The 49,151-nt window shown below is 34.5% G+C and carries 22 protein-coding genes and 2 pseudogenes; 1 reads left to right on the top strand and 23 read right to left on the bottom strand.

The features are described 5' to 3' along the window. From IU405_RS07800 to IU405_RS07725, 15 genes and pseudogenes are all read right to left on the bottom strand, one after another. Nucleotides 1-2,166 (bottom strand): heparin lyase I family protein (locus IU405_RS07800; protein ID WP_197438053.1); only part of this gene is annotated, 2,166 nt, incomplete at its 3' end. Nucleotides 2,167-2,182: 16 nt separating this feature from the next. Then, entirely contained in the window at nt 2,183-3,382 is a 1,200-nt protein-coding gene (locus IU405_RS07795) for a glycoside hydrolase family 88 protein (RefSeq protein ID WP_197438052.1), read from the bottom strand. A 54-nt stretch (nt 3,383-3,436) separates the two neighbouring features. Then, a complete protein-coding gene (locus tag IU405_RS07790) occupies nt 3,437-6,073 on the bottom strand; it encodes a glycoside hydrolase family 3 protein (protein WP_197438051.1) in 2,637 nt (878 codons plus the stop codon). A gap of 376 nt (nt 6,074-6,449) precedes the next feature. Next, a pseudogene (locus tag IU405_RS15690) lies at nt 6,450-7,343 on the bottom strand (glycoside hydrolase family 88 protein). 360 nt (nt 7,344-7,703) lie between these two features. Next, nucleotides 7,704-9,353, bottom strand: a complete 1,650-nt coding sequence (locus IU405_RS07775; RefSeq protein WP_197438049.1) for an arylsulfatase — start codon at nt 9,351-9,353, stop codon at nt 7,704-7,706. Nucleotides 9,354-9,400: 47 nt separating this feature from the next. Then, the gene (locus IU405_RS07770) at nt 9,401-11,641 is read right to left on the bottom strand and encodes a DUF4861 family protein (RefSeq protein ID WP_197438048.1); all 2,241 of its coding nucleotides are present in this window, start codon (nt 11,639-11,641) and stop codon (nt 9,401-9,403) included. Nucleotides 11,642-11,673: 32 nt separating this feature from the next. Beyond that, nucleotides 11,674-14,541, bottom strand: a complete 2,868-nt coding sequence (locus IU405_RS07765; protein ID WP_197438047.1) for a glycoside hydrolase family 2 TIM barrel-domain containing protein — start codon at nt 14,539-14,541, stop codon at nt 11,674-11,676. A gap of 42 nt (nt 14,542-14,583) precedes the next feature. Further along, nucleotides 14,584-15,345, bottom strand: coding sequence for an alpha/beta fold hydrolase (locus tag IU405_RS07760; protein WP_197438046.1), 762 nt, complete (start codon nt 15,343-15,345; stop codon nt 14,584-14,586). Nucleotides 15,346-15,420: 75 nt separating this feature from the next. Beyond that, nucleotides 15,421-18,051 (bottom strand): glycoside hydrolase family 3 protein, encoded by a 2,631-nt coding sequence (locus tag IU405_RS07755; RefSeq protein ID WP_197438045.1) that lies wholly within the window; start codon nt 18,049-18,051, stop codon nt 15,421-15,423. A gap of 261 nt (nt 18,052-18,312) precedes the next feature. Then, nucleotides 18,313-19,671 carry a glycoside hydrolase family 28 protein gene (locus tag IU405_RS07750; RefSeq protein ID WP_197438044.1) on the bottom strand — a complete coding sequence of 453 codons (1,359 nt, stop codon included), beginning with the start codon at nt 19,669-19,671 and terminating at the stop codon, nt 18,313-18,315. Between the two features lie 64 nt (nt 19,672-19,735). Continuing rightward, the gene (locus IU405_RS07745; protein ID WP_197438043.1) at nt 19,736-21,703 is read right to left on the bottom strand and encodes a beta-L-arabinofuranosidase domain-containing protein; all 1,968 of its coding nucleotides are present in this window, start codon (nt 21,701-21,703) and stop codon (nt 19,736-19,738) included. Between the two features lie 31 nt (nt 21,704-21,734). After that, nucleotides 21,735-22,550: a sulfatase-like hydrolase/transferase gene (locus IU405_RS07740; protein WP_197438042.1), complete on the bottom strand. Its 816-nt coding sequence runs from the start codon at nt 22,548-22,550 to the stop codon at nt 21,735-21,737. 39 nt (nt 22,551-22,589) lie between these two features. Further along, nucleotides 22,590-25,739 (bottom strand): glycoside hydrolase family 2 TIM barrel-domain containing protein, encoded by a 3,150-nt coding sequence (locus tag IU405_RS07735; protein WP_197438041.1) that lies wholly within the window; start codon nt 25,737-25,739, stop codon nt 22,590-22,592. 18 nt (nt 25,740-25,757) lie between these two features. Then, the gene (locus IU405_RS07730; RefSeq protein WP_197438040.1) at nt 25,758-27,722 is read right to left on the bottom strand and encodes a sulfatase; all 1,965 of its coding nucleotides are present in this window, start codon (nt 27,720-27,722) and stop codon (nt 25,758-25,760) included. A gap of 131 nt (nt 27,723-27,853) precedes the next feature. Further along, nucleotides 27,854-28,681, bottom strand: coding sequence for a heparin lyase I family protein (locus IU405_RS07725; protein WP_197438039.1), 828 nt, complete (start codon nt 28,679-28,681; stop codon nt 27,854-27,856). 216 nt (nt 28,682-28,897) lie between these two features. On the opposite strand from IU405_RS07725, the pseudogene IU405_RS15685 reads away from it, so the two are divergent. After that, a pseudogene (locus tag IU405_RS15685) lies at nt 28,898-29,262 on the top strand (IS982 family transposase); the annotation flags it as partial. A gap of 151 nt (nt 29,263-29,413) precedes the next feature. Here IU405_RS15685 and IU405_RS07710 read toward each other — a convergent pair. The 8 genes from IU405_RS07710 to IU405_RS07675 form a co-directional block, all read right to left on the bottom strand. Then, nucleotides 29,414-30,430 carry a DUF5627 domain-containing protein gene (locus IU405_RS07710; protein WP_197438036.1) on the bottom strand — a complete coding sequence of 339 codons (1,017 nt, stop codon included), beginning with the start codon at nt 30,428-30,430 and terminating at the stop codon, nt 29,414-29,416. Nucleotides 30,431-30,565: 135 nt separating this feature from the next. Further along, complete coding sequence (locus tag IU405_RS07705) at nt 30,566-32,218, bottom strand: RagB/SusD family nutrient uptake outer membrane protein (RefSeq protein ID WP_197438035.1); 1,653 nt, start codon at nt 32,216-32,218, stop codon at nt 30,566-30,568. Between the two features lie 77 nt (nt 32,219-32,295). After that, on the bottom strand, nt 32,296-35,334 hold the full coding sequence (locus tag IU405_RS07700) for a SusC/RagA family TonB-linked outer membrane protein (protein WP_197438034.1): 3,039 nt from the start codon (nt 35,332-35,334) through the stop codon (nt 32,296-32,298). 110 nt (nt 35,335-35,444) lie between these two features. After that, on the bottom strand, nt 35,445-37,223 hold the full coding sequence (locus IU405_RS07695) for a RagB/SusD family nutrient uptake outer membrane protein (protein WP_197438033.1): 1,779 nt from the start codon (nt 37,221-37,223) through the stop codon (nt 35,445-35,447). A gap of 163 nt (nt 37,224-37,386) precedes the next feature. After that, entirely contained in the window at nt 37,387-40,500 is a 3,114-nt protein-coding gene (locus IU405_RS07690) for a SusC/RagA family TonB-linked outer membrane protein (protein ID WP_197438032.1), read from the bottom strand. Between the two features lie 160 nt (nt 40,501-40,660). Beyond that, a complete protein-coding gene (locus IU405_RS07685) occupies nt 40,661-44,635 on the bottom strand; it encodes an ATP-binding protein (RefSeq protein ID WP_197438031.1) in 3,975 nt (1,324 codons plus the stop codon). Nucleotides 44,636-44,790: 155 nt separating this feature from the next. Further along, nucleotides 44,791-47,742, bottom strand: coding sequence for a hypothetical protein (locus IU405_RS07680; protein ID WP_197438030.1), 2,952 nt, complete (start codon nt 47,740-47,742; stop codon nt 44,791-44,793). 80 nt (nt 47,743-47,822) lie between these two features. Beyond that, nucleotides 47,823-48,584, bottom strand: coding sequence for a T9SS type A sorting domain-containing protein (locus tag IU405_RS07675; RefSeq protein WP_197438029.1), 762 nt, complete (start codon nt 48,582-48,584; stop codon nt 47,823-47,825). Between the last annotated feature and the right edge of the window lie 567 nt (nt 48,585-49,151).

Genomic DNA, 49,151 nt, shown 5'->3' with positions numbered 1-49,151 from the left:
TTGATTAAAAACCCAAATGTCAGTTGAAACTAAATTTGTACCATTATCAGTTAATAAAGTAGCACTATTAATGAATGACGTAAAAGGATTTCCAAGTAAGTTAAATCCTGTTCCTGCGTTACTTACTCCAACAGAAACATCTGAAGTATTGATGGTTCCAGTGAAAGAAATATTTCCTGCACCAGCACTAGTTGCTCTTCTTACTGAATAGCCTTGTCCTGCTGTAAAAGTAGCTCCACTACCAGTTTGCATATAAGACCATGTATTATCAGCTGTGTTATAAGAACCAATAGCATTGTTTGTACCATTAATTGCCAATGAATTTGCAGAAATATACGCATTGTCATATGTCTCACCTACAACAGGACTTGAAACCAAATACCAATTTTCTGTACCTAGGTTTCTATTGTAGGTTACATTACCAGAAGAAGTTCCATTTACAATTAATGAACCACCAGAGTTAATAACAAGTCCATCTGTTTCAGTTATGGTTAAATTATTACAAACTGCTGTTGTAGTACCTCCTACAATGGGTGCATTTGTAACCTCTGGGATAATAACATTGTCTGTTGCTATAGGTACAACACCTGTATCCCAATTGGAAGCTGTTGCCCAATTTGAATTTGTAGCTCCTGTCCAAGTTGTGGGATTTGACGTAGTTAAAAATGCTACATCATCTATATAATAGGTTCCTGTAGATAACAATTGAAATTGTAATCTGTTCGTTGTTCCTTGAGAAGAAGCAGGTAACGCTAATTCGTAATCTGCCCAAGACGTTGTTAAAACGAAGGTTGTATTAGGTTTAGTGCCTCCATCAAACTGAACCTTTATGCTCATATTACCTGCGCTTGCCTTTGCTCTAAAAATCACTTTTGTTGCTGTTGCAGGACACACAACAGCCTCTTGACGTAATCTCAAATTAAAAGCAACTGAAGGAACTGTAGTAACTACAGCTCTGAACACATTATTACCAGCCTCATCAAATATGTCTCCAGTGGCTACTGCATCAACATTGGCTTGAAAACGCCAGTCTCCTGCGCCTGTGTCACGATCAGCACCCAAATTATCAGCGGTATTGCTAAAATCACCATTTGGTACTAACTCTTCAGACATATAGTATATAGCACCCGAAGAAGTACCATTTACCGTTAATGTACCTCCTATAGATACAGTTAGCCCATCTGTTTCAGTTATGGTTAAATTATTACAAACTGCTGCTGTTAAAGCCCCAATAACGGGAGCATTCGTAACTTCTGGGATAATAACATTGTCTGTTGCTATAGGTACAACACCTGTATCCCAATTTCCCGCAGTTGCCCAATCTGTATTTATATTTCCTGTCCAAGTATTCGATGCAGGTGACACCAAATCAAAGCTACCGGTTGAATCTGCCATACGCACCTCATCATGATATACTGTGCGTGAATTCCCATCTGGTATTCGAGTACCATTGGAGTTGATATCATCATACTGATAGGAGTATAGACCCCATTTTAAATACGCTCCATCTGGGCGTTCTGATAAATGGTTAGGTCCAGACCAATCGAGTACCAACTCTCCATTACGCCATACTTTAAACTTACCATTTGTTTCTGAAAGACGAATGTTAATAACCCAGTCATCCCACACACCAATATGAGCAGGAACGTCATCCAGATCTATTGTTTTATTTTTATTTCCATCAGATTTATCAACAAACTCATGTTGAAAAACAATCTTTTTTTCACCGTTTATTTTCTTGTAGCGCAGTAAAAATGGCTGAGGCTTGAAGTCATCTGTGTATTGAGGTAACCAATCGCGATAATGCCATTGCATAATCATACCATCATCAGTAAAGGTGCCCTGATTAAAATCTTCATCTAACTTTGTACTAATACCCACCCAATACTCCTGATCTATTTCAAAGTTATATTCAGGTTTATTAAGAGAAACCTCTGAACGTTCTGGATCTAAAGAACTGTTATTTAGTTGTGATTTCATTACATAAGTACCACGACGCGCATCTTGAGAGGTTACCACCTCAGGTGGATTATTAACAGTAGGGTTAAGCGATGAAGTCGGTAAAATACCCGATTCGAAACCCTCGTTAAACAATAATTGTTGGGCATTAACTTGACAGACTAAAAATGTCAAAACAGAGATAAAAAACGCATATTTATTTTTCATTATTCATTTTTATTATTTATCCTTTAATTTTATGGTAACGCAATAATGCCTCTAAAGCATAATAATCTGCATAATTGAGTGGCACATCTATTTCTGAATTTTTATTAAAAAAACCTGTACTATGCTTTAATAAAAAACCTTGAATTTCACCTTCTTTAGCTAAATATACATCACTAGCTAAAGACTCTAGAATTCCTTCTGCATATTGCATATACTCTTTAGAAACATCTTCTTGAACATACTGTTGTAACTCAAGCAATGCAGAAGCCACAACTGCTGCTGCAGATACATCTCTAGGCGCATTAGGAATATCGGGGGAATGGAAATCCCAATATGGTATTTTATCCTCAGGTATAGAAGGATGGTTCATATAATACTGAGCTATTTTATTGGCCTGTAAAAGATATTTAGCATCCTTGGTATAGCGATAACAAAGTGTATAACCATATAAACCCCAGGCCTGACCTCTAGCCCATGCAGAAGAATCACTGTATCCTTGGAAGGTACGTTGTTTAATAATTTTTCCTGTTATACTATCAAAATCTACCAAATGATAAGAACTATAATCGTCTCTAAAATGACTCTTCATAGTTGTATTTGCATGCGCAACTGCAATATCAGCATATTTAGAATTACCACTTAATTCTGTTGCTTCAAAAAGAAGCTCTAAATTCATCATATTATCAATGATAACTGGATATTGCCAGTCTTTACCCCAATCCCAAGATTTTATTGCTTGTACCTGTGGACTAAATCTTTTGCTAAGTGTTTCAGCACTCTGAATAATAATGTCTTTGTATGACTCATTTTGAGTTGAACGATACGCATTGCCATAGCTACAATACATCATAAAACCTAAATCGTGTGTTTTGTTATAATCCTTTATATTTTCTAAAGGTTCGGTAAAAAGAGTCGCTTTATTTTTCCATGAATCATTTTGCTTGTAATCATACAAATACCACAAACTACCAGGAAAAAAACCACTACACCAATCTTTGGGTTTTATGTAATGAACACTACCATCTGGATTAAGGGTTCTAGGCGACATGCCTTCAGGACTTGATGCAGCCAATATTTCGAATTGCTTTTCGGCTCTGCTAAAAACTTTATTTACAATATTTTCAGAGGTTGAAGAATCTGAATTCTTGCAGCTAAATAATAAAAACACCAATACTGCATTGATGAAAAATTTATAGGCTTTTAAACTTTTGTACATTTTAATTAATTGTTTTATTTAATTACACTATTCTATTATTACTTAAATAGACTTTTACTCTTTACGGCCTTCTACCTCCCACCATTGAAAAAGGCAAACAGGTTGGTTTTCTCTATTTTTTCTAGCTTTAAACACAATATATACATCGTGCGTACCGGAAACTCGGTAATCACTGCAACCAATATTAATGGTTTCCCAACTTTCCCAGCCGCCTGTTGCACCTATGGTATGCGTTCCAAATAATTTTCCATCTGGTGCTCCTAATCTTAATTCAATTTTACCGTTAGCAATAGATGTGGCAATATGCATATCAACAAAATTAAGCCAGGTACCCAAATTAATATTTTTGTAACTCAACCAATCTCCATCATTCATAGTAAGGAAAGTATCATTTGAGTTTTCATTATCTTTACTAGGCTTATCAGATTGGTTAGTCTTGTAAAAATCAGTTGCGTTAACCCTTAAAAGCGTAGAAGCATTTGCTTTTATATCAGACTCTTTCTCTTCTTTTGATAACGGAATAATTTCTTCTGATGGAACAAAATCAGGAACACTATAGTTCGCAGTAATTTTAAAATCAGCTTTTAGAGATAATTGGGTAGATGAACCACCTACCATCACTTTAAATTTGCCTTTTTCTACAATAAACTTTTTACTTTTTACATCCCAGAAACTTAGTGCATCAGCTGTAATTTTAAAATTGATAGTTTTTTGCTCACCAGCTTGTAAAGTAACACGTTCAAAACCTTTTAACTGTTTTTTTGCCATTAATACGCTTGCCTTTTCATCTGATATATAAAGCTGCACGACTTCATCACCCTCACGATCACCCGTATTTTTAACATCTACTTGTATATCTATACTATTGTCTGCTTTGGTTTTGTTTGTGCTTAATCTTAAATTACTATACTCAAATGTTGTGTAACTTAATCCGAAGCCAAAAGGAAACTGAGGCTCTTTATTTTCGCTATCATACCAGCGATAGCCCACTTTAATAATATGATTGTTATGGTCATCAGTAAACTCGGGTAACTCTGCATCTGTCTTAGGCATAGATACAGGCAATTTACCTCCAGGATTATAATCACCAAACAATGCTTCAGCAATAGCCTTTCCTGATTCTTGACCTCCATAAAAAGCATAGAGTAGGCCCTTAATATTATCAATTGATTCATTTAAAGCACAAACACCTCCGCTTATAACAACAGTTACCACATTAGGATTTACTTTAGCTAACTGATTGATTAATTCTTGTTGACGCCCTGGTAATTGAGACGATCCTGATTGACGGTCTTTACCTTCACCCTCTTGAGTTCCGTCTAATCCACCTACAAAAATAACGATATCAGATACTTTTGCCGCTGATAAAGCCGCTTCAAAACCTGTTTTATTATCTGAATTTACCTCACAACCTTTGGCATAATTTATCTTAATTCCTGGTGCAACTTCTGTAATTCCCTCTAATACGGAAACCGTATAAAGCGGTCTTACAGTGCTACTGCTTCCTGCATCTACTGGTAAAACAGCTGCATTTGGACCAATTAAGGCAATGGATCCTGTTTTTTTTAGGGGAAGTATATTTTTTGAATTTTTTAATAATACTAACGATTTTTGTGCGCCTTCTCGACTAACAGCGATAGCTTCTTTGCTAGAATAGTCAGCAGGGTTTGCTTTTGTTTGCCCGTCAAACATACCTGATACCAATAACATTCTGAGCACTCGACCTACAGCCTCATTTAATCTTTGAACACTTACATTGCCTGCCTCTACTTCTTTAGCTAATTTGTTTTTATAAAATGTAGTGCTCGTCTCTAAATCGTGACCACTATTAAAGACGTCAGCTACAGTACCCTCATTTTGTTGAATAACATCGCTAACAGAAGACCAATCATTCAACACAAAATATCTAAAACCAAAATAGTCTCTGAGTACCGTATTTAAAACAAAAGGATTATCTGATGAATGCAAGCCGTTTACACGGCTATGTGCCGTCATAATAGACCAGCTATTTCCTTTTTGTATGGCTTCTTTAAAGGGATATCCATATATTTCCACTAAACTACGTTCATCAATAACAGCCTGATTGTTTTTACGAACAGCTATGTTTTCACGAGTATTTAGGATAAAATGTTTCAAATTACTAATACAACCAGTACTCTGAGTTCCTAGAACGTTTGCCACACCAATTTCTGCACATAAAAAAGGGTCTTCTCCTGCAGATTCAGAGGCACGCCCATATAAAGGATGACGGTTAACATCTACAGAGTTTCCCAAACGCATGTTCCATCCTTGCGCACGAAATTCCTTACCTTCAGCAACACCAATTCTGTAACTTAAATCACGGTCAAAGGCGGCTCCACGAGCTACTGTTGTGGGGTAAGCCGTTGAAGGTCTTTCATCTCGAACCCCATGAGGACCATCATGACAGGTAAATTCGGGTATCCCTAATCGTTCAGAACCTGAATAAGCCCATGAAGAAGCATTACGAGTAAGCATATTCACTTTTTCATTCAATGTCATACGGTTAATAGCATCAGCAATACGTTCATCGATTGACTTACTTCTATCTTCATAAATATCAATCTTACCATTCTTGTTTAAATCTTTTGATTCTTGTGCGAACACCCCAAAACCAAAAACAACAAAACAAATTGTGACAGATACCACTTTATCTATACTTATAATTTTCATTTAATTTTGATTATTAATATTATATTCCTTTTATTAAATCTTTATTCTTTGTAGTGAAAAAAAGGATTTATAAAACTTGCAAGAAAGCAAAAGCAATCCATAAAAACAGAACAGATTGTACAGTATTTTTACAAATTAATACAGGTATAGATCCTTTTTAATAGTAAGTAAACTACCTGTAAAGAAACCACACCTACCATTAAAATTTATTATAAAAAATTTTACTTTTAACGTATTTGTAAAACTATTCTTCTAAAGTACTTTTACTGGCTTTATAAACTTATAATCCGAAACTTAACATACAGTAAGCAGACCAGCTACGCTTAGTAAATTGCCTTTAATGCACCAATACCCTTTTTCTGTATGATGGTTTATTTTATTGTTCTACAACAACTATATAAATACCAAGTTGATGTATTGGTATTCTTTTTTCTGAGGATTTATTGATTAATCTACCCATAATGTCATAAACAAAGGACATACTGGGGAGATCAGAAGAAATTACATAAGTAAGTAAAATGGGTATTCCAGATGTTTCTTTCCAAGATTCCTTATCATCTATAAGCTGTCGCCACATACCATCCTTTTCTTGATACTTTAACAAAGCGTCCATCATTTTTAAGTAACCTTCTGTAATTCGCTCTCTATGCGGGTTGTCATCTGGCAAGACTCTCAGTATTTCAGCCATACCTACGTCCATTCATCCATTTCCTCTGCCCCAAGAAAAGGGCACATCTGGCGAATGGTGAAACAGGCCATTTTTTAGTTGAATTTTGTCTAAGTAGAGCGCCATCTGACTTGCTGCTCTGTTGATATATTTAACATTTCCTGTAGCTCGATAAGCCTGGGTTTGAACGGCAGTAATCATAAACATATCGTCTATCCATATACGTGTTTGCCATGAATATCCTTTTTCGGCATAGGCTTTTGCCTGCTCTGTAACTTCTGCTGGCACTTCCCACTGGGTGTCTGCATAGTATTGACCAAGCTTTAAATAAGGCTTCGCTTTACCTTGTAGGTACAGTTCTAAAGGTACAGAACCAAATACATTATTATCCACATGGTTTGGCTTAGGCAAAAGGTATCTTTCCTCTACAAAAAAGGGCAAAAAACGCTCTTCTAAACGGGTGAGCAAAGTTTGGTTATCGGTTGCTTTTGCCAACCAAAGTCCCCGTAACCATGTGCAAACATCAGGATAGGTTAATCGATTGGCTTTTTTGCTATATTTACCCCAAAAAGAATGGGGTTGGGCAAGAAATTTATTTGTGATTCTTAAGCCTATTTCCTCTGGCGATTTGTCTTTAGGCCATTTCTTTAAATTATTTGATTTTTGCGCAAATACGCCAAAGCCAAAAACAAGAAAAAAACTGCACCTACAAGCTTTTTTAAACTACTAATTTTAATCTCCGATTTTCTAAAATTACATTCTTATTGATGTATCTTTTATTTCCATATGAAGAAAAAAAACATTTTTTAATAAGAGATACAAGAACCTAAAATCAATTCATAAAATTAGAAACGATTGTAGGGCATTTTTATAAATTTATTCGGTTAAAAAACTTTAGCTAAATATGATTTAGTGCTACTATTATCAAATAATTTAGAAATATTGTTTTTAGTTTTTTGCAGGTTATTTATTATTTACATCTGCCGCGATCCGTTCTCTCCATACTGTAGCATTAAGAGGAAATACCTGGTTCTCATTTGCCCATTTGTTCCATTTTAACATTAATTCTTTTACGATTTTAGGATGTGTTGTTATTAAATTATTTTGCTCACCACGATCAACAGAAAGGTCATATAGTTCCCAATCACCAGCATAGGGTTCATCTATATTGCCTTGGCTTACCAGCTTCCAGTTTCCGTCAATTATAGCCCGATTTCCCTCATGTTCGAAATATAAGGCTTCTTCTCTGTGAATCAATTCTCCATTAAAAGCAGGTAATAAGCTCTTTCCTTGAATCGGTTTGATTGGGATTCCTTTCCTGTCTTGAGGATATTCGGCTTTAGTCAAATCAATAAAAGTTGCCATCAAATCAATAACATGTCCTTGTTGTGTTACAATTTTATGTTCTTTTATTTTATTAGGCCAATGAACAATTAGTGGAGTGCTAATACCACCTTCGTGGGTATATTTTTTATACTCGCGGAATGGTGTGTTACTAACATGAGCCCAATTTTTACGATAGCTTTGATTAGAGCCTGGTCCTCCAATATGATCCTTTAAATTACCCTCAAAAACGTCAGTTCCCGTAGAAGCTGCTCCTCCTCCGTTATCAGATAAAAAAATGATAATTGTATTATCTAGCTCATTATATTCCTCAAGGGTTTTCATGATATTTCCAATACCCTGATCCATATGGTCAATCTGAGCTGCATATACTTCCATTCGGCGTTCCCATATTTTCTTTTCTTTTACATCAAGACTATCCCATGCCGGAATATCATTAGGTCGTTCTCCTAAAGCCCAAGCTTTGGTAGCCATTCCTATTTCTTTCATTCGGTTGTAACGTTGTTTACGATTTACATCCCAACCCTTATTAAACTTACCTTCATACTTTTTGATGTCTTCTTCTAAAGCATGTAAAGGTCTGTGAGGTGCATAATGTGCTACATAAAAGAAAAATGGTTGGTTCTTTTTACTGTCTAAATGCTGTCTAATAAAACTAACTGTGGAATCATTTATGGCTCTGGTAAGATAAAAATCTTCATCGGCTTTTATACGCTTATTGTTATACGTTAACGTTGGACTGTTATAGTAACCGCCACCGCCATCAAGTTTACCATAATATTTATCGAAACCACGCTGTAAAGGCCAGTTGTGCTTACTACCCTCGGATTTCATATTTTTATCATATACTACATGCCATTTACCGGTCATATAATTTGTATAACTAGCCTCCTTTAAAACTTCGGCAATTGTAACACAACTATCATTTATGGCTCCATTATAGCCTGGAAAACCATCATCGGCAGCCGTCATCCAACCCAAACCTGTATTATGCGCATAAAGTCCTGTAAGCAAAGAAGCTCGTGTAGGACAACAACGCCCTGTGTTATAAAAACTATTAAAAACCAACCCATTTTCTGCCAACCTATCAATGGCTGGAGTTTGAATGCCTGATCCAAAAAAACTTGCATCAGAAAAACCCATATCGTCTGCCATAATAAGTATAATATTTGGTTTTTTCCCTTCTATATTATTATGGGGCTTACAAGATGTTAGCACTAAAATTGAAATTAAAACTATTGCCGAAATTGTTTTTCTTGTTCTTTTCATAAGTTTATGCATATTTTAAATAAATTCCGTTATTAGATTACTTGTAATTAATAAAAACGAAGTGTAACAGCTAATGGGTTTTCATGTTGTTTTTGTGTTTGATACAAGTAGTCTATCCAAGCTTCATTAGTAATAGGGATTGGCAATCTTCTCCACTTGTATTGCGCCTTATCCCAGCTTGCACCTGAATAGTAAACAAAAGGTATTCCTGAAATGGCCATATCTTTTGCTACATAATGGTTATCCATAGCTTCCATAAGGGCTTGCTTTGGCATTAAAACTCCTATTCCTGTTCGTCCATTTCCAGCATCTCGCCCAGTAAGCCCGTTGTCTTTTGTGTTTTCAGGCTCATAGTAGGAGAGTACACCATTTTTTTCATCCATTACTACGTTACCACCAGGTTTATTTCGTTTAACAATACCAACTGCCAAAGGTAGTTCTGGTGTATCACTTTTAAATAGCACCTCCCATTTATTCAAATAGGTATTTGCATCTAATGTTAGTTTTTTGGTTAATGCTACTTTTTTATTACCAATTGTTTGGTCTTCGAAAGTAAAAATGGCTGAAAACCTTAGGGGTCCATTTTCAATAATTTTGGCAGTTTTATAGTTTTCATGAAGTACAAGTTTTCCATCATCAAGCAAAGAAATTCCACCTGCTCCCATACTAGGACCCACTTTATAACTATCATTTCCTTCGCCATGGTCTTTGTGATATTTCCCGTTTTTATACCATTTATCAATCACAAGGGCATTGGTTCTTTTTTTCCATACATCAATTCCTCCAGATGGGCCATCAATAGGTATTAGAGCCTGCCCATAGATACGATAAGCCATCCTATTATTTTCCCATGCAAAATCATCGTATCGTTCTGGTACTACTCTACCATAAGCCTTTGCATTGTATAACTCCGGTTTTCCTTTTTTAATGATAAAATGTTTTTCAGCACCGCTGGCTAACTTTACTTGAAAAATTAATCGAGAAGCTTTTCCATCTGTATCCTTGGTAATTTGGCTTGGAATTTCTACCCCTGTAATTAGATCAACAATTTTAATTTGTCCGTCTTTAGCTCCTTTCTTTTTTAATAGGTTCCAGTCCAACTCTACAGTTTCATATAACCTGTTAAACGGATTAGGGTTTTTAACAACTACTGAAGCAATTTTAGGCTCTAGATCAATCATCAACCTAAGTACTTCACTACCCGCAAGAATAAAACTACCTGCCCCATAAGACTCTGTAAAATCATAAGTTACATAGCCAGGAGACGCTCCAATGGGCTGAATATGTCCTATCATACCATTATCATGTACACCATCTGTACATGCTTTCCAAGCTTTCATTATAATTGGTAAATATGTTTCTTGATCTAATAAACCTTGATTAACCCCATAAGCCAACGCATACACAAAAAAGGTAGTTCCACTTAATTCTTTATCAGGATAATCATCTGGATCTAATAAATTGGTATGCCATGTTCCATCAGGAGTTAGTAAAGAAATTAATCGGCTGCTTATTTCCTTAAAAAGAGTTTCATATTTTGGGCGTGATGGGTAATCTTTGGGCATATCTTGTAGAATTCTAACCAAACCACCCATAACCCAACCATTCCCACGGCTCCAATATATATGTTCGCCATTGGGAGACTTGTCATCAAAATATTTACTATCCCTAAATACGAGTTTATCATCTGGATTATACAAATAATCCATAGTATGCCAATAAAGTCGATCCATACCGTCTAGATACTTCATATCTCCAGTTGCTGTGTATAAACGAGAGAGTGCTGGAGGCGCCATAAACATAGCATCGCACCAATTCCAAACTTTGTTATGATCGGATAGGTTAACGTCTAACGACTCTGCTAAAGGCTGGTTAATCAGCTCATCAGCTGCCTTTTTACCATCGCTATAATACTCCTTTTTGCCAAAAACCTCGTACATTTCACAATAGACTTGTAAAATGGCAAAATCATCTGCATGTAGTTTTCGAGATCCAATTGCCCATTCTACCTCATCAAAATACCTTTGCAATTCATTATAATAATGATCATTATTTACCCAGGATGCTAATTCTGATATGCCTGCAAAAAAAGCTGCATTTCCCCAGTACGTAACTCCACGCTGAATACCCTTATTCAATTGCCAATCTGCTACACTTTTCATTAGCAATAGCGTTTCACGAGGAGAAGTTTGGAACTGAACGTTATTTTTTGCCTGTTTTTGTTGGCCATTGGTTGACCATAACACACTTACTAATAAAGAAATGATTAGTATTTTAGTTTTAAACATTTTTATATGATTTTAAATTATTCTGACTACTATTATTGATTATGTTTGATATGAAATTTAAGCACTCCTTCAATTTTATCAACCATTTTCGGCTGGCTTTCTGGCCCTAGTTGTTCCGATAGCTTAAATTTTGTACCTATAGCGGGAATTTTATGAAATATGTAAATTCCATCAGCTGAAGGATAATCCCACGTTAGCTTTTTGGCACCTACATTATTCGGATCTTTTTTTGAATCAGTAGGATTTTTAAGGTTATCAGGAACTAACACACCTATATTTGCTTTCTCTGAAAACTCTATATTTAACTGAATGTCTTCATTTAAAAATAGTTTCATCCAATTTACATCGGAAAACACACCTTTAAATGCCGGATATTCCCAAGTATGGCCAGGTATGGTATTGTTATAGCTATTTTGCCATACTCCAAATTGAGGACCATTCATACGATTGCCCCATACACGATGAGGACCATTTCCCATCCATTGTTTTGCTAGTACTGCTTTTTCAGGCAACTCAAAACCTACGGCACAATAGGTTAAAGCGTCTTTAAATGGTGTAAATGCATAATGCAGACTTACATTTCCATTTGTATTGAATACCCATTTGAAACTAGAACCATCAACTTTATTAGTAGATTGTACTATAATTTCTTGCTTGTTTTCAATAAAAGTAACCTGCCAGTTCTGTTCTACAATGACTTCCCCTTCTTTATTAGCTGCATAAAGTAAAGGTCCATTTCCCAAACCTGTATCCTTTCCATTACTTAGGCATCCTTTTAAATGCCCTGTGTTTTCATCAAATACCCAGCTAGTTTTACCCAATTTTATTATGTTGCCCTCTAACAGCCTTAGGTTCTTTACTTTTGTAGGTTTAGAGATTCTCTGATTGAGTTTTATTGGCCATACCCACTCCATAACTTCCATACCATATTTGTCAATAGCCTTTACCAATAAAGCATCACTGTTTTTCCAATTTTCAGGAAGCTTAAGTGCAAGTTTTCCTGTTTTTTCCGGCATTACATCCGGCCCAACTACAGCATTTTTATAGGTTACTATTTCTTCAATGCTTTTATCTTTTTGATTTATTTTATAATTGATGAGCTTCCACTTGAAAGTGCATTCGTTTAGATTGGTAAACACATACTGATTACTTACGGGTAAGACTCCATTAAAATCATTTTCTATTTCGTCCTTTTTAATCTGAACGGGCGACCAAATTTCTCGCACGGTAAAGTAACTGGCTTCTTTCTCTCCATTAGGACCCACAATACCATCTGCTGAGTAATTCCCAGCTGTATCTAGCATCCCGTTCTTATCAGTACGTGCAATAGCAGCATCTACCCAACACCATAAAACCCCACCAGCAAAAGTGGGTACATCCATCATTAGTTTCCAATAATCATTTAAGCCTGCTCCGTGTCCACCATCATACAAACCGTGCAAAAGCTCTGTAGGTAGGTATATCATTTCACCTGGTACTTTTGCCTGCATCTGATTGTACTCAGGATAATGTTTCGTATCGATACCTTCGAAGGTAGCCCAAGGATGAATAACCGTACGATCTTGTAAATCATATAGGTGATACAACTCATCTACCTCTGGATTAAATCCTCCTTCATTTCCATTAGCCCATAGAACAACAGACGGATGATTTTGGTATTTAACCACCATTTCGTGTACCTGAATGTGAGCAATAGGGGAATCTACATAAGGTCTTTGCCAATTTACCAACTCTGTTATTACCAACAAGCCAAGGCTGTCGCATGCTTCCATAAAAGCTGTTGTTGGAGGAAGATGAGAGCGTACTAAGTTTACGTTCATTTCCTTAATCATTCGAGCATCGTCCCATACCTTAGCGGAGTCAAGTGCTCTTGCAGTTTGCGAATCCATTCCATTGCGATTCATCCCTTTTATGATTAACTTTTTCCCATTAAGATAAAAGCCATCCCCCTTTATTACTTCAAAAGTTCGAAATCCAAAAGTCTCTGTTTTTTCTGAAATAATTTCCCCGTCATTTTTTAAATATACACGTATGCTATAACGATGAGGAGACTCTGTAGACCAAGGCTTTATACCTTTTAATTTTGCACTCAGCCTTACCCTACCCGCAGCACCGTCAATCCTTTCAGAGAAAGGTTCTCCAACTGCTTCTCCAAAGTGATTAAACACCTGAGCTTCTACTAAATCGATATTTTTTTTTGCAAGCCCTTTAAACTTAGTTTCTCTATGCGCTTGTGGAAAAACATCGAGCTGAATACGCCCATCTGCTTTTGCATCAATGGCCAAACGATTAATAAATATTTTAGGCAAAACCTCTATATACACAGGTCTATAAATTCCTCCAAAAACCCAATAATCAGCTTTTCTTTCAGCGATATCAAGACTTGTATTGGAAGGCCGTTTGAGTACTTTTATTTCCAGTTGATTTTGCTCGTTGTATTTAAGTTCTTTTTTAAGATAGGTATTGTATGAGTTTAAAGGAAACCGAAAAGGGAGGTATCCACCTTGATTAGGCGCACCTAGAGAAACACCATTTAACTTGACTGAAGTTTCTGTCATAGCGCCTTCAAAAACCAAACGTACGTATTTATTTTCCCATTCTTTAGGAACAAAGAAATTGGTTTTATAAATCCCGTATTCATCATTTTTATTATTTGGCAATATATGCCCATAATCGTAACCTCCAAAACCGTGTTGCTCCCAATTAGAAGGGACTGGAATTTTTGTCCATACGCCACTTTTTCTTCCCTCTGAACAGTAAAAATCCCATTCTACAGCATCTGATGGTTCTTTTCCGCTTAGGTATATTCTTTCTGCAGTTTGAGCTGAAAGTTTTACTATCAATAAGAATAAAATAACGGTAAGGCTTATCGCTTTTTTGAAAATGGATTTATTGTTCATTATTCTTTATTTATTGAGAATGATATGTTCATTTTGCTCAAATTAATTTCCATTTTTAAAACTTAAGAGCCAAGGATAAATCTCAGGCATCTGTTTAAAATACTCTGTAATTGCGTGCGCTTTATCGGGAAGGATGGATAATTTTACATTTACATTTCCTTCTCTAACCAATCCTTTATGCATTAATATAGACCTTTCTGCTGGGACTGTAGTGTCTTCTGCACCGTGTATAATCCACGTAGGCATATCTTTTAAATTATGCTGCCACTTTTTAATATCTTGTGTTATTTTTTTTGGTCCGCCAGCCCCTAAACCTCCTGACATTACAACAATTGCTGCAAAATGTTCAGGGTGAGCCTGCGCCCAATTCCATGTTCCTGCACCTCCCATACTGTATCCACATAAGTACACTCTAGAAAGGTCTACAGGTTGAGTTTTAATTATATGTTTAAAAAATTGTTCTAAATCATTAATATCCCAAGGCCCCTGAGCATGTGGAGCAGCAATAATAAATGGTAGTTCTGTTGTTTGTTCTTGCCAGTATTTTACGGGATGTATACCTCCTTTTAATTTCTCAACCGTTTTTTTCACTTTTCCTCCTCCATGCAAATAAATGAGTAAAGGCAATTTATCCCCTTCACCAATAATAGAAGGTTTCCAAACCACATAATTTGACTGCATTCTATTTAGAGTACTATCAATATCTGCAGGGAATTTTAAAATTTCTCCTTCAAACTTCCCTTTACCCACTGAATAGGCTGTTGATGTATTTTGATTGTTAACTTCTTGACTATTTATGTGCAAAAAGCTTGTTAAGAATACAACTAAGAGTGTTAAAATTTTATTAGTAAATGTCATAGATTATAAATTAGTTAATTTTTATTTTTGGCCTTCAATCTCCCACCAGTTAAAATGACAAACGGTCTCCTCTTCTTGTCCAGGTCTGGCTTTAAAAACAATGTAAACATCATGAATACCCGAAATACCATAATCACTAGTACCTATATTGGCGGTTTGGTACACCTGTAAACTTCCTGTACGATCGAAAGTAAATTTTCCAAATAGCAAACCATCAGGTGCATCTAGCCTTAACTCTAAATGGCTTAATGAAATGATAGAAGCATAACGGATTTCAACAAAATTTAGCCAACTACCTAAATTAATATTTTTAAATCGTATCCAATCGCCATTTTTTACAACCACAGAGTTACCTTCTCCGGTATCTTTTGCCGGAATCAATTTCATAGTAGTAGCCGACTCATCAAAGTTTTCGGCTTGAATTCTTAAAAGCGACTCTTTATTTTTCTTAATTTCTTTCATTTTAGCCTCTTTTGAAGGTAAAATTACTTCTTCCATTGGCTCTGGTATTGGTACTCCATAGTTTTCTTTTATTGTTAGGCTTGCTTTAAGTGGTAACTGGTCTGAGGCACCACCAACTAAAATTTTAAAAGTCCCAGCCTCGACTAAAAATCGTTTGTCTTTCTCATCCCAAAAACTTAAATCTTGAGCACCTAAGCTAAATTGCACTTTTTTTGTTTCTCCGGGTTCTAGGGTTATTCTTTCAAAACCTTTTAATTGCTTTACAGGCATTAGAACACTTGCTTCTTCATCTTGTACATAAAGCTGTACAACCTCATCACCTGCTATTTCTCCTGTATTTGTAACCTCTACTGATACTGTAATTTCTTTATCCGCTGTTGTTTTATAACTATTCAGCTGAAGGTTTGAATAACGAAATGAGGTATAACTTAATCCATAACCAAAAGCATATTGGGGTTGTATCTTTTTATGGTCATACCAGCGATACCCTACTTTTACAATATGGTTGTGATGGTCATCCGTAAAAGGTGGTAACTGAGCATCATCAACTGGCATACTTACAGGCAACTTTCCTCCTGGGTTGTAATCGCCAAATAAGGTTTCAGCTATGGCACGACCTCCTTCTTGCCCCGCATAAAATTGGTAGAGTATCCCATCAACATCGTCTATGGAATTTTTTAAAGCACAAATTCCGCTACTAATTACAACTAAAACAATTTTCTTATTCACCTTGGACAATTCTCGAATAAGCTCTTGCTGCACCTTAGGCAATTGTACAGAGCCAGATTGTCTATCGCGTCCTTCCCCTTCTTGATACATATCTAAGCCGCCAACAAAAACGACATAATCAGCATTTTTTGCAGCAGCCAAAGCATCTTTAAACCCTGATTTATCATCAGTATTAATATCACATCCTTTTGCATAACGAAGAGAAACCTTAGGAGCTATTTCGCTTATGGCCTGAAGAGGAGGAATGGTGTATAAAGGTCGTACACGGCTACTGCTTTTTGAGTCATAAGGTAGTATGGCGGCATTGGGTCCGATGATAGCAACTGAACCGCTTTTTTTTAAGGGTAAAATCTGGTTGGTATTTTTTAATAAAACCATTGCTTTTCGAGCTCCTTCTAGGGCAATACTAGTACTTTCTTCACTAGAACGATCGTTGGGATCTGCTTTATCCTGTCCATCCATAAGTCCAGATAACAAGATTACTCTTAGCACTCTTCCTACGGCTTCATTTAATCTTTCTACTGAAACATTTCCTGCTTTTATTTCATCTAGCAAACCCTCTTTGTAATGAGCGGTGTTGGTTTCTAAGTCGTGCCCAGCATTAAAACTATCAGCAATTGTACCTTCGTTCTGAGTAATAACGTCACTTACAGAAGACCAATCATTTAAAACAAAATACCGATACCCAAAGTAGGCTCTTAATATAGTATCTAACACATAAGGATTATCTGTACAGTGAAGCCCGTTCACACGGCTATGAGCAGTCATTACAGACCATGCATTACCTCTTTGTATAGCTTCCTTAAAAGGATATGCGTAAAATTCAATTAAGCTTCGTTCATCTACTGTGGCTTGATTGTTTTTACGTATAGCTTTATTCTCTCTTGTATTAAGCACAAAATGCTTTAGGTTTGCAATGCATCCAGTACTTTGTGTACCCAACACATTAGCCAATCCAATTTCAGCACACAAATAAGGATCTTCTCCTGCAGACTCTGATGCCCTGCCATAATAGGGATGCCTATTCACATCCAAACTATTACCCAAACGCATATTCCAACCTAACGCCCTAAACTCTTTTCCTTCTGCTACTCCCATACGATAACTTAAATCGCGATCAAAAGCAGCTCCTCTTGCGACAGTTGTAGGAAAAGCAGTTGCTCTATTGTTATCACGAACACCATGAGGACCATCATGACAAGTAAATGTTGGGATTCCTAATCTTTCACATCCTGAATACACCCAATTTGAATTATTTCGAGTAAGCATTTTTACTTTCTCTTCTAGCGTCATCCGTTCGAGAGCGTCTTGAATTCTTTCATCGATTGATTTACTTTTGTCTTCGTAGACATCAATCTTATTATTTTTATTAAGGTCTATTGATTCCTGGGCTGAAATCCTTACACCCAATAAAACGAAAAAAATAATTACTGATATATTTTTTAAACTAGTACTATTCATCGCTATATTATTTACATCAAGTGCTTTTCATAAGCAATTCTTATATTAAGAAAGCTCACTTAGATATTTTTTACAAGAAAGTTGATTTTTTTAAAAAAAATAGAAAAAATTGTCCGTTTTTTTTTGAAATTCATACATTTAAAACAAACCATTTTACCACTGGCTGTATTGGTACTATTACAGATTAGATTTCACCTATGAAAGACCAATGGATTTAATATATACTTTTAAAAATTATTGTTGGCGCGTATTGATTGTATTTTACTTTTTAGTAGAATAATTTTTTCTATTGATCATCACGTTTTTTAGCAACACCTGATCGTGTTCAAAAATCTTAGTAGGAACTTGTGCTTTTTTTATGGTCACATTTTTAATGTGTACATCTGTGATTGGCGATTCTGAATGCCCTTGAACACGAATTCCATAGCCAGCTTCTTTGCACGTAATATTCTCGATATGAAAATTTCGAAAGAGTGGTGGAAAATGTCCACCTCGGAAACTATGATAATCGGTCTGAAAATAGATTAAGTTCTTTGTTGCCTTCTCAACATTAATATTCCTTACATATACATTTTCTATAGTACCACCACGATCTAAGTTCGATTTAAAATAAATAAGGCTTCGACCGCTTTTGATGGTGTTGTTTTCGATAAATACATTGCGAACCGAGCCAGACATTTCACTACCTATAGCAAAGCCATTATGCACTTCTAAACAGGTATTATTACGAATAACAATATTCTCTGATGGGCGCGCCAGTTTTCTTCCTTCATAATCGCGACCAGATTTAATTACAACTGCATCATCTCCTGTACTAAATGTGCAACCTTCTATGAGTACATTTTTACAAGAATCCAAATCAATACCATCATTATTAAGTCTAAAACTTTTAATATGTAAGTTTCGTATAATAATATTAGAAGAATATACAGGATGTATTATCCAAAATGGTGATTCTATCACTTTTACCCCTTCCATTTTTACCCTATGACAATTGATAAATTGTATAAACGAAGGTCGTAACCAATGCCCTTCCCCAAAAACCCTTTGTTCTAGTGGAATTCCCTCATCGCCCATATCTCGCAATGTATTCTGATCTGGTTTTTGTTTTTCTAACCAAGTTGCAAAAGTATCCTTGGCATTGCCATCAATGGTACCAAAACCGGTTATAGCGATATTTGTGCAGTTGTTTGCATAAATAAAAGGAGAGTAACCCAAAAGTTCTGTCCCTTCCCATCGCGAAAATACAACTGGTAAAAAATCGGTGGGTACTGCACTGAAACGAATTACGCTTCCTTTTTCTAAATATAGGTTTACGTTACTTTTAAAATGGATGGGACCTTCTAGCCAATATTGTCCTTTAGGGACAACAACTCGTCCACCTCCAGCATGATTGCAGATATTAATGGCACTTTGTATGGCAGGTAAATCATTGTGCTTTCCGTCTCCTTTAGCGCCCAACTCCAGGACATTAAGAGTACGATTAGGAAACTCTGGTTCTTTAATGGCATCCACAATTTCTTGTGCCTGCTCCCAGCGTTGAGCAATGGCCATATTTACACCTAATATAATGGTACTATATATTAAGAGTACTGTTTTTTTTGTTGGACATTTTCTCATCATTTTTTAAATTAAGAACTTTAAAGTGTTCTTGTATCATACTTCATTGAAGTATCATATTGTTTTATAATTCTCCCTTTACTGCTTCAGGGAATGTGGTTCTACGCAGCACCGTGCAACCGATTGGGATAAGCGTAGCGCCAATAGACTTGCCATTTGAGTCAAGCAGTGTTCCTTTCAACTTAATCGGTGTGTTGGTAAAGGGATGCAATGGATCACCACCTGCCTGAACCGATTTGAAAGCAGGGTTTAGAGGCATCACATAATCCCATCCAGTTCGATCCGTAGCTGTAATGTCGTACACATGAAAACCACTATCTGGATTAATCACATTTAGGTTTGCTTTGCCTTTTTTATTTTTTGGTGGTTCGTAAGTGTGTTCCGAAATTTTCTTTTCATAGGCTATAGGCAGGGCATAGACCAAGGGACCACGTTTCAGATAGTTTTGTTTAGAACCGGCTACCTCCTGTAGCTTTTTAACGGGGAAATCAAACAACAATGTAACGCGGTCGCCCTTTTTCCAAGTACGATCAATCACGATATATCCATCATTTCTGGTAACACCATCAATACCCTCCACCTTAACATCCGCTGCATCCGCAGGAATACGGAAACACAGCTTCATCTGCAACGGTTGTGCGGGATCGATCGAAAACTCAATGGTATCCTCGAACGGATAGTTCGTCTTTTCGCTGATATGCAAATCCACTCCGTCCAAAGTAGTATTCACAGTAGATGGACCGTACAAATGCGCAGTTAGTCCGTCTGATTGCCGAGTCCACATCCCTTCGATATAATATGGAAGCAAACGACCGCCGTTTAGCGTACAACAGGCAGCTGCCATATGAAAGGCGGCAAAGGCATGTCTTTGATCTTTCGTGTAAGGAAGCGCCTCAATCAGGTTATCGTGCGTAACATAAGAAAGCGCAGTAAGTACAGGAAATCGAGCACCTTGTCCGGCATTAAACGTCATTGACTCGACCATTTCGGCAGCTTCCGCATTACCATTAATCGCTACAATTTTGGTCAAAGCCTGCACCATCTCCGCGATTCCGCAGTATTCATATCCCGCATCACCAGAACCTGGGTTTCCCTTCACATTTTCCGCACACACCATTGCTCCACTCGGAGTGAGGTGATATTTCATTTTTTCCATGGCACGGTCGGCGGCACGGTCATATATTGAATCCTTAGTAATCGCTGCAATATAGGCTGGAATGAAGAAGCCTTCGGCAATATGAGCCCCATGCCTCTGAAACCCTTCTTTACTTAACAATTTTTTTGTCTGCAAATCGTAATCGCGCACAGGGGCGGCATTAAAATCCTCATACAACATTAGCGCATAATCGGCATACTTGCTGTTTCCCGTCCGGACATTTAAATACCATAGCGTATCGAAAAAGCCAACGGCATGCGATACGCCACCAGAAGCTTTTTTCTTTGGATCAAAATAGTTCCGGGGGGTATTCTTTATCGTGCATTCAACGGCTTTAACGAGCGCATTCAAATAGGTTTCGTTACCTGTAAATTCATAACCTGCAATCAGCGCTTGAAAAATACGGCTCTGCACCCATAACTCTCCATTTTCACCCTCGTGCTGAAACCGTGACCCCGGTTTGTTACCGGCTGTATAAATACCAATATATCCATCCGGTCCTTGGTTAGCTACAATAGCATCTAACCATTTGACAGCCTTTGTTTTCAACTCCTCATTCCCGCTGAGAAACGCCATCCTAAGTACACCGTCTTTCCAGTACCCTTCATGTTCCCCACTCCACCAGCAACGAAGTCCTTGATAGTTTTTATCAGACAGTCGATTCTGATGAACAAAAAGATCATATGTTACCGTATGATTTACCTTATCGTATTGAGCAAGATAGCCCTCTGCCAGATCTCGGCGCATCTGTTCCTTCATCCAACCTTGTGGCATAATTTCTCCTGCCTTTAGAAATCCCTTGGATTCGTTTTTTGGACTGTGGCATCCGTTAAAAAAGATAACAGCGACTAAAACGCCTAAAATTCTTTTTTTCATTTTTAATCTATTTGATAAGTACTGTAGAAAATTATTCTCTTATGTGGTCTCCAGATTGCTCTGGATTAATCTTCTTATACTTTTTGATGCGTGCTTTCCATCCTTCATGATGAAGCGGTTTCGCTTGCATTTTATTTGTCCATTGGTCGAATATCTTCGCCATATTTCGTTCACGGTCTGGTTCATTTGAGGCCAAATCGCTCTGTTCAAAGGGATCAGTAGAAACATCATAAAGTTCCCATTCACCATTGATTCCATCGCCCACAAGCCTCCAATTATCGATACGAACAGCACGGTTTCCCTCGTGTTCCCAAAACAAGGGGCGTGCTTTAATTCCTCTACCATAAAGAAGCGGCATCAAACTCACCCCATGCGGCTTCAATGATTGTTTCCTGAGAAAAGTATCAGGGAATTCTATATCCAAAGCATCCAAAATCGTTGGCAGCAAATCGATAATGTGAACAGGATGAGTTAGTAATTCAGGTTTATTTTCAAAATTCCCTCCTTGCCAATTCAGTATGAGCGGTGAAGACACACCTCCTAAATGGGTATGTTTCTTGTAATTGATATAAGGTGCATTGCTCAAGTCTGCTGCTAACTGGCTTATAAAACCACCCTCTGCTGTAGCGCCATTATCACTAAGAAATAGAAACAACGTATTTTTAAATTGCTTCTGGCGTTTCAGCTCCGCTACAATTTCACCAACTCCGCCATCCACAATCTCTATCATTGCAGCGTAAGTGGCCATTAAAATGAACACCAAGGTGATTGTTATTTTCCTTTTTATTGTAGCTATCATATTTGATACTTCGTTTTCTATGGTATTTTCTGAATTTGCTAAAAACACCTATTAACACCTCTTCTTTGCGCTAACCAGCTTTATATTTTAATTAAGAGGACTCATTGTAAAAGAAAAAGAATAATCGGTATTGCTAATCCTGTAAGGCTCCAGTGGATATGCATTCTTATTCCAGCTGTTGGTGCCTCCCACCCCCATTTGTTCCTTGTCGATATTTAAAAAAACATCAGGATGCTTAACCAACTCAAAAGAATAATCGCTTTCCTGAATATTTGTTTTGGTATAATGAGATGCCCCAAAACCAAACCAAGGTTGTCCCTTAATAAGGATACCTGCACCTTTATCATTCGTAAAACTTACCCAGCGGGTATCTGCTTTATAGCCATTTTCTTGTGGGCGCGAATATTCTACCCATTCCTTATCCACGGTAGAATGATATATTCCAACTTTTTCTATCTGCCTGTCTTTGTAGGTCGGTTTTTCTCCATGTCCATACCAAGAAAGATTATGGTAAGTAGCATTTAATATCATAGATGTACCTGCACGTGGCAACATAGGTAATTCTTTATTTCCGGCTTTGTAAGTACAAGTAATTGTAATGACACCATCACCAGATATTTTGTATTGCTGTTGGTATAAAGCGTCTACCAAAGGTAAATATCCGCTTGCTAAAAGTGTAATCCCCTCATTGTCTTCTTGTATCTCAAAAGAATCGATTACCCATGTTTTTCCTGCTTGTTGCCAGATATCAATTGAGGCACTTTTTCCTTCTTTCTTTTTTTTATTTGCGCCACGATCGTTATCGGTGTTCGCCCTCCAAAAATCAGGACGTGGTCCTTGTTTTACAATTATATTATTTTGGTAGTAATATTTTTCAAGAATACCATCCATCTTATCAAATAGCAATGTAAAATCTTTACCCATAACATGCAGCTTACGACCTTCATGTCTTATATCTATTGGCTTAGACGCTACTGAATTTTTTTCTTGTTGGAGTTGCGCTTTTTGAATTTTAAATTGCTCCCAGGCTATTTCAAAACCTTTTTCAGCATAAAAGGTATCCTGCTTTAGTTTAAACGTAAAGTTGATAAAATATTCCTTCTCATCTTTTAGCGCATAGTTTACATTGAGTTTTATGTTTTTACTATCGCCAGCATTAATAGTAAGATCGGATAATCTTCCTTGATCCACTATTGTGCCGTTTTCTATAAGCTCCCAAAACCCATCTACCATGTCTTCTAAACTGGTAAAGTCAAAACGATTTGTAATCTGAAACAATCTTTTTTCTATATCAAGCGGTTGCACTTTTATATTTTGATGGAAATATTTCATTGTATTTAACCCCGGGTGTGGTGTTCCATCGGACGCCAAAAGACCATTCATACAAAAGTTGCTGTCGTGGTGAACTCCTCTGGCCTCTTCCCACCAGCCTCCGTAGGCATAAAAAATATCCTTTTGCGATATTGCCTTATACTCTTCAGGCACTTCCTGTTGTAGGCCTTGATCCATCCAATCCCAAACAAAAGCGCCTTGAAAGTTATTATCAGCATAGATTAAATCCCAATATTCTTTCATGTTTCCCGTACTATTACCCATGGCATGGGCATATTCACACAAAATAAAAGGTTGATGATTCTGTTCTTTAATGAAATCTTTACAAAGCTCAACTGAACTATACATTTTGGCGTAGATTTCGGTAGTATTATTTCCCCCTGAAGTGCCCTCGTACATAAATGGACGAGATGGATCTGTTTTTTTAACCCAATCGTAACATTTGTTCACATTAATACCATCACCACTTTCGTTACCCATTGACCAAATGATTACAGATGGATGATTTCTATCTCTAATTACCATTCGACGTACCCTTTCTAAAAAAGCCTCTTCCCAATCTAATGAGTTGGTTAAAGGATGATGCCCGTACTTATCTTTTTCATTTCGTAATCCGTGGGTTTCAATATTCCCTTCATCAATTACATAAATACCATACGTATCACATAAACGATACCATTCTGGTACGTTAGGGTAATGTGATGTACGTACAGCGTTAAAATTATTTTGTTTCATCAATTTAATATCATAGACCATATCTTTTGTGGTAACATAGTGGCCAGTAACAGGATTATGTTCGTGACGGTTTACGCCTTTTAAAATAATTTTTTTTCCGTTCACTAAAAGACGGCCCTCTTTGATTTCTACTTTTTTGAAACCCACTTTTTGAGGAATGTATTCTAGTACACGCCCTTTTTCATCTGACAATGATACTATTAAGTTATACAGGTAGGGTTGCTCTGCACTCCATTGTTTAATGCTTGCCAGTTTTTTTTCTTTAGAGGCAAAGGTTACACTCCCTTTTTTTGTTGTTAGCTTCACAACATCCTCGAATAACACCTTACCTTCGTTGTCTATTAATTCATAATTGACACTCATCTTTTTTGAGGTATTTGCAATTACTTCACCCTCAATTTTTAAAATTCCGTCTTTATAATTTTCATCTAAACTTGAGGTAACCACAAAATCGCGGATGTGTTGTTTAGGTGTTGCCCATAGATACACATCGCGAAAAATTCCACTTAAACGCCAAAAATCCTGGTCTTCTAAATAAGAACCATCACTCCAACGATATACCTCTACAGCAATATTGTTTTCTCCTTTTTGTAAATAAGGCGAGATATCAAATTCTGCTGGTGTTCTGCTTCCTTGACTGTATCCTACTTTTTTACCATTTACCCAGAGGTACATTGCCGATTGCACTCCTTCAAAATGAATATAGATGTTTTTATCTTTCCATTTTTCAGGTAAATTAAAACTTCTGCGATAGCTGCCTACGGGATTCCATTCTGTTGGCGCTTTTAAGCTAGAGGTGTCAAAAGGATATTTGTTATTGGTGTAGATTGGTATTCCATACCCCTTTATTTCCCAGTTAGATGGTACATCAATTACATCCCATTTTGAGATATCGAAAGAGGGTTTGTAGAAATCTTTTGGTCTTTGTTCTGGATTTGTTGCCCAGTTAAAATGCCATTTTCCATTTAGCAATAAACAATTAGATGACTTTTTAAAGGCGCTATTTTTTGCATCATCCTTGGTATCAAACACCATCATAGTAGTGTGTGGCAGTTCTCTATTTATTTGCAGTACATTTACATTATTCCAATCTTGCTGCGCTTGAATTATATGATTAAATATTGCAATAAATACAAAAAATAATATTTGATTTTTATTTGATATACCCATAAATATGTTCTTAAAGGATTACCATGATTTTGTTGTTGTATTCATATCATCTATCCATTTTTCATAAGATGAATAGTAAAGTGGTTGGTTATCAAATAAATAAAAAAACATCTCTGCTGAATTCTGGACGTTGTAGTCGAAACCAGGGAGGCGCTTCTGTCCATAACGATTTTTTACCTGTTGAAAATCTACTTTAAAATCACTAGCTATTTCTGGAATATATAACACCTGTTGCATAGTATGGTGTGCCACATATTTATTAGTGCCAGAAATAAGCTTACTTAACACATCTTTGGCTTTACTGTTGCCTTGTGTTTTATATAAAAGCGTTGCAATTTCAGCTTGTACATAAAGCGATGCATCTGTTAATGATTGAGATAAAGACTCTTCCAATCCTTTTGTTTTTCCTATAAAGTTTAGGCCTACTGCTGCCCAATAACGTATTTCTTCTCTTTTGTCTTTTAAATAGGGTAAGAACGCTTGAGGATTGGTTTCTAGCCCTACCATATCTGCGACTTCAAGAATATCCTCAATAGGTAAATTCTCATTTTGCAACCTAGCTTCATAGGCAGTTGAATTTTCTGAACGTTTTAGCATTAATTCTTCAGGTAAAAAATGAATATCCTTTATTTGAATAGCACGTTCTTTCATTACCTTTCTTAGGCGTTGTATATCTGATTTATATTCTGGGTTTTCGGCAAGATTTGTCAGCTCCCATTTGTCATTTTTTAAATCAAATAAATATTCTACAGCTCTTGGTTGTTTAACCAAATCTAACTGAACGTCATTTAGTAAACCTGCTGCCGCATCTTTTCGAATGGTTTTAACAATAGCGCTTACATCTGCATATTTCTGATAACGTTGGATGGGTAAATGCGGATAGAAATTGCGAGAATACACAAATCTTCCATCAAAAACAGTACGCTCTAAACCCGGTGTGTCATCTAGTCGATTGCGTGAACCAAATATATAGGATACGGGCTCTTTTCTTTCTGTACCTAATATTGGCCTGCCTTTCATATGCTCAGGAATTTCAGTTCCTGTAAGGCTTAAAATTGTAGGTGCCAAATCTTCAAAAGAGATCAGTTCTTCTGTTACTTCTTGAACTCCCCAAGGTGATAAATGTTTATATTTCTTTGGAAACCAAACATAAAAAGGAACACGATGCCCAAAACCAATGGAAGTACATTTACCTCTAGGCATGCCTTGACCATGATCTGCATATATAAAAATGATGGTGTTTTCTTTTAAACCTTCCTGTTCTAACCTATCCATAAGTAACTGAACCTCAAGATCTGTTTTACGTAACCCATTGTAAACACGAGCAACTTGCTTTCGCATTTCTTTGGAATCTCTATAAAAAGGAGGCATCTCTATACTATCTGGAGCAATATGGTAGTACTCAGGTAAACGATTTAAAATTTCATTTTCATATAATGCATAAGGAAAAGTCATTGTTCTACTTTGGTGGCAACTATTATAGTTAAATACTGAAAAGAAGGGTTGCCCTTCTTTTCTATTCCACCAGCCCGCCTTTTTACTATTTTCATTCCAAGCTTCAGCAATAAAAGCCTCTTCATCTTTTAGATTATAATCTGTTTTATCATTATTAGTGGTGTAATATCCCTCCTTTTTTAAGTAGTATGGAAACCCTTTAATAAAGTCTGGCGTCTTGTAATTACTACGATGGTTACCCGTTCCTAATTCTTCTGTAGAACAACCTGTAATTATTGTACTTCGGCTTGATGAACATACAGCGCCTGTTGCATAAGCATTTGTAAAAATTACACCTTTTTTACCAAGTTGGTCCATTACAGGAGTTGTTTCTATTTTATTACCATAATTCGCCAAAAAATGCGGCGAGGTATCTTCTATGGTTATCCAAAGTATATTTGGTTTCTCTTCTGTTTTATTATTACAAGATGTAACTAAAAGAAGTAAGAGTAGGGCTGATGATACTAAAGGAATTTTTCTTGAGAACATTAATAAGTTAATTTATAAAACATATAAAAATCATAGCCTAACCTTAGAATTAAACTATGATTTTTTTTAAAACTATTAATTTTTAAAAAAATGGAAACCTTAATAAAGTCTTTCAATATATAGCTTTTACACTATTTAGGAGCTACTAAATCATAACAACCATCACTGCCAGCTATACGTACTTGATCGTGATATACAGTTCTAGTTTGACCTTGAGGTAAAGGACCAACTGGCCCTCCTTCTTTATATTGTGCCGAATAAAGACCAAATTTCATATAAGCCCCTTCAATCATTTCTACAATATGGTTATCACCTGTCCAGTCTGCTACCTTAGTACCATTCCACCATATTTGAAAAATACCATCAGAGTTATCAAATTTTACATGAATCACCCAATCCACCCATTCTCCGATTCTAGCAGGCACAAGTGCTAAATTATCAGGTACCATTTCACAATGCAAACGGACAAAACCATTTTTGTAACGTCCTACTAATGGTTGCGCATCTTGTACCTCTGGTCTTAACCAACTTTTATAATGCCATTGGAATAACATACCTTGATCATCAAAAGAAGACGACAACGGAAAGTCTTCACCTATTTTAGTACTTAAACCAACCCAATACTCTTTACCAGGTTCAAAATACAATTCATCTACATTAAGCGATGCTTCTGTTCTGAATTTGTCGTTTGTTTCTGAAGATAATAGAGATTTCATTACGAAGTTACCTTCTGGTGCGCCTTGTAGCTGAACAACTTCAGGGTCATTTCCATCACCTTTTAAAGCAAAGGTACCTGATTCAAACCCTTCATCAAATAATAGTTGAACACCGTCTTTACATACTGACTGTTCAATAATTATTATTTTCCCTCCCTCTTCGCTTGAGGAACAAGAAGTAATTGTAAAAATACCTAGTATTGTTAAAACCATTAGAAAAAGGTTTCGATGTTTTGTATTCATATTGGAATTATTATAATTAGTTACACATCAAAAATAATAACTTCATTACCTTTTATATAACAAATGCATACAGTTTTTTTACAAAATTATTCATCTTTTAGGTTTCAGTTTATTCAGAAAGTTATTAACGAAACCCGTTGTGCATTATAATTTAAGTTAAAAAAGTTGTTCATCTTACTGATAATCAGTAAGATGTTTTGACATGAAATATTTACAATGAACAACTTAAAACAAATTACAAAAGAATTTTGGAAGTTTTAAGAAAAATATCAAAAGAACAATTATTAAGCTATCAAAGGCGTAAGCCAAAGATGAGTGATTTAGAGCTTATAAGCTTAACATTAACCCCAGAATTTATGGGTATTGATAGTGAAAATGATTTGTTTAAAAAACTTCCCACATCAATTTAAATGAAAATAGAACGTAGTGTTTACAATAGAAGAAAAAGAAATTTATCCAATCATATGAATACAATTCGTGTAAAGTTAGCATCTTATTTTAATGAATTTGAAGACTATTTTATTTTAGACAGCATGCCTTTAGAGATTTGTAAATTATCAAGAAGTGGGCGTTCTAAAATAACGTGAGTTCGATATAAATTATTAAAGATTTTTGAAAGTTTTAAGAAAAATATCAATTTAAACTTTTAAAAAACCTATAACAAATTTTTGTTATAGGCTTTTCGGGGGTGGAATTTAAAACAAATTCAAACAAAGTTTTTATAAAATTATACTACTTTTTAATCACTACTGGAAAAGATTCAAAAACTACGCCTCTGTTTCTAACTACGAAAGTGTCAATTACAACATGATTTTCATTATTTACAAGATCATCATAAGTATAATTTACAAAAATTACATCTCTTTTTTTTCCACCCCATTCACCTCCTTCTTTTACAAATGTGCCTGTTCCAGAAACATTATAAGCCCCATCTGGACTCGTAATAATGCAGTTTTCATTTTCATCAAAAGCCAACTCTATAGCTACAGTACCAGGACTTTGTAAACCACCTCTACGAACAATATTATTCTCTATTACAACATTATTTCTTCCAGAAATAATAACATCTCTAACAAGATCCTTTTCAACATAATCAGCTCTGTATATAAACGTAGTATCTAATGTACTAGAAACCACTCTATCTGCACCTCTTTTAAAATACATTCCATGATATTTATTGATAAATTTAATACCAAATAACGTATAATCTTTAGGTTGAATTTCCCAATCATCTTTAATTAAACGATGTGGGTTTGTAACACCATCGGCTGGAAGCCCAGTTAAAATAGAATCTATTTTTTCTACTCTATAAATAACAAGAGGTATCACATAATTTACGGAATCTTTCTTAGGATAAAACGACTTTGGGTCATTAAAAAAATTATCATTTAATTTTACAGTAATTCTTCCGTCCATTCTTCCAGCAGGAATCGTAACAGGATTTGGTGTTTCTATGGTGTAATATGAAGAAGGTAATGCTTGAACATTAGCAATTGTATCTAATAGACTTTCATCTATCTCATAATAATAATAACGATCTATTTTGTTTTCATAAAGCCCACTTAATTTCGCTCCGATTTCAAATTTAAAATCATTGTCATTATCATTAAAACCAACATCATAATTACCTAAAATAAGTGTTCTGGCTGGTGTTTGATATGGAAACCATGTTGTTGTAATTCCAAAATCATCAAACTCATTTGGTTGATTTTCACATGATAAAAAAGTTGCTACAACTATTAACATCATTATTTGATAATATCCTTTCATTGTGTTCTTATAATTAAATTTTATTATATTTTTATCCAACCTATCCATGTTTATTATTGGATTTTAAACTTTATTAACTCTTGAATTCGGCAATTATTATTATTTCAATAATAGTTACCATCCTTTATTTTGTTCTAAAGCACTAAATTTTTGTATTTCACTATTGCTAATAGGCATAAATCTAGCAAATTCTTGAAAATTACGATTTTCAACAGGAAAAGTTTGATATCCTTCAGTGCTTCCTAAGAACTCGCTTCCTATAACTTCTTCATTTAATGGAAGATTCCAACGTCTGATATCCCAAAATCTTGCTCCTTCGAAACATAATTCAATACGCCTTTCATTCTTAATTAAATCTGTAATATCTGATAAACCGTTTAAATAGTCATCTACAAAACCTGGGCTCTGAGGTCTTTTTCTTATTTGTGCTAAAATTTCTCTAGCACTTAAAAAACTTCCAGGTAAAACACCATCTGCACCAACCACTTCATTTTGAGCCTCCGCTAAAATTAAGAATAACTCTGTAGCTCTTAAATATCCATCATAATGAAACGCAGAAACATTTCCACCAGACTGGGATATACTTACATTGCTTACAGTATGTTTTCTTAAATAATAACCTGTTCTTGTTGAACGTGTTACTAAAGAATCTACCCTATTACCACCTCCAGAAATACCGGTGTTTATATTTTGACCACTTATAGAAGATCCATTGGTAACAATATAAGCTTGTAATCTTGGATCTCTATTGTTATATGGGTTTTGTAAATCTAAACCATTACTTGTGGTTGCTGGATAACCATTCGCTAAAGGAAAACTAGCAACAAGGTTATGAGAAGGGTTGACTCTACCATTACCACCGTCACCATCAATAAATGGTGGATACACATCTTCTTCTAAGGAAGAATTATTTGACCTTGGTTGTGCCCATAATATTTCATTTGAATTATTTTCGTAAAATGTTAAGCCATCAATGGGTAAAATATTATTCCAAGCACTATTGATGGTTTCAGCTGCATACTCTGCAGCTTTTCTATAATACTCTTGATTATTTAAGTATGCTGGGCTAGCTGCGAGTAAGTTTAATTTTGCCTGAAAAGCTCTTACAAACAAACCACAAAAACGTCCTTCGTAGTTTGGTGAATTAACCAGCAAGTATGCTTCTTCGTCTTTATTTTGATCTTTAGGGTGTATTTCTGAAGCATTATTAGTATATACATAAGGCAATAAATTAAATGCAGCTTCAAAATCGTTATTGATACGCTCTACAGTTTCTTGAAAACTTAATCGAGGTATGTTAAAATTACCATCAACCTCAATAAATTGATCTATGTAAGGAATGCCTAGTAAAGTACCATTATTTCCTACACCTGCATGAGCCTGAAGGATATAAAAGTGCTGTAATGCTCTTAAAGCCAAAGCTTCTCCTTTTAACCTATCTGAGAAATACGAATTAATTGTTGGATCTTTAGACCAAACTACATCATTACTATTTTCTAAAAACTTATTTACATATAAAATATGTGAATACCTACCCCATCTATTTACAGGATTAAAAAAGCTTGAAAGCTCTCCAGTAGCCATTCTTAAAATATTATTTGTAGGTTGATTACAAACTGCGTTGTCTGTAGCCATATCAAGCTCGTTATTTACTGAAGAGAATGTTGGTATTAAATTATATGCATTTAATAAAATACCTTCTGAGAAAACAGGGTCATTAAATACAAATTCTTCATTTATGATATTTTCATCTTTTGGTTCTAACATATCTTCACAAGAATATGAAACGAACGAGAGTATTAAAATGAAGCTAAAATATATCTTCTTGTGCATAATTTAAATCTTTAAAATGAGGTTCTTAATCCAATTAAAATATTTCTTGTTCTTGGTTCGCTACCAATTCTCAATAGTTGTATGTCTTTGTCTTTAGCAATACGAAAAATATCACTACCTGAAGCATGTATACTTAGTTGCTTTATGCCTAGTTTTTTACATAAGTTTTCGCTAACTTCATAAGTTAATTGGGCTCTGGATAAGTTGAAATACGAAGTACTATAAATCCAAAAATCTGAGTTTTTAAAATTGTTATTAGCGTTTCCTGTTGATAACCTTGGGTATGTTGCTGTTGCTGCAGTAGCAGGTGTCCAGCGATTTACCACACTTTCAGAATATTTATCATTACCAGTTACTTGAAAATAACTATTTGTTAAAGGAGATATTCCACCTGACTGACCCACACCTTGAAGGTATAAAGTAAGTCTTTTGTAAGTCATTTGTAAATTTAAATTATAGCTTATAGGATTATAACCTCTACCTAAATAAACTTGATCGAAATTATCTATAACATTGTCATCGTTTGGATTTTGATTTACATATTTAATATCTCCAGGTTGCACCACTGCTTGTGGATCTGGTAAATTATTTGCTAAGTTTCCATTAGCGTCAAAATCTTCAAAACCGTAAAATCCTAGGTTTTGATAGCCAAATATAGGGTTTAGTGAAATTCCTTGTCTATTTTGATATGCATACTGTCTATTTTCATCTCTAATAAGTGCAGTATTATCATTTAACATAAAATTACCACCGAAATTTAATCTAAAATCACTCCATGATTTCGTATAATTTAGCCCTAACTCGAGTCCTCGATAACGATCAGCTTCAAAATTTTCAAAGGCTTTAAAATCATCGTAGTAAGAGGGATATGGAGTGTCTAATGCAATTATTTTATCTTCAATATCTGTTTGGAAAACATTAAATTCTATACTTAACGAATTCCATAATAATGCCTCAAAACCAATGTTTAAATCCACTCGCTTTTCGAAACCTAAATTACTATTAGCACCTTGTATAAATGAAACTTTATTATTTCCAACACCTTCTTGCCAGTTAAAACTACCACCATCTAAATTTACTAAAGGTTCATATAAGTAAAAGGAGTTTAAACCTAAGTTTAAATCGGAATATAATACTCCAGATGACACTTTTAGTTTCAAAAAGTCTATAAAATTTGTGTTTTTAATAAAATTTTCTTCACTTAAAATATACCCTATGCTACTTGTAGTAGACAGACCTGCTCTATTACCCTTAGCTAATTTTATAGAATGGTTTAGGGTGGCAGATACGTCTAAAATAAATTTATCTAGGTAAGTATAACTTGTTGACAAACCTAGGTGTGGATATTTATAAGTTTGTCTTGTACCATCATCACTAATCACATCCGTAGTAATGTTATTATAATATCCTAGTAGTGTAGTTTTAAAATTGTGGATATTATCAATATTGGCTTGGTGATCTAATTGAATTGATGCCCCAAAACGCATGTCGTAATCTAAACCTGTAACAAATTGGGTTAGTCCTTGTTGGTCATTTTGTCCTTGTCCATCAATATCAAATATTTTATTTCCTACCCAAAACGGATTATAAAAGTTATAAGTATTTCTATATTGTAAACGATGTTGATCAAATAAATCGAAACTCATTCTTGTTTTTCCTGACAAACCCGTTAATAGGCTATTTAAATCGAAATTTATAGTATTCGTAAATTGCCCATAAATAGTCATATCGTCCTGACTACCTCCTGCATATACTGCAGCTAAAGGGTTTGGTGTAGGGTTTGTTTGACTATAACCTAAGATACCCCCAGCATATATATTTGCCCCAGCAAGTTTTTCTGTTAAAACATCATTATTCTCGAGTAGCATATACTCTAGCGGTAATATTGGAGCATATTGGTTGGGAAGGAATGTTGTACCAAATTGAAAAACACTTGCTCCTAAATCACTTCTAGCAGATTGATTAGACCTTATTAATAAATTTGCGTCTAGTGTACTTGAAATTTTATCGTTAATTTTAAAATCTAAGTTACCTCTAATACTAAATGCATTTACTCCTTTATTCACATCTGGCACTAAATTTTCTAATGAAGCCTGATGCGACCAACCAAGATTAACGTAATATTGCATTCTATCATTACCTCCTAAAAACTCTGCACCTATATCATAGGTTGGTGCAAATGTTTTAACATAGTCACGTGAAAAGAAATCGATATCTGGATAAAGGTAAGGATTCTCACCACTTAAAGTATTCTGAATAAGCGCATTATTAAATATTGGGGTCAAACCATCATTAACCAAAGCCTCGTTATACAACGTCATATACTCTGGTGCATTCAAATAATCTGGTAATGCTAAAGGCTGTCTAACACCAGAATCTATCCTTACATTAATCTCTCTACGATTGACTTTACCTCTTTTTGTAGTGATTTGAATAACTCCGTTTAATGCCTGAGACCCATACATAGCAACAGATGAAGCATCCTTTAAAACAGATATTTGTTCTACTTCTTGTAAGGTAAGATTATTTATATTTCTTCCTAAAACACCGTCAACAACAATTAAAGCTTGGTTAGAGCCGCCAAAGCCTCTAATAGAATTGTTACTTTTCATTCCTAGAAATCTATTCCCTATAATTTCATTTACTAAAATTCTATTATCATAAATTCCAAAATCATTGGGAGTGACGGTAGAGATGGGATTGCTAATTTTCCTTTTCACTGTTGTACCAAATGCGACTTCTGTTTTATCTTGATCATCTGCATAGCGCAAAGTAGTTTGCATAATAATAGTAGTAGTCAACTCATCAAAAGTTATGGTTTTATCCTTAAATCCTTTTTTTTCTAAAACTAATTTTTTATCATCGTTGTCAAGTTGTATATTTGAATATCCATTATTATTCGAGTAAAAGATTTTACCCTTAGAATTGTATATTTTAACTCCACTGATTTTATTACCACTTTCATCTGTAATATTTATTTTAAATGTTTCTGCCTTTTTTATCTGTGAATAGATATCAAAATTGGCACTTAAAGTGATGATAGTGAACAATAAGAAACATTTATAATATTTAAATTGATTTATCATAGTGTATGATTCTAATTTTAGTATTTATTTGTTGGTGTTGATTAAAATGAAAAAATAGATTACCTCTTACAATATTACCAACCTGGATTTTGTTCAAACCCTTGAAATATTTGTACATCTTCTATAGGAAAAGGCAACCAAAAGTGTTTTGGATACTCACAAACGGTAGTTACTAAAGTTCTTTCAACCATTTCTGTTGGTTTACCATTAGCACCTCTTACAAAGTCTAAAGCAGTTTTATTTCTGTATTCCATTTTATCGGCTAGTACCCACCTTCTTATATCTACCCATCTATGAGCTTCAAAAGAAAGTTCCATAGCTCTTTCCTTTCTTAAAACATCCATAAATTTCTGTGGGTTACTTCCAATACCAGGATAAGATGTATCAACAGGTGGTAAGTTTGGATATCTTGCTCTAATTAAGTTAACTGCTTCTAGGCCACTCATACTAACTATACCTCCATCAGTTACAAAAGCAGGATTACCAGAAGGGCCATAGGATGACATGGTCATAGCCTCTGCATACATTAAATACACATCTGTTAAACGCATTAATAGATGGTGTGTAATGATATTTCTTCTATTATCGTGTCTATTAAAATCTATAGGATACCATTTTTTAGCTGCATATCCTGTACCACTTTTACCGCCATTGTTATTCGATCCAAAAAAATCGCGATGCGTGCCTCCTGTATACAACTCTGCATATTGCTTATAAGCATTATTACTTGGTTTTACGGTTATTTGATCACCGTCTTTAATAATCCACATATCAAAACGTGGATCACGATTTGCCCAAGGATCAGTAGGGTCATAAAGAGGACTATCTTCTATAGACATGCCATCTTTCATACCAAAAGCGTGTTGTACAAATGAATGGGTTGGTGTTTGAAAACAAGCCCCATTTTCTTGTAAAGCAAATGTTGCTGGCAATTGAATGCGCTGTGAGTTACTTGGTTGTGCACTAAAAATGAACTCATAAGCTTCTGGACGTGTACCAGGTACCACTGTATTACCATCATCTTGTGTAGAATAAAATACCTTATAATAATCTTCTTTTGATGCTAAACCAAGGTTATTTACATTTCTATTGTCTAAATCGATCACTTTGGCAAAAGCAGCAGCTGCATTGTCGCAAAATTCTTGACTATACCCATAAGTATCTGTTGTCCCTTGCATTAAAGGTGATGCAGCCAATAACCAATTTTTACCTTGATACGCATGTACTATTGCCTTATTGATATGCATGTAAGTATCTGCTAACTCTGATACTCTTAAAGTACGAATTAAACTTGGATTATTAGCTATTTGTGCCGCAAGATGACTCCAACTTTCTGGAACGTACTTGGCAGCTTCTTCTAAATCTTGATTTAAACGTCTGGCTGTATCTGCAAATGTAGCAGGACGCACATATTGTTGATAATTTCCATCTCCATCCCATGTAGATTCAATATAAGGTATTCTACCCCAAAATTTCATAATCTCATGATGAAAAAAGGCTCTAAAAAAAAGGGCTTGACCTCTAATTAAATCTTTTTCGAATTCTGTAGCATTTACCATTAAATCTATATTTTCTAATACGGTATTTGCTCTACGAATGCCAGCCCAGCCTTGCCATATTCCTGCACCAAATTGTCTGGTTTGACTATGCACTGGATTAGGTACATCACCTCTATTTAAATCAAAATAATTGTATCTTCTATCGAGGCTTCCTTTGTACCACGCTCTTAAATTACCCTCTTCTACTCTATTTTGAAAGGTAAAATCTCTACCATATACTTTTACTTCATCTCCCAAAAGAAAAGCAGATGAATAATATGGGTGTACCGCATAGTTGGTAACATAACCATACATATCTTCTAAAAACCCTTGCGTACCAGCAAAGTCTTTAAAAATGTCTTCTGCTTGCAGATCTGCTTCTGGAACTCTCTCAAGGTATTCTTCGCAAGAATAGAGAAAACATGTTAATATTACTAAACTTATATATTTTTTCATGACGTTAATTTTTATTATGTTCTTAAAAATCTAAAGTGAAACCAAAATTTATTCTTCTAAAAGCTGGGTAATCGGTACCTCCTTTTTCTGAAACTCCATCGAAAACACGATCATCTGGAACATCTGACCACAAGAAAAGATTATTACCATTAACAAATACTCTCATAGTCTGTGCTCCTAATTTAGCTACAGTTTTCTTTGGAATTTTATATGCAATTTCAAAAGTTTTTAAACGCACCATAGAGGCATCCCATAGATTTCTGAAAGGATCTTGCCTACCATTAACAAGAATATCCTTGTGTGTAAACGCTGCATTCGGATTGTCTTTTGTCCAGTAATTTGATTCGAAGTCAAAAAGAGCTGGTGCACCTTGCCCACTTGTTCCTGTGCCGAAAATTCTAGATACATTGTTCATTCCGTAGAATTGAGCCATAACACTAAAATTTTTCCATTCCCAACCGAACGTTGCTGACCAGTTGTTTTGTGGACGATTTGGATACCCATAAGGAACAATATCATCAATACTTTTGTACAAACCATCTCCGTTAAAATCTACAATATCATAACTCCCTATTCGTTTATTATCGTCTAAATCCTCTAAAGGTGTAGACGTATAAATGTCATCCCAACTTTGCATAATATTAGTTGGTATCGCACTTCTTGTTTGCCCTATTTGATAGCCCTGGTCTTTGGTATAAAATGGAGCTAATAAAGGCTCATCTCTAGAAATTACCTTATCTATAGCTCTATTATAATTGGCATCTAACCAAACTTTCATTCCATTATTAAAAGTATGGTTTAGTTTAAGTGTTACTTCAAACCCCTTTACTTCGGCTTTTCCTAAGTTACCACTTGGTGGTGCAATACCAACAAAGTTTGGTACAGCCCTATCATCTGCAGAAATAAAAATATCGTCTCTTTTTTCTATAAAGAAGTCAAATTCAGAAGATATCGCGCCATTTAATAGGGAAACTTCTGCTCCAATATTTGCTTTGGTTACCACTTCCCATCTTAAATTTGGGTTTCCTAATAAAGATTCGTAATACACTAAATAATCAGATCGATCTCTATAATCTAACGCGCTACCAATGGTAACACCTGTTCCACGATCTGCCCATTGTGTTAGGTATCCATAAGGTTGACCTCCGTAATTATCATCTCCTACAACACCATATGAACCCCTTATTTTAAGTTTATTTAACCACTCCGTATCCTGTAAAAAATCATTATTAGAAAGTGTCCAACCCAAAGCTAAAGATGGAAATAAGTCAAAACGGTATCCTTTTGCAAATTGTTCTGAACCATTATAAGCGCCATTAACCTCTATAAAGTAGGTGTTTTTATAATTATAGGTAATACGACCTACCCAATCTTCTCTAAACCTAGGGTTATTGTTTCCTGTTGTTCTCTCTTGTCTTCTAAACAAAAACAATCCACTAACATTATGGTCGTCTGCAAAAGTATTGTCATAATTTAAAGAAGCTTGGTAATTTAAATTTCTGGTACGGCTACCATTATTTAAATTAATATTTCCTAGTTCCCAAGGCCTAATTTCTTGTTGAAAGTCGTTTACAGGATCTATGGTATATACAATTTGCTCTTCGCCATTTTGGTCATAAAATTTAAAAACCCCATTCAAATCACCATCATCTATACTTTGTGTTGAAGTCATATAACTATCATACGAATACAAGCCCTTAAACACCAATCCTTTTGTAATAAAATCTAGTTTTTGCTCAAGAGAAATGTCTGTGTTCAATTTCAACCTATTCGATCTTGTAACACCCGCTGCTGTTAAGTTAAAGAAAGGATTTTGCAAGTTAGGATCATCTGGAAAAGGGTACCCATAAGCACCATCTGAATATCTTGGGTAATATAAATAAGGCATTACCCTATACAACCCTTGATAAATTCTTCTTGACTCACCATTAGGCTGGTTCTGCGTAGCAAATGAACCCGATAAGTTAATAGAAGCTTTGGTTGTTTTTGTAATGTTAAAATCTAAGTTTGAACGATAATTAAACCTATTGTATTCAAAAGAACTTCCATAACCTCTTCCATTGTCTACTGTACTACCTGTTTTAAATATATCACCAACATTTTGAAATGATAGACTACCAAAATATTTGGCAAATGCAGACCCTCCTCTCGCTGTAAGATTTACTCTATTATCAACTGCAAAATCTTTTAATAAAAAATCTTCCCAATCTACATTTGGATATCTTTCTAAATCATCTTGTGTAGCTTGGTTTCTATAACGTTCTGCAATTGCTAATGGGGTATAATACGCCCAAGCTCCTTCATCATACATTAATTCTTGTATAACTGCATCATTTAGCCCCATAAAAGAATCATAAGAATTTAATTGTCTTGGTACTCTAGAAGGCACCTTAATTGTTGAGTTTGCGGATACTGATAGCTGTGTGCTTCCTATTTTACCACGTTTAGTGGTAATAAGAATAACTCCATTACCTCCTTGTACACCAAAAACAGCCGTTGCAGAGGCATCTTTTAAAACGGATATATTTTCTATTTCATTAGCATCGATATCAGATATTGGACGCTCAACACCATCTACCAAGATTAAAGGTTGTCCATTACCGTTCCAAGAACTGGAACCCCTAATAAATATTTGAGTTTCTTCTGAACCTGGCCTACCACCACCACTTATCGTAGTAACCCCTGGTAAACGACCTTGTAAAGCTTGTGTAACATCTGCTACACCCCCAGATTGCATAAGCAATTCACCTTTAGCTTGTGATATAGCCCCTACTACGGATTCTTTTTTCTGAGCACCATAACCAACAATAACAATTTCTTCTAATGCAGTTGAGGCAACTTTTAACGTAATTTTTAAATCATTAAAATTTGTTACTTTAACTTCTTGAGACTCCATTCCTAGATACGAAAAAACTAAAATTTCATTAATTGAAACATTAATATTGAAACGACCATCAAAATCTGACTCAACACCTCTAGTTGTTCCCTTAACAACAACTGACACCCCAGGTATTGGCCCCATTTCATCGACCACTGTACCTTGTATTTTATTTTGCCCTGATGTAAAACTTACTGAACCTAGAGTGATCAAAATAAATAATAAAAAATAACTTCTTTTAAAATAGTATAATTTCATAAGTTGTTTACTTAATATGTTTTGCAATTATCTTGCGTTTAACTTTTGTTTGACAAATTAAAATTTTTTCCTTAAAATATTTTTATACGATAATTCACTTTTTTTAAACAATTGTCCTTTTAAATTAAAAAGACTTATATATAATGCATTAAGAGCTATTTTATTTGTTTTGGAACTTTTTTGGTGACACTCCGTACTGTTCCTTAAATAATTTACTAAAATATTGTTGTGAAGAAAAGCCGCAATCATATGCAACTTGTGATATTGTAATATTAGGCTGTTCTATAAGTAATTTTTTGCTTTTTTCTAGTCTTATAATTTTAATAAAATCGTTAGGCGTTTTACCAGTAATAGATTTCATTTTAGCGTACAGGATTGTTCTTCCTAAATTTAAATCTAAACACATTTTATTGACATCGTATTGCTCATTATCTAAATTATCTAAGACCACTTTTTCTGCTTTATTCATAAATTCTAGATCTATTTTATTCTTCGCAATTTTTTTTATGTTTTCTGATGGGTTTTTTGAAAATATTGACTTCAGTTTTTTTCTAGAATAGATTATATTGTTTATTCTAGCGATTAAAACTTTTGAGTTAAAAGGTTTCGTAATATAATCATCTGCACCAATATCTAAGCCACTAATCATATGTTCTTCAGCTGTTTTTGCTGTGAGCAAAATAATTGGAATATGAGATGTATTTATATTTGTTTTAAGTTTGGCACACATTTCTGTTCCTGAAATATTTGGCATCATAATATCACTGAGAATTAATGAAGGTTGAATTTTTAATGCCAGTTCCATACCTTCTTTTCCATCTTTAGCAAGATGTACATCATAATTAAAATCTAAGAAGCCCTTTAGTAATTGACTTAGCTCACTATTATCTTCAACAACAAGTATTGTTTCTTTCTTTTCGCTTGTTATTTGAGAATCTATTATACTTTGATTTTCATAAGATTCATAAACAAATACTGGAGTAGGTGTCTTTTCAAATATAATCTCCTTAGAAGTAAAGTGACTTTTGTCCAAAAGAAGATCAACCGAAAAGGTAGTACCCTTGTTTAATTCACTTTCAACATTTATTTTACCGTGATGAGCGTCTATTATACCTTTCGTTAATGCCAACCCTATACCTGTCCCTTGATGAATGGTTGACGCTATATTTTCTAACTGATAAAAGCGATTGAAAATTTTTGACAACTGTTCAGGGCTCATTCCATAACCTGTATCTTTAATCTTAATACTAACGCTTTTGTTATTTGAAATGATTGAAATTTCTATTTTACCACCATCATTTGTAAATTTAAAGGCATTTGAGAGTAAATTATAAAACACTTTTTCGAGTTGTAAACTATCAAACCAAACATTAACTGGTTTGGTTTGGTAATGAATATTGTAGTCGATATTTTTTCGTTGACTAAGTTCATAAAAAGAGTAGTAAATCTCTTCTAAAAATTCTACAATATCGTGTTCACTTGCCTCTATTCTATATTCACCAGCTTCTTGTTTTCTAAACTGAAGTAATTCTAGCGCTAATCTGTTTAGTCTATTGGTATTTTTATTAATTCCTAAAACTTTTTTATAATCGTTAGTTGTTAATTTAGTACTGCCCATAAGAGCTTCTACATGACCAGAGATAAGTGTTAATGGTGTTCTAAATTCATGAGAAATATTTGTAAAAAACATTAACTTAGATTTGTTGTGTTCTGCTTCTTTTTCTTGCTCAATTTCTTTTAACTTAACTTTATCTTGAAGCCTTCTTTTAGTTAGTATTAAATAATTAAAAAATACCAAGATGAGTAGTACTATCAAGAAATACAATATATATGCCCAAACTGTATTAAATATTGATGGTATAACTTTTATATATAGTATTCTTCTTAACGTTGAATTATCAATATTTTCTATTTCAAAAACATAGTCTCCAATATCTAAATTAGTGTAAGAAACTGCCGTTGTTTCTGGCTCTATCCAATCTGATTCAAAACCTAAAAGCCTCACTTTAAAATTACCTTTTTGAGATATTTTATCTGAATCTGATGAAAAATCTATTTGAAATGATTTATGCTCAGGCCTTAATATTATGGTGTCTGTTAAAGCAAATGTTTTTTGAAGTATTTTTTCATTGTCATTTGGCTTAATTTCTTGATTGTTTATTTTTAGTTTGGTTAATACCGGTTTTATTAAAGTAGAAGGTTTAAAAATTTCATTAGAGCTAAACGATACCATACCATCTAAACCTCCAATAAAAACTTGATTTTTTGTAGGGGACACAAAAATGCTTTTATTGCTTAACACATGTAATGGAAATCCCGTACTTTGGTCATAATTTTTAAATTTACCATCCAATATTCTTAGAACACTAATCCCTTTAATGCTTGATATAACCAAAAATCCTGGGTTGAGCTCTTCTACTCCTTTAATAATATTTCTATTTTGTTCTTCAGTATTTTTATAGGTTATAAACTGTTGCTTTTTATCATCAAATCTATCGAGACCCTTATCTGTAGCAACCCAAAAACGTCCATTACTATCTTCAAAAAGATCATTAATATTATTAGATGCTACCGAGTTTATCGTATTTTCTTGATATCTGTTTAAGGTTTTTGTTTTTAAATTGTAAGCAAACAAACCCATTGTACTTCCCATCCATATTACATCGTCTTTTACCTGTAAGCATGTAATATAATTCGGTACTTTATGCTCTATTTTAAAGGCGTCTGTAAATAACGGTTTGACTGTTTTTGTTTTTAAATCAAATACTTCTACAGAACTTTGCGTAGAAAGAAAAAGCTGCTCTTTATACTTAACGATATCATTAATTTTATTAGAACTGATAGCTACATTGTTGTTGTCTTTGTGTGCGTAGTTAGAGAATTTTTTATTTTTAATATTAAATTCAAAAAGACCTCCTCCAATACTAGCAATCCAAAGGGTTTCTTTTTGATCGTAATAGATGGCTTTAAACGAGTTGTAAACCATACCATTATCTAATGCTGGAGGCTCATAATAGTTAATTTTATTTTGTTGTTTATCTAAACAATTTAAGCCTCCGCCTTCTGTACAAATCCATAAATTACCTTTGTTATCTTCAACAATTTCACTTACTACTTTAAAGTTAAGACCATCTTTTTGATTGATAGCTTCTTGGTAATGTGTAAATAAATTATTGGGATTATAGTAATTTAATCCTCCAAAAAAAGTGCCTATTAAAATTAAGCCATTACTATCTTTGTACATAGATAGTATTGAATTATGCGATAAACCTCCTGAAATATTATTATCATTTGTATAATGTGCTATCTTCGATTGAGGAGATATGATATAAACACCTCCATAAGTACCAATCCAAATATTATTATTATTATCTTCTTCAAAACAACGAACTTCTGTAGGAGTAATTATTTCTGGACCAAAAAACGTAAACTGTTTATCTAACTTATATTTGTAAATCCCTTTTCCTTTATCACTAAACCATACATCTTTTTTACTATCAACAAATAATGCTTCTACATTAACATTCTCTTTTAATACAATTAATGTTTTATGCTCTACACTGTATGCTAACATTCGCTTATTGGTAGCAATGTAAAACATGTCTTTAGATGGCTGAATTTTACTAAATATCTCTCCTTTGTTTAGCTTAATTGGTAGATATTGATTGGTTTTTAGATTAAGTATTTTACTGTAGGTTGCTATCCATAAAGTCTCGTTACTAACTTTTATTTCATTACAGTTAGCTATTTCAAATCTTTTAAAGACTTCGGTTTTAATATTAAAATAAAAAATATCATTTCTAGTCATTGCATAGACAAAGGTAGAATCAGCCTGTACATGTCTTAAAACGCCATACAAAGAATACGCTTTGTCTGCAATATTAACCGAACTAAATGTGGTTAATTTGGCACCATCATACTTATGTAAACCTGCACTATTTATATACCAAACATTACCTAAACCATCTTTTGCAATACCGTTTATTTGAATATTTTTATATAAATCTGGTAATGCTAATTTACCAAATCGAATATTATCAATAGACTGAGAATTTAAACTCGAGGGTATTACTAGCGCACCAAATAGAAGACATACGCAAGCATAGGCGCTTATCTTTTTTAAATATTTTTTCATATATGCTAATATAAATATCAAATCAATTTCTCAATATTTTATTTTTTAAAAAAAAGCAATGTGTGTTGGTTATTAAAAACATCCTAAATATAAAATAAAAAACGGAATTTATATTCAATTTCCAAAACACCAGCTACCTTTTTAAATATTGTACATTACTTCATTACGTATTCTAGCATATTAAGTACCATTTGTGCAGCAGCTGCGTCGTATTTTTTTTCTAAATTATTTGTTTTTTGTTCTGTACGATCTAATCTACCATCTGTAATTAATTGACTAATTATTACTTTACCATAACCTTTACCAAATTCTACTTCATAAACGGGTTTCTTTTTAAGATTTCTTCCGGCACTAACTAAAGGCGATAATGATTGTGCTTTGCCCATCGTGCTTTCTTTAAACTCTTTATTAAGATTTGTGACTAAAATTTTAGCATCTGGATTAATACGTAACTTTAAAGCAGGAGCATCTTCAACAAGAAATTTAACAGATTGCCGCAATGAATCTTGTAACTCAATATTATCAGCACGTTCTGAAAAGGCGTAAAACCCTTCTAACTCATAACTAAAATACTTATCCTGTTTTATTTTCTCAATAGCTGCTCCTTTTGCTTTCCAAGTTTCAAGAAAAGAACTTGCACTTAAACCAGACAACTCAAAACCCACAGAGGGTACTATTAAACCACCTTTTAATCCATTCCACATCCATGTTGCTTCTCTTGGTATATTTTGCCATAATTGAAAGTTATTATCGGTTGGATGAATATGACTTTCTGGTTCAGTAGCTTCCTTAAATAAAGCTTTTACTCCAAAAGGTAGCGATGCTTCAGAAATAATACCCCCAGAACTTTTACGTACACCTTGTAAATCTGCTGTACTTCTCTCATACCCCTGACCTAAAAGGTTTGGTCCTACATCTAAAAAAACAACATGCTTTCCTTTGCTTATCTGCTGCTCTATCTGAGCCATAAATTGCGGAGATTTCATCTTAGCATCCCAAGTATTTTTAGAAAATATAATAATATCTGCTGCCTTGTCAAAAGCAGGTAGTGCCTTTAAGTTATTTTGTGTTAAAAAATTATGCAAGTGCTTATCTTCATCAAAAACACCTATACTAAGGTTTGCCAATTCCTTAGCTACCTTGGGTACTATTGTTCTTATATCCCATTCAGACACAATAGGATGTTTAACACCTGCTAGTGGGTTTAAAACTTCTGCTTTTATCAACCAATGCCCTTCTGTAGCAGGTAGCTTTAGGTTTACCTTTTTTTCTAATTTTGAATATTTTTTTACGGGAACCTCAATAATCTCAAACGTTGTTGCTTGGCGATAGGTGGGGTTTTCAATTGAATATTTAACTCTAATATTGAAATCTTTACTAGTATCATTAAAAAGCACAATGGGCAATTCAATGTCTTGACCTGGAGTAAAGTTTCTGTCCCAAATATTTAAATTCGCACTTATTGGAGACCATGCAGCAGTTAATGCATTCCAAACTGGCATTGGGTTACCTTGTTTAATATCTCCTAAAAACCAATGGTTACCATCTTCTTTAGATCCTAATACACAAAAGGGAGAAAAACCAGCAACATCTATAATTCTCCAATATTCAGAGATTTTTGCATTAGAAAGCGCATGATGATAAAACCTTTGTGCTTTGGTATGATTTTCTCCTAAAAAACGATTGTATGCAGATGCCACCATAGGATAGCCACCAATATCTCCATATTCATCAAGGTAGTTTCCTCCATATTCATCTGCCATTACAGGCAATTCAAACTGATCAAAACTATCATAAAACAAGCCTACATTTTCAAATAAGCTCCACCAGTATTTGTGTATGTGGGTAACATCTCTATGCCCTATAACTAACCCAGGATAGTCTTTTGCTACCTCACTAATCGCGTCATAAGCTATTTTTAAACGATCGCCTTCTGTTTCATTCCAACCGTGCATCAATACGTTGCTAGGATAACGAGATGATACATCAAACCAAGAAGCCCATTGCTCTAATAAGCTATTTTTTGAGGCCTCCATGCCATGAAAAAAGTGCCATTCTGCTTGCACAAACAGCCCGTATTTATCGCACAAATCTAAAAATTTTTGTGGGGGCATCCCTAAATGAAAACGCAAGGTATTTGCACCATGAGCTTTTAATCTTTTTACAATATGTTCTTCAAACCATTGGGTATCCCAAGCCAACTCTTTTACCTCTGCATAACGCAACCAACGGTACCAAACTACAGATGCTGCTCTAAATTTAGTAGGATGCCCATTTAACTCAAATTGTTTTCCATTGACTTTAAACGCTCTATGCCCGTAATTACAGGTATCAATATCTATAATTTTGTTTCCTTTTTTTAACTTAGTTATCAGTTTGTATAAATTTGGTGTTTCAGGCTCCCATAATTTTAACTTACCTGATGCGTTTAGTGTTAATTCGCCTTTAGCATCGCTAATACTATACGCCTTTTTTAAAATCTCTTTTCCATCACTATCTAACATAGATACCTCTATGCTAGAAAAATCTTTTTTAGAGGTATTATTGATGCGATATTTAATTTTCACCTCATCATCTTTAAGCACTGTATAGCCGTTAACATGTTCTAGAGATGCATTGCCATGCAACTTTAAGACGACATCATCCCAAAGATGAGATGCTATATTAGACCTCCAGTAATCTGCTTTGGGAATGCGAGAAGCATCTCTTTCTGGCATATCTTTTAATGATGCTAATGCAATTTCAATGGTTACTGTGTTTCCTGGTTTTATATTTTTATGCTGTAAAGCATGTAGGGTTGGTGCCATACCTCCTGCTTGCTCTGAAACCAAATTGCCATCTACATATACTTTTGGCATAAACCGTGCACCTTTTAACAACAATGTGGCTTTTGTCCAATCGCCTTGAGGTAAAATAATTTTCTTTCTATACCACAGTTCTTGTGCATTCATTTTTGTTGGGTCTGAAGCCAAACCCGGCACATTTACCTCCTTTGTGTACTTTCTGTTTTCACCAGAATCCCACTTACCATTTAAATTGATATTGTAAGTAGACTGCGCGTATATTTGACATTGAAACAAAACCAATAAGCAGTAAATTATTCTCATTTTTTATTTTTTTATATAAAAAAATCACCTTTGAAAAAAATTCAAAGATGATTTTTAGCTATTAATCTTAGTAAAGCGTATTACTTAACAATTTTATAAACTTTGCTAGTTTGTTCTGCTTTAATGTTTACTAAATACAGACCCTTAGATAATCCGCTTAAAGATATAGCAGACGCTGGTGTATTATAAGCTGCTATTTTTTGTCCACTAATAGTATAAACCTCGATAGCATCTGCTTCTATACCATTTACATTTAGCATATCTGTAGCACTATCTAACCAAACTTTTGCAGTAGCAAATACAGCATATGCAGTAGATAAAACTGGTGCTTCATCACTCCACATAACATCATCTAAATAAAATACACCAACACTACGTTGCTGAAAATCTAAATTTGATACTGTACCTGCTGCATTACCACCATCCGAATTAGTTAAAGGTAGTTCGTAATCTACCCATTGATTGGTTAAAGTAATCGTTGTTGAAACTTTATTTGGGTTTGCACCAAATGTCAAGAAAAGTTCCTCTCCACCATTACCTTTGGCTCTAAAAGTAACCTTTTTAGCATTGGCAGGTGCCGTTATATCTTGTTGTCTTATTCTTATTGAATAAGCAAAGTCACCTAAGGTTGTAACCGTTTTTTTGTATACATAATTACCACCAAATTCAAGTACAACTTCAGATTGAGACACAGCATTGTTAGTAGTAGTTTTATCAAACCAATTTGTTGTGTCTCCAGTTGAAAAGTCACCATTTTGAATCTGGTCTTCTGGTGCAATTTGAGCGTGTAAATCAAAGCAGAACAAAGCTGCTGTAAACATAAAAAGTAATCTTAGTTTCATTTTTAAAAAATTTTTAGTTAATATAATTGTTTTAACAAATATCCTTTAAATGACAGGTAAAGGGGTGTGTTTTTCGTACATTTTTTTTATAAAATTGTTCGTTTTTTATACAATGTAACTTAATATACTTTACGCTATGTATCATAACTGATGATAGTTTGCATTTACATGTACTTTTAAAAAACATTGTACATCATGCTGAATTATATCTTAAAAGCTATTGAATTGATGACTATTGTGGTTTGATAAAAATGTATTAGAGAATTATTGACATTTCTTTTAACTGTTAGAGTGTGCTATTTTTTTATATGATTTTAAAAGTGCAAAGTTTTATCTGTGAACTGTTGCCTCAAAAATATTTCGTACCGTTTTTAGTTGGGAAGCTATTGCTATAAACTAAAAAATGCCACATAAAATTATGTGACATTTTTAATTTTAGTTGCTTCAATACTTAAAATCCATCTCCAGGAGCAGCAGGACTTTGTGCCTGAGCTTTTTTAGGATTCAAAATCATATAAGTACCTAATGCAGTTAATGCTGCATATTTACTATAATTACCTATTTTCT

The organism is Polaribacter sp. BAL334, assembly GCF_015767435.1.
In the GTDB taxonomy this organism is placed as follows: domain Bacteria; phylum Bacteroidota; class Bacteroidia; order Flavobacteriales; family Flavobacteriaceae; genus Polaribacter.
Note: the sequence above shows the minus strand (reverse complement) of the source record. Positions and strands in the feature narration are given on the sequence as shown.

Excerpts from the sequence above, each read along its gene's own strand:
- IU405_RS07730 (WP_197438040.1), bottom strand. The coding sequence starts at position 27,722 with ATGTTCTCAAGAAAAATTCCTTTAGTATCATCAGCCCTACTCTTACTT.
- IU405_RS07765 (WP_197438047.1), bottom strand. The coding sequence starts at position 14,541 with ATGAACAATAAATCCATTTTCAAAAAAGCGATAAGCCTTACCGTTATT.
- IU405_RS07690 (WP_197438032.1), bottom strand. The coding sequence starts at position 40,500 with ATGAAATTATACTATTTTAAAAGAAGTTATTTTTTATTATTTATTTTG.
- IU405_RS07770 (WP_197438048.1), bottom strand. The coding sequence starts at position 11,641 with ATGTTTAAAACTAAAATACTAATCATTTCTTTATTAGTAAGTGTGTTA.
- IU405_RS07725 (WP_197438039.1), bottom strand. The coding sequence starts at position 28,681 with ATGAATACAAAACATCGAAACCTTTTTCTAATGGTTTTAACAATACTA.
- IU405_RS07775 (WP_197438049.1), bottom strand. The coding sequence starts at position 9,353 with ATGAAAAGAACAAGAAAAACAATTTCGGCAATAGTTTTAATTTCAATT.
- IU405_RS07685 (WP_197438031.1), bottom strand. The coding sequence starts at position 44,635 with ATGAAAAAATATTTAAAAAAGATAAGCGCCTATGCTTGCGTATGTCTT.
- IU405_RS07745 (WP_197438043.1), bottom strand. The coding sequence starts at position 21,703 with ATGAAAAAAAGAATTTTAGGCGTTTTAGTCGCTGTTATCTTTTTTAAC.
- IU405_RS07735 (WP_197438041.1), bottom strand. The coding sequence starts at position 25,739 with ATGGGTATATCAAATAAAAATCAAATATTATTTTTTGTATTTATTGCA.
- IU405_RS07795 (WP_197438052.1), bottom strand. The coding sequence starts at position 3,382 with ATGTACAAAAGTTTAAAAGCCTATAAATTTTTCATCAATGCAGTATTG.
- IU405_RS07675 (WP_197438029.1), bottom strand. The coding sequence starts at position 48,584 with ATGAAACTAAGATTACTTTTTATGTTTACAGCAGCTTTGTTCTGCTTT.
- IU405_RS07680 (WP_197438030.1), bottom strand. The coding sequence starts at position 47,742 with ATGAGAATAATTTACTGCTTATTGGTTTTGTTTCAATGTCAAATATAC.
- IU405_RS07710 (WP_197438036.1), bottom strand. The coding sequence starts at position 30,430 with ATGATGTTAATAGTTGTAGCAACTTTTTTATCATGTGAAAATCAACCA.
- IU405_RS07705 (WP_197438035.1), bottom strand. The coding sequence starts at position 32,218 with ATGTTAGAACCAAAAGATGAAAATATCATAAATGAAGAATTTGTATTT.
- IU405_RS07695 (WP_197438033.1), bottom strand. The coding sequence starts at position 37,223 with ATGTATGGTTATGTTACCAACTATGCGGTACACCCATATTATTCATCT.
- IU405_RS07790 (WP_197438051.1), bottom strand. The coding sequence starts at position 6,073 with ATGAAAATTATAAGTATAGATAAAGTGGTATCTGTCACAATTTGTTTT.
- IU405_RS07750 (WP_197438044.1), bottom strand. The coding sequence starts at position 19,671 with ATGAGAAAATGTCCAACAAAAAAAACAGTACTCTTAATATATAGTACC.
- IU405_RS07755 (WP_197438045.1), bottom strand. The coding sequence starts at position 18,051 with ATGAATAGTACTAGTTTAAAAAATATATCAGTAATTATTTTTTTCGTT.